This window comes from Pseudomonas cuatrocienegasensis (assembly GCF_900110925.1).
Taxonomy (GTDB): Bacteria; Pseudomonadota; Gammaproteobacteria; order Pseudomonadales; family Pseudomonadaceae; genus Aquipseudomonas; species Aquipseudomonas cuatrocienegasensis.
In genome coordinates this window covers 57,672-112,122 of sequence record NZ_FOFP01000013.1, presented here as the reverse complement: position 1 = coordinate 112,122, position 54,451 = coordinate 57,672, and the positions used below count along the sequence as shown (strand labels likewise).

The 54,451-nt window shown below is 64.4% G+C and carries 54 protein-coding genes and 1 pseudogene (1 of these 55 running past the window's edge); 17 read left to right on the top strand and 38 right to left on the bottom strand.

Translation table 11 applies throughout. The features are described from left to right. From BMW49_RS25665 to BMW49_RS17520, 4 genes and pseudogenes are all read right to left on the bottom strand, one after another. Positions 1 to 575 (bottom strand): annotated as a pseudogene (locus BMW49_RS25665) (methyl-accepting chemotaxis protein); its annotated part reaches 1 nt to the left of the window's first position; the annotation flags it as partial. A 714-nt stretch (positions 576 to 1,289) separates the two neighbouring features. After that, a complete protein-coding gene (locus BMW49_RS17530) occupies positions 1,290 to 1,919 on the bottom strand; it encodes a response regulator (protein ID WP_069518852.1) in 630 nt (209 codons plus the stop codon). After that, positions 1,916 to 3,721, bottom strand: coding sequence for a PAS domain-containing protein (locus BMW49_RS17525; protein ID WP_069518850.1), 1,806 nt, complete (start codon positions 3,719 to 3,721; stop codon positions 1,916 to 1,918). Before BMW49_RS17525 ends, BMW49_RS17530 begins: the two co-directional genes overlap by 4 nt. A gap of 391 nt (positions 3,722 to 4,112) precedes the next feature. Then, positions 4,113 to 5,309 (bottom strand): class I SAM-dependent rRNA methyltransferase, encoded by a 1,197-nt coding sequence (locus BMW49_RS17520; protein WP_069518848.1) that lies wholly within the window; start codon positions 5,307 to 5,309, stop codon positions 4,113 to 4,115. A gap of 346 nt (positions 5,310 to 5,655) precedes the next feature. Between BMW49_RS17520 and BMW49_RS17515 the strand changes: the two genes are divergently transcribed. From BMW49_RS17515 to BMW49_RS17505, 3 genes are all read left to right on the top strand, one after another. After that, positions 5,656 to 6,468 (top strand): HDOD domain-containing protein, encoded by an 813-nt coding sequence (locus BMW49_RS17515; RefSeq protein ID WP_167362816.1) that lies wholly within the window; start codon positions 5,656 to 5,658, stop codon positions 6,466 to 6,468. A 75-nt stretch (positions 6,469 to 6,543) separates the two neighbouring features. Next, on the top strand, positions 6,544 to 7,356 hold the full coding sequence (gene mutM, locus BMW49_RS17510; protein WP_069518844.1) for a bifunctional DNA-formamidopyrimidine glycosylase/DNA-(apurinic or apyrimidinic site) lyase: 813 nt from the start codon (positions 6,544 to 6,546) through the stop codon (positions 7,354 to 7,356). Between the two features lie 178 nt (positions 7,357 to 7,534). Then, positions 7,535 to 7,873 (top strand): multidrug transporter, encoded by a 339-nt coding sequence (locus BMW49_RS17505; protein ID WP_069518842.1) that lies wholly within the window; start codon positions 7,535 to 7,537, stop codon positions 7,871 to 7,873. Positions 7,874 to 7,991: 118 nt separating this feature from the next. Here the strand turns inward: BMW49_RS17505 and BMW49_RS17500 are convergent, their stop codons facing one another. The 7 genes from BMW49_RS17500 to BMW49_RS17470 form a co-directional block, all read right to left on the bottom strand. After that, positions 7,992 to 8,420, bottom strand: a complete 429-nt coding sequence (locus tag BMW49_RS17500) for a hypothetical protein (RefSeq protein ID WP_069518840.1) — start codon at positions 8,418 to 8,420, stop codon at positions 7,992 to 7,994. Positions 8,421 to 8,516: 96 nt separating this feature from the next. Then, a complete protein-coding gene (gene ggt, locus BMW49_RS17495; protein WP_244168370.1) occupies positions 8,517 to 10,205 on the bottom strand; it encodes a gamma-glutamyltransferase in 1,689 nt (562 codons plus the stop codon). A 2-nt stretch (positions 10,206 to 10,207) separates the two neighbouring features. Continuing rightward, positions 10,208 to 10,459: a YfhL family 4Fe-4S dicluster ferredoxin gene (locus BMW49_RS17490; RefSeq protein WP_069518838.1), complete on the bottom strand. Its 252-nt coding sequence runs from the start codon at positions 10,457 to 10,459 to the stop codon at positions 10,208 to 10,210. Positions 10,460 to 10,623: 164 nt separating this feature from the next. Next, on the bottom strand, positions 10,624 to 11,106 hold the full coding sequence (gene coaD / locus BMW49_RS17485) for a pantetheine-phosphate adenylyltransferase (protein WP_069518836.1): 483 nt from the start codon (positions 11,104 to 11,106) through the stop codon (positions 10,624 to 10,626). A gap of 84 nt (positions 11,107 to 11,190) precedes the next feature. Then, positions 11,191 to 12,786 (bottom strand): GMC family oxidoreductase, encoded by a 1,596-nt coding sequence (locus BMW49_RS17480; protein WP_069518834.1) that lies wholly within the window; start codon positions 12,784 to 12,786, stop codon positions 11,191 to 11,193. Between the two features lie 141 nt (positions 12,787 to 12,927). Beyond that, positions 12,928 to 13,473 carry a twin-arginine translocation pathway signal protein gene (locus BMW49_RS17475; RefSeq protein ID WP_069518832.1) on the bottom strand — a complete coding sequence of 182 codons (546 nt, stop codon included), beginning with the start codon at positions 13,471 to 13,473 and terminating at the stop codon, positions 12,928 to 12,930. 55 nt (positions 13,474 to 13,528) lie between these two features. Further along, a complete protein-coding gene (locus BMW49_RS17470) occupies positions 13,529 to 14,974 on the bottom strand; it encodes a coniferyl aldehyde dehydrogenase (RefSeq protein WP_069518830.1) in 1,446 nt (481 codons plus the stop codon). A 327-nt stretch (positions 14,975 to 15,301) separates the two neighbouring features. Here BMW49_RS17470 and BMW49_RS17465 point away from each other — a divergent pair, with 327 nt between their 5' ends. Continuing rightward, positions 15,302 to 15,961 (top strand): TetR/AcrR family transcriptional regulator, encoded by a 660-nt coding sequence (locus BMW49_RS17465; RefSeq protein ID WP_069518828.1) that lies wholly within the window; start codon positions 15,302 to 15,304, stop codon positions 15,959 to 15,961. A gap of 1 nt (position 15,962) precedes the next feature. Here BMW49_RS17465 and BMW49_RS17460 read toward each other — a convergent pair whose 3' ends face one another. The 4 genes from BMW49_RS17460 to BMW49_RS17445 are packed head-to-tail and all read right to left on the bottom strand — an operon-like array spanning position 15,963 to position 20,623. Then, positions 15,963 to 16,436, bottom strand: coding sequence for a response regulator (locus tag BMW49_RS17460; protein ID WP_069518826.1), 474 nt, complete (start codon positions 16,434 to 16,436; stop codon positions 15,963 to 15,965). 4 nt (positions 16,437 to 16,440) lie between these two features. After that, positions 16,441 to 18,792, bottom strand: coding sequence for an ATP-binding protein (locus BMW49_RS17455; protein ID WP_069518824.1), 2,352 nt, complete (start codon positions 18,790 to 18,792; stop codon positions 16,441 to 16,443). After that, the gene (locus tag BMW49_RS17450; protein ID WP_069518822.1) at positions 18,789 to 19,454 is read right to left on the bottom strand and encodes a response regulator; all 666 of its coding nucleotides are present in this window, start codon (positions 19,452 to 19,454) and stop codon (positions 18,789 to 18,791) included. Before BMW49_RS17450 ends, BMW49_RS17455 begins: the two co-directional genes overlap by 4 nt. Beyond that, positions 19,451 to 20,623 (bottom strand): sensor histidine kinase, encoded by a 1,173-nt coding sequence (locus BMW49_RS17445; protein WP_069518882.1) that lies wholly within the window; start codon positions 20,621 to 20,623, stop codon positions 19,451 to 19,453. Before BMW49_RS17445 ends, BMW49_RS17450 begins: the two co-directional genes overlap by 4 nt. Before the next feature lie 183 nt (positions 20,624 to 20,806). On the opposite strand from BMW49_RS17445, the gene BMW49_RS17440 reads away from it, so the two are divergent. Continuing rightward, positions 20,807 to 21,310, top strand: a complete 504-nt coding sequence (locus BMW49_RS17440) for an SgcJ/EcaC family oxidoreductase (RefSeq protein WP_371850870.1) — start codon at positions 20,807 to 20,809, stop codon at positions 21,308 to 21,310. Position 21,311: 1 nt separating this feature from the next. On the opposite strand, the gene BMW49_RS17435 is transcribed toward BMW49_RS17440, so the two are convergent. From BMW49_RS17435 to BMW49_RS17415, 5 genes are all read right to left on the bottom strand, one after another. Continuing rightward, complete coding sequence (locus BMW49_RS17435) at positions 21,312 to 22,295, bottom strand: hydrolase (protein ID WP_069518817.1); 984 nt, start codon at positions 22,293 to 22,295, stop codon at positions 21,312 to 21,314. A gap of 3 nt (positions 22,296 to 22,298) precedes the next feature. Then, complete coding sequence (locus BMW49_RS17430) at positions 22,299 to 23,798, bottom strand: RNA-binding domain-containing protein (RefSeq protein ID WP_069518815.1); 1,500 nt, start codon at positions 23,796 to 23,798, stop codon at positions 22,299 to 22,301. Between the two features lie 246 nt (positions 23,799 to 24,044). Further along, complete coding sequence (gene rsmD, locus BMW49_RS17425) at positions 24,045 to 24,644, bottom strand: 16S rRNA (guanine(966)-N(2))-methyltransferase RsmD (RefSeq protein WP_069518813.1); 600 nt, start codon at positions 24,642 to 24,644, stop codon at positions 24,045 to 24,047. Further along, positions 24,644 to 26,134 (bottom strand): M16 family metallopeptidase, encoded by a 1,491-nt coding sequence (locus BMW49_RS17420; RefSeq protein WP_069518812.1) that lies wholly within the window; start codon positions 26,132 to 26,134, stop codon positions 24,644 to 24,646. Before BMW49_RS17420 ends, rsmD begins: the two co-directional genes overlap by 1 nt. Beyond that, positions 26,127 to 27,482, bottom strand: a complete 1,356-nt coding sequence (locus tag BMW49_RS17415; protein ID WP_069518810.1) for a M16 family metallopeptidase — start codon at positions 27,480 to 27,482, stop codon at positions 26,127 to 26,129. The genes BMW49_RS17420 and BMW49_RS17415 overlap by 8 nt, the downstream gene beginning before the upstream one ends. Positions 27,483 to 27,676: 194 nt before the next feature. Here BMW49_RS17415 and ftsY point away from each other — a divergent pair, with 194 nt between their 5' ends. The 4 genes from ftsY to rpoH all read left to right on the top strand — a co-directional run bounded on the left by ftsY (position 27,677) and on the right by rpoH (position 31,553). After that, positions 27,677 to 28,900, top strand: a complete 1,224-nt coding sequence (ftsY, locus tag BMW49_RS17410; protein WP_069518807.1) for a signal recognition particle-docking protein FtsY — start codon at positions 27,677 to 27,679, stop codon at positions 28,898 to 28,900. Continuing rightward, positions 28,900 to 29,568 (top strand): cell division ATP-binding protein FtsE, encoded by a 669-nt coding sequence (gene ftsE, locus BMW49_RS17405; RefSeq protein ID WP_069518804.1) that lies wholly within the window; start codon positions 28,900 to 28,902, stop codon positions 29,566 to 29,568. The genes ftsY and ftsE overlap by 1 nt, the downstream gene beginning before the upstream one ends. Continuing rightward, positions 29,568 to 30,587 carry a permease-like cell division protein FtsX gene (gene ftsX, locus BMW49_RS17400; RefSeq protein ID WP_069518802.1) on the top strand — a complete coding sequence of 340 codons (1,020 nt, stop codon included), beginning with the start codon at positions 29,568 to 29,570 and terminating at the stop codon, positions 30,585 to 30,587. The genes ftsE and ftsX overlap by 1 nt, the downstream gene beginning before the upstream one ends. 111 nt (positions 30,588 to 30,698) lie before the next feature. Further along, entirely contained in the window at positions 30,699 to 31,553 is an 855-nt protein-coding gene (rpoH, locus tag BMW49_RS17395; protein ID WP_069518800.1) for an RNA polymerase sigma factor RpoH, read from the top strand. Between the two features lie 258 nt (positions 31,554 to 31,811). Here rpoH and BMW49_RS24825 read toward each other — a convergent pair whose 3' ends face one another. Together BMW49_RS24825 and mtgA are read right to left on the bottom strand one after the other, a co-directional pair. Further along, positions 31,812 to 32,207, bottom strand: coding sequence for a hypothetical protein (locus BMW49_RS24825; RefSeq protein WP_069518798.1), 396 nt, complete (start codon positions 32,205 to 32,207; stop codon positions 31,812 to 31,814). 36 nt (positions 32,208 to 32,243) lie between these two features. Beyond that, positions 32,244 to 32,978: a monofunctional biosynthetic peptidoglycan transglycosylase gene (mtgA, locus tag BMW49_RS17385; RefSeq protein WP_069518796.1), complete on the bottom strand. Its 735-nt coding sequence runs from the start codon at positions 32,976 to 32,978 to the stop codon at positions 32,244 to 32,246. Between the two features lie 74 nt (positions 32,979 to 33,052). On the opposite strand from mtgA, the gene BMW49_RS17380 reads away from it, so the two are divergent. The 5 genes from BMW49_RS17380 (at position 33,053) to BMW49_RS17360 (ending at position 36,833) form a co-directional block, all read left to right on the top strand. Continuing rightward, on the top strand, positions 33,053 to 33,430 hold the full coding sequence (locus BMW49_RS17380; RefSeq protein WP_069518794.1) for a DUF423 domain-containing protein: 378 nt from the start codon (positions 33,053 to 33,055) through the stop codon (positions 33,428 to 33,430). Between the two features lie 84 nt (positions 33,431 to 33,514). After that, entirely contained in the window at positions 33,515 to 33,715 is a 201-nt protein-coding gene (gene thiS, locus BMW49_RS17375) for a sulfur carrier protein ThiS (RefSeq protein ID WP_069518792.1), read from the top strand. A 47-nt stretch (positions 33,716 to 33,762) separates the two neighbouring features. Beyond that, positions 33,763 to 34,557 carry a thiazole synthase gene (locus BMW49_RS17370; RefSeq protein WP_069518790.1) on the top strand — a complete coding sequence of 265 codons (795 nt, stop codon included), beginning with the start codon at positions 33,763 to 33,765 and terminating at the stop codon, positions 34,555 to 34,557. Positions 34,558 to 34,593: 36 nt separating this feature from the next. Further along, positions 34,594 to 35,313, top strand: coding sequence for a tRNA (guanosine(46)-N7)-methyltransferase TrmB (gene trmB / locus BMW49_RS17365; protein WP_069518788.1), 720 nt, complete (start codon positions 34,594 to 34,596; stop codon positions 35,311 to 35,313). Positions 35,314 to 35,525: 212 nt separating this feature from the next. Then, positions 35,526 to 36,833 (top strand): DUF1329 domain-containing protein, encoded by a 1,308-nt coding sequence (locus tag BMW49_RS17360; RefSeq protein WP_371850869.1) that lies wholly within the window; start codon positions 35,526 to 35,528, stop codon positions 36,831 to 36,833. Between the two features lie 220 nt (positions 36,834 to 37,053). Here BMW49_RS17360 and BMW49_RS17355 read toward each other — a convergent pair whose 3' ends face one another. The 11 genes from BMW49_RS17355 to BMW49_RS17305 all read right to left on the bottom strand — a co-directional run bounded on the left by BMW49_RS17355 (position 37,054) and on the right by BMW49_RS17305 (position 46,031). Further along, complete coding sequence (locus BMW49_RS17355; RefSeq protein WP_069518785.1) at positions 37,054 to 37,377, bottom strand: DUF3392 domain-containing protein; 324 nt, start codon at positions 37,375 to 37,377, stop codon at positions 37,054 to 37,056. 14 nt (positions 37,378 to 37,391) lie between these two features. Continuing rightward, positions 37,392 to 38,552: a radical SAM family heme chaperone HemW gene (gene hemW / locus BMW49_RS17350; RefSeq protein WP_069518783.1), complete on the bottom strand. Its 1,161-nt coding sequence runs from the start codon at positions 38,550 to 38,552 to the stop codon at positions 37,392 to 37,394. After that, positions 38,549 to 39,145 (bottom strand): RdgB/HAM1 family non-canonical purine NTP pyrophosphatase, encoded by a 597-nt coding sequence (gene rdgB / locus BMW49_RS17345; protein WP_069518781.1) that lies wholly within the window; start codon positions 39,143 to 39,145, stop codon positions 38,549 to 38,551. Before rdgB ends, hemW begins: the two co-directional genes overlap by 4 nt. After that, a complete protein-coding gene (locus tag BMW49_RS17340; RefSeq protein ID WP_069518779.1) occupies positions 39,142 to 39,561 on the bottom strand; it encodes a DUF4426 domain-containing protein in 420 nt (139 codons plus the stop codon). Before BMW49_RS17340 ends, rdgB begins: the two co-directional genes overlap by 4 nt. Before the next feature lie 15 nt (positions 39,562 to 39,576). Next, on the bottom strand, positions 39,577 to 40,197 hold the full coding sequence (metW, locus tag BMW49_RS17335) for a methionine biosynthesis protein MetW (RefSeq protein ID WP_069518777.1): 621 nt from the start codon (positions 40,195 to 40,197) through the stop codon (positions 39,577 to 39,579). 19 nt (positions 40,198 to 40,216) lie between these two features. Further along, positions 40,217 to 41,356: a homoserine O-succinyltransferase MetX gene (gene metX / locus BMW49_RS17330; RefSeq protein ID WP_069518776.1), complete on the bottom strand. Its 1,140-nt coding sequence runs from the start codon at positions 41,354 to 41,356 to the stop codon at positions 40,217 to 40,219. A gap of 86 nt (positions 41,357 to 41,442) precedes the next feature. Further along, positions 41,443 to 43,419 (bottom strand): dynamin-like GTPase family protein, encoded by a 1,977-nt coding sequence (locus BMW49_RS17325; protein ID WP_069518774.1) that lies wholly within the window; start codon positions 43,417 to 43,419, stop codon positions 41,443 to 41,445. Positions 43,420 to 43,535: 116 nt separating this feature from the next. Continuing rightward, entirely contained in the window at positions 43,536 to 43,832 is a 297-nt protein-coding gene (locus tag BMW49_RS17320; protein WP_069518772.1) for a DUF167 family protein, read from the bottom strand. Between the two features lie 8 nt (positions 43,833 to 43,840). After that, on the bottom strand, positions 43,841 to 44,431 hold the full coding sequence (locus BMW49_RS17315; protein WP_069518770.1) for a YggT family protein: 591 nt from the start codon (positions 44,429 to 44,431) through the stop codon (positions 43,841 to 43,843). Between the two features lie 66 nt (positions 44,432 to 44,497). After that, positions 44,498 to 45,316, bottom strand: a complete 819-nt coding sequence (proC, locus tag BMW49_RS17310; RefSeq protein ID WP_069518768.1) for a pyrroline-5-carboxylate reductase — start codon at positions 45,314 to 45,316, stop codon at positions 44,498 to 44,500. Between the two features lie 34 nt (positions 45,317 to 45,350). Then, positions 45,351 to 46,031 carry a YggS family pyridoxal phosphate-dependent enzyme gene (locus BMW49_RS17305; protein ID WP_069518766.1) on the bottom strand — a complete coding sequence of 227 codons (681 nt, stop codon included), beginning with the start codon at positions 46,029 to 46,031 and terminating at the stop codon, positions 45,351 to 45,353. A 69-nt stretch (positions 46,032 to 46,100) separates the two neighbouring features. On the opposite strand from BMW49_RS17305, the gene pilT reads away from it, so the two are divergent. After that, positions 46,101 to 47,135, top strand: a complete 1,035-nt coding sequence (gene pilT / locus BMW49_RS17300) for a type IV pilus twitching motility protein PilT (RefSeq protein WP_069518764.1) — start codon at positions 46,101 to 46,103, stop codon at positions 47,133 to 47,135. A gap of 105 nt (positions 47,136 to 47,240) precedes the next feature. Next, positions 47,241 to 48,386 carry a PilT/PilU family type 4a pilus ATPase gene (locus BMW49_RS17295; RefSeq protein ID WP_069518762.1) on the top strand — a complete coding sequence of 382 codons (1,146 nt, stop codon included), beginning with the start codon at positions 47,241 to 47,243 and terminating at the stop codon, positions 48,384 to 48,386. Here the strand turns inward: BMW49_RS17295 and BMW49_RS17290 are convergent. Together BMW49_RS17290 and BMW49_RS17285 are read right to left on the bottom strand one after the other, a co-directional pair. Then, complete coding sequence (locus BMW49_RS17290) at positions 48,352 to 49,212, bottom strand: TIGR03915 family putative DNA repair protein (protein WP_069518760.1); 861 nt, start codon at positions 49,210 to 49,212, stop codon at positions 48,352 to 48,354. The two genes, BMW49_RS17295 and BMW49_RS17290, sit on opposite strands and share 35 nt — an antisense overlap. Continuing rightward, positions 49,212 to 50,423, bottom strand: a complete 1,212-nt coding sequence (locus tag BMW49_RS17285; protein WP_069518758.1) for a putative DNA modification/repair radical SAM protein — start codon at positions 50,421 to 50,423, stop codon at positions 49,212 to 49,214. Before BMW49_RS17285 ends, BMW49_RS17290 begins: the two co-directional genes overlap by 1 nt. 143 nt (positions 50,424 to 50,566) lie before the next feature. Here BMW49_RS17285 and BMW49_RS17280 point away from each other — a divergent pair, with 143 nt between their 5' ends. Then, positions 50,567 to 50,962, top strand: a complete 396-nt coding sequence (locus tag BMW49_RS17280) for an NINE protein (protein ID WP_069518756.1) — start codon at positions 50,567 to 50,569, stop codon at positions 50,960 to 50,962. 170 nt (positions 50,963 to 51,132) lie between these two features. Here the strand turns inward: BMW49_RS17280 and BMW49_RS17275 are convergent, their stop codons facing one another. Genes BMW49_RS17275 through pyrR form a run of 3 tightly spaced genes read right to left on the bottom strand, consistent with a single transcriptional unit; the run spans position 51,133 to position 53,925 of the window. Further along, the gene (locus BMW49_RS17275) at positions 51,133 to 52,404 is read right to left on the bottom strand and encodes a dihydroorotase (protein WP_069518754.1); all 1,272 of its coding nucleotides are present in this window, start codon (positions 52,402 to 52,404) and stop codon (positions 51,133 to 51,135) included. Next, the gene (locus BMW49_RS17270) at positions 52,404 to 53,408 is read right to left on the bottom strand and encodes an aspartate carbamoyltransferase catalytic subunit (RefSeq protein ID WP_069518752.1); all 1,005 of its coding nucleotides are present in this window, start codon (positions 53,406 to 53,408) and stop codon (positions 52,404 to 52,406) included. The genes BMW49_RS17275 and BMW49_RS17270 overlap by 1 nt, the downstream gene beginning before the upstream one ends. Positions 53,409 to 53,418: 10 nt before the next feature. After that, on the bottom strand, positions 53,419 to 53,925 hold the full coding sequence (gene pyrR, locus BMW49_RS17265) for a bifunctional pyr operon transcriptional regulator/uracil phosphoribosyltransferase PyrR (protein ID WP_069518750.1): 507 nt from the start codon (positions 53,923 to 53,925) through the stop codon (positions 53,419 to 53,421). Between the last annotated feature and the right edge of the window lie 526 nt (positions 53,926 to 54,451).

The following is a 54,451-nucleotide window of genomic DNA, read 5'->3' as shown; positions in this document are numbered from 1 at the left end:
CAGAAGAACGTAATGTCAGAAGCGCTGCTGGCCGCGGGGGTGGTGCGGCCATGGTGGATGGCATGTTGTTCGGGGGTGGTGTAGGTGTGCGACAGATCATCCAGCCAACTGCGGGCATCGACATGCTGGCCCGGCTCGCTCAGGCGCTGCCCCAGTTTGTCGATGTCGTCGCGTATGTGGCCGAGCATCTGGCTGACCCGGTCCTGGAACTGCAGGGCAACCAGGACCTCGGAGATTTCGTCGCCGACGGCCTGGTTCTGGCTCTGCAGGACATTGCCGTGCTCAACCAGGTGAGTGACGCCTGTACGGAAATCTTCGATGACCTGGCGAATCACCTGGCTGGCGCTGCCCAGGGTGCCGGCGTCGCGACTGGCGTGTTCGTTGGACACTTTCAGGGTGTTTTCGATGGCGGCGCTGACCGTTGCGATGGTTTCGCCGATACGCCGGCCGGTTTGTTCCGAGCGCGTGGAGAGCGTGCGCACCTCATCCGCGACCACGGCGAAGCCGCGGCCCGCCTCGCCGGCCCGCGCGGCTTCGATGGCGGCATTGAGCGCCAGCAGGTTGGTCTGCTTGGCGACGTCGCCGACTTCCTGGGCCATGGCCCTGAGTTGCGTGGTGAAACTGTTCAGGCTGACGACTTCGGCAAGCAGCGTCTCTTTACTGCTGAGTGCCAGGCGCAGCTGGCTGACGATGCCTTCGAGCTCCTGCTCGCTGCCGGCCAGCAAGTTGAGCAGGGTGTGGTTGTCGTACTGGGCGCCGGTACCGACCGCGGTATTGATACGCTCAGCCAGGTGGGTGAAGCGTTCGCTGAGGGCGTCAATGGCGGTCTGGGTGTGCTGGCGAGCTGCATCAATCTGTTGCGACCAGATGGGGGTGACCGCGCGACAGAGGTCGGGTAGCCCGTCGACCTGGGGCTCGGCTCCCTGAGCGCAAGCCTGCTCCATGGCGTGCTGATGCGCCTGCTGGAGCGCGTGCGCTTGGGTGGCGGCGGCACGATGCAGGCAAAGGTAGACCAGTATGCCCGGCAGTAACGCACTGGCCAGCCAATAGCTGGAGGGCAGCCCTGTCAGCCAGAGCAGTAACGCGCAGCTTGCACTGGACAGCGCTGTGGGTAACCAAAGAGGGATGGAAGCAGGGGCCGGGTTTGTCACGTTCACACTCCATTGAACAGCAGGCCCGTCTGTGCAGGGCTGAGCGGCTGTTCTCAGAGTGGCGCTTGGAAAGAAAGGCGAACATCGGCTGATTCCGATGACAGCCTCGGAGCATCCTGCTTTTTTGTAGGGATTCTCCTACTCTGCCAGCCCCTGGGCCAGGGCGTACTTGATGATGTCGGCGTTGCAAGCAAACCCCATCTTTTCCATCAGACGGGTTTTATGGGTGCTGACGGTTTTGTTGCTGATCACCAGTTGCTCGGCCACCTGATTGACACTCAGGCCCTGGGCCAGCATGCGCAGGATCTGGAACTCACGGTCGGACAAGTTCTTCAGGGCATTCTCGCCGGGCGAGGTGCTGGCAAAGGCCAGCTGCTCGGCAATGCGTGGGTCCAGGTAGCGTCCGCCGCCGGCCATCTTGTGGATCACGGCAAGCAGGGTTTCCGGGTTCTGGTCCTTGGTCAGATAGCCACTGGCTCCGGCGCGCAGTGCACGCTGCGCGATCTGCGGTTCGTTGTGCATGCTCAACACCAGAATCGGTAGCTTGGCATGATGGGCATGCACCCGAGCGATCAGGTCTTCACCACTCAAACCAGGCATGCTCATGTCCAGCAACAGCAGGTCGACCGCTTTGTCGCGTAGCCGCTCAAGCACCTGCCCGCCGTTTTCCGCCTCGGCCACGACGTGCAGGTGGCTGTCGAACTCGATCAGTTGTTTGAGGCCCCCACGCATGATGGCGTGGTCGTCGGCGATAAGGACGCGTATCACAAAACCTCCTGGGGCACGCTGACGGGGAACGTCGCTTGTACGGTGGTGCCTTGTCCGGGGTAGCTGAAGATGACGACCTCTCCTCCCAGGCTGATGCCCCGTTCACGCATGCCGGTCAAACCCAGCGAGCGATTGCTGACGGATGCTGTGTTAAAGCCGCAGCCGTTGTCGGTTATGTCCAGTTTGTAGATGTCATCAAGCCGTTCCAGGCTGACCTCCGCTCGGCTGGCACCGGAGTGCCGCGCAACGTTATTCAGGGCCTCCTGTACCACGCGGAATGCCCGAGTCGCCTGGTCGTCGGCCAGAACTGGCTCGTCGCAGTGGGTGGTGAACTCGCAGGCGATTTGAGCGTGTTGGCGGAACTCGCCAATCAACCATTCCAGGGCCGGATACAGGCCCATGTTCAGGGCTGCAGGGCGCAGGCTAGTGGCGATTGAACGAACCACCTGAATGGTTCGATCACATAACGCCATGAGGTGTTCAACCTTATCGCTCAGGCCGGGGGCCTGTTCGCCGAACTGCAGGCGCAGCATCGAGATGCCCATGCGCAGAGCGGTGAGATGCTGACCCAGCTCATCATGAATTTCCTGGGCAATCAGCTTGCGCTCTTCCTCGCGGGTGGACTCGCGGCGGCTGGCCAGTTCGCGCAGTTGCTGATTACTTTCGGCAAGACGCCGTTCAGCCTTACGGATATCCGTAATATTGCGCGCCAGCGACAAGACGCTGGTGACTTCGCCGCGGGTGTTGTACTCGGCGACCAGTTGTACGAGGTAATGCTGTTGCTGATCCGGCGGGCCATCGACCCCGTGGATCAGCTCTTCCTCCATTGACGTACCACTGTTCGCCACGGCCTGCACCATGTTGGCCCAGGTATCGATCTGAGAGTTATTGCCAAAGGCATAGCGGGCCGAGCGCCCCTGCGCCTGACTCAGTGGGCGCAGGCTGAGCGCTTCAAGAGCTGGGTTGGCGTAGAGCAGGCGGAAGTCTGGCGTGAGGCGTCCGATCGCATCGTGGGTGTTTTCGATCAGGGCTCTGAACTGGCTTTCATTGTGTCGCAGGGTGATCGCCATGCGCTGCTGGTCAGTGACATCCTGGATCAGGACCAGGCTGTACCCACGGCGGTCATAGCGGAAGCGGTTGAACTGCACCGAGACATGGTAGCCCCTTGCATCGGCCGGATGGGTCAGCTCCAGGGAGAGCTTTCGCTGCATATCAATGACTTCGCGCAGGTCGTCGTCACTGTGCAGGGCCAATGGCGGCAGCGCCTGGGCAATCCCTTGGCCCAGTAAATACTGCCTGGCTTGCCCCAGCAGGTGGCTAGCAGCGTCGTTGAGGTAGCGGATAGACAGTTGATCATCAAGCAGCAGCACGCCGTCAGAGGTGTAATCCAGGGCAAAGCTGAGTAGATAGACCTGCTCGGCCCGCGCCTGGTTGGTCGGCGGTGGTTCCAGGCGTGCCAGGTAATGACTGGTGGCGTTTTCGGCTGTGGACACCGGACAGAGGTTGAGGCGGAACCACAAATAATCTGCATCCCACTGCTGTACGCGCATTTCGCCGCAGGCAACATCCTGTTGCAGGCGCTTGGCCTTTTCCAATGCCTCAAGGCAGGGGCTTTGGTCCTGGGGGTGCAGCAACTCGACGAGGGGTTTGCCGAGCAAGGCATGCGGCGCGTATTTAAGCTGCTGTGTCAGTGCCGGGTTGGTGTATTGCAGCCGCCCTTCAAGGTCGAGCAGTGCCATTCCCAGTGGTGCGGAGTCGAAAACCGCGCGGAATAGGGCGGCATCCTGTGAATAATCGCCCATGCTCCCTCCTCCTTAAGTACCAGACGAATGAGTATGGGTCAGTTTTAGGAAAGCGCTGGGAGCCTGGCGGCGAATGTCGGCAAAGGCGCGGGCTTTGGCCGAAACGCAGCCCTGTCATTCATGCGTCCGTGCAGACGGGGTGAACGCGGCGGACCTGGCCCGCCCTCAGTCAGGGCGGATCAGGAGTGTGACCACTGGGCGCGCATGCGCCGGGGCGGGTGAAGAACCTAGGAGCCTGTAGGACTTGACCGTTCGTAGCGAGGGAAAGATCGGTTTGCGACAGTTTTGCTGCTTTACCGAGGCGAATAGCAAGCTATTTAACGAGGGAAAGCAGCAAAAATGACCAAATCCGGCTTTTCCGCAGTAGAACAGTGTTAAGTCCGACAGGCTCCTAGCTGTTGGGCAGCAGGCGCACCGTCAGGCTCTTGATGTAACGGGTCTCGGCGATGGCCGGGTGCACCGGGTGGTCAGGGCCTTGAGCGCCGCGTTCGAGCAACTGGATATTGCGGTCCAGGTGGCGGGCGCTGGTCAGCAGGATGTTCTGCAGGTTGTCTTCTTCCAGGTGCATGGAGCAGGACGCGCTGACCAGGATGCCGTCCTTGTTGAGCAGGCGCATGGCTTGCTCGTTGAGGCGGCGGTAGGCGGCCTCGCCGTTCTTCAGGTCTTTCTTGCGTTTGATGAAGGCGGGCGGGTCGGCGACGATCACGTCGAAACGTTCTTCGGCAGCCTTGAGCTGCTTGAGGGCTTCGAACACGTCGCCTTCGACGCAGGCAACCTGGTCAGTCAGGCCGTTGAGCGCGGCGTTGCGCTCGACGCCATCCAGGGCGAAGGCCGAGGCGTCCACGCACATTACGTCGCTGGCGCCGAACGCGGCGGCCTGCACGCCCCAGCCGCCGATGTAACTGAACAGGTCGAGCACGCGTTTGCCTTTGACGTAGGGCGCCAGGCGCGCGCGGTTCATGCGGTGGTCGTAGAACCAGCCGGTTTTCTGGCCGTCGATCACCGGGGCCTCGAATTTGACGCCATTCTCTTCCAGGGCGACCCATTCCGGCACCACGCCAAAAGCGGTTTCCACGTAACGATTGAGGCCTTCGGCATCGCGGGCCGCCGAGTCGTTCTTGAGCAGGATGCCGCGGGGTTTGAGCACCTGCACCAGGGCGGCGAGCACGTCATCCTTGTGCTGCTCCATGGTCGCGGAGGCAATCTGCACCACCAGAATGTCGAAGAAACGGTCAACCACCAGACCTGGCAGCAGGTCGGAGTCGCCATACACCAGGCGGTAGCAGGGCTGGTCGAACAGGCGCTCGCGCAGGGACAGGGCGACGTTGAGGCGGTGTACCAGCAGGGACTTGTCCAGTACGTGCTGGGTATCGCGCGACAGCAGGCGCGCGCAGATCAGATTATTCGGGCTCATGGCCACGACCCCCAGCGGCTTGCCGCCGGCGGCCTCGAGGATCGCCTGGGCGCCGGGGGCAAAAGCACCCAGGGGCGTAGCGGCGACGTCGATCTCGTTGCTGTAGACCCACAGGTGACCGGCGCGCAGGCGTCGATCGGCGTTGGCTTTCAGGCGCAGGCTGGGCAGGGTCATGGGATGGCTCCGAAAAAAGAGCGGGAGTATACCAAAGCCCATGAGTCTGGGCGCAGCGCCTGCTCAGACGGTCAGGGTGGCGAGGCTAGCCTGTTTAGTCTTTAGCCGTAGGCGCGCGCTTTGTTCTTCTCTATTGCTTGGGTCTAGGTAGAATCCGTTTACTAGACTGAGAATGTCCACACGTCGTGCCGCGGCAACCGTGCAAGCAGAGCGCATGGTTGCATTCCATGAACCTGCGCAGTTTTTCGTCAGCAGCCTTTAAACTGAGCCTTTCTACGTGCAGTCGCCGACTATGGAACACGAACTTACCGCCGAACAGATTCACAAGGTCCTGCAGGGCATCAGCGTGCCGCCGCAGCCGCAGATCATGGTCGACCTGCAGATGGAGCAGGTGATGCCTAACCCGGACCTCAAGGCGATCGCCAAGCTGATCAGCCAGGATCCCGGGTTGTCGGGTGCGCTGCTGAAGATCGTCAACTCGCCGTATTTCGGCCTGGCCAACAGGGTCAGTTCGATCCAGCGGGCGGTGAACCTGCTCGGCAGCCGTTCGGTGATCAACATGGTCAATGCCCTGTCGATCAAGGGCGAGATGAGCGACGAAACCATCGTCACCCTCAACCGCTTCTGGGACACCGCCCAGGACGTGGCCATGACCTGTCTGACCCTGGCCAAACGCATTGGCAGCGAAGCGGTGGATGAGGCCTACACCCTGGGGCTGTTCCACAATTGCGGCATCCCGCTGATGCTCAAGCGCTTTCCCAATTACATGGCCGTGTTGGAAGAGTCCTATGCCAGTGCCAGTGCTGAACGGCGCATTGTCGATACCGAGAACCGCCTGCTCAACACCAACCATGCGGTGGTCGGCTATTTCACCGCCAAGTCGTGGAACCTGCCGTTGCACCTGTGCGATGCGATTGCCAACCACCACAACGCCCTGATTATTTTCAGCGATGACAGCCCGCGCGATGCACCGCTGAAGAACCTGCTGGCGATCCTCAAGATGGCCGAGCACATTTGCCGTTGCCACCAGATCCTCGGCGGCCAAGCAGTCGACCACGAGTGGCAAAGCATCGAGCAATTGGTGTTGGAGTACGTGGGGCTTTCGCAGTACGACTTCGAGAACCTGCGCGAGAGCATCCGCGATCTGGGCGCCAACTGAGGCGCCAGCGCACGTTCCCGGCGCCGCCGCTTGCTGCTACTGTAGCCGCCCGCCGTCTGCCCCCTGACTACCACCATGCCTGAACTGCCCGAAGTCGAAACCACCCGCCGCGGCATTGCCCCTTACCTCGAAGGTCAACGCGTAACCCGCGTGATCGTGCGCGAGCGTCGTCTGCGCTGGCCGATTCCCGAGGACCTGGACATCCGCCTGTCCGGGCAGCGTATCGAAGCGGTCGAGCGGCGCGCCAAATACCTGCTGATCCGCGCCGAGAGCGGCAGTTTGATCAGCCATCTGGGCATGTCCGGCAGCCTGCGTCTGGTCGAGTGCGGCTTGCCTGCGGCCAAGCACGAGCACGTCGACATCGAGCTGGAGTCGGGTCTGGCGCTTCGCTACACCGATCCACGGCGTTTCGGCGCGCTGCTCTGGAGCCAGGCGCCGCTGGAGCATGTGCTGCTGAGCAAGCTCGGTCCCGAACCCTTGACCGATTTGTTCGATGGCGAGCGATTGTTCCAGCTGTCGCGCGGTCGGGCGATGGCGATCAAGCCGTTCATCATGGACAACGCCGTGGTGGTCGGCGTCGGCAACATCTATGCCTCCGAGGCGCTGTTTGCCGCCGGTATCGACCCACGGCGTGAGGCGGGCACCGTGTCGCGGGCGCGCTATGTAAAGCTTGCTGGCGAGATCAAGCGCATCCTCGCCCATGCCATCGAGCGCGGCGGCACCACCCTGCGCGACTTCGTCGGGGGTGACGGTCAGCCGGGTTATTTCCAGCAGGAACTGTTCGTTTATGGCCGTGGCGGCGAGTTCTGCAAGGTCTGCGGTAGCACATTACGTGAGGTCAAGCTGGGCCAGCGTGCCAGTGTCTATTGCCCGCGCTGCCAGCGCTGATTGGCCGCTCGGCTCGCCAAGAGCACGGGTCGTCCGCGGTGGGGTAGTGCAATCGCCGGTGTTTCAGGCTAAAACGGCGGTATACGTGTTTCTCGGCGATTGACGGGCGTCACGCTGACATTTGCCAAGGCGCTGTTATAGTTACTGGCACGCCACCTCCGACCTCAAGGATTCCGCCATGAAACTGTTCCGTTCGACCGCTGTTGTCCTGGCGCTGACCACTGGCTTGCTGGCGCTGCAGGCGCAGGCGGACGTGGCGCAGCAGAATACCAGCGGTGATCCCGCCTACACCGTCGAAGCGCCGAAGGCGTACTCGATGATTGGCGACCTGGTGATCGCCCGACCATTACTGATCGGTGCCACTATCATTGGTGCGGCAGCCTTTGTGGTCAGCCTGCCGTTCACTGCGCTGGGCGGTAATGTCGGCGAAGCCGGTCAGGCGCTGGTGGTCGAGCCAGGCCGTGAAGCCTTCGTACGTTGCCTGGGCTGCACCACCAGCGGTTATCAGCAGAACTAAATTGTCCGCTTAGGCGGCTGGTACAAAAAACGCCGCGGTTCCGAGAGGAGCGCGGCGTTTTTTATTGGCTAGGCCCGAGTTGGCTGTTGCACCTGCGCAGGGGCGAACGACCTGTGCCTCAGTTGTAGCGGTATTTCTTGTCGATCTTGCGCTTGGCCAGGGTGTACTGCGCCATGGTCAGCTCGCCGGTGGCGAGTGCGCTGTCGAGTTCGTCCATTTCCTTGGACTGCAGGCTGGCCACGTGTTCCTTGGTGGCGTGGTAGTTGATGGTGGTCGAGGCGTCATAGCCGCTGATCGGGTCCCAGAGAATCGACAGCGGCCAGAACAGCAGGTTGACCACACCAAAGCCATATTCACGGCCGTAGAACGAGCCGCCGCCTGGCAGCAGGCCCAATGCCGCGCCCGCGCCGGGGTTCTTTTCCTCGACGACCATCCCCTTGGATTTGAAGTAGGCGTATTCGGATTTCTGGTAGGAGTTCAGGCCGCTGGCGCAGCCGGTAGTGAGGGCGATCAGGGTCGCGGCAAACAGCATTCGCATGTACGGCATGGGTATTCCTTACGACTGTCCATAGTAATCCTGCCGCGCCCAGGAGGCGCGGGGCGCGCAGGCTAGCATGGGGTGTGGCGCTGTGCCAGTAGGTCGTTAGGGGGTGACCACAGCGGTGCCGATACCGCGCGGGTCGCTGGCTGCTTCGACCTGATTGTCGCGCTTGTTCCAGCGCAGCACCTGCTGGTTGCCGTAGGTGCGTTCGAGGGCCTTGAGGGTATAGCCGCGGGCTTCCAGGGCTTGGCGCTGCTCGACGCTGAAGGTGTCCGGCTCGTGCTCGATCACGTCAGGGCGGAACTGGTGGTGGTAGCGCGCCACGGCGGGCCATTGCTCGATGGGCTGCTCATCCAGATAGGCGAGGATCGACAACAGCACCATGCTCGGAATGCGGCTGCCGCCCGGTGTACCGAAGCTGGTGAAGGCCTCGGGGCTGTCGATAAAGGTCGGGCTCATGCTCGACAGCGGGCGCTTACCGGCAGCGATGGCATTGGCGTGGCTGCCGACCAGGCCATAAGCGTTGGCACCTTCGACATCGGCGGCGAAGTCGTCCATCTCGTCGTTGAGCAGCACGCCGGTGCCCGGCACGGTAAAGGCAGCACCGAATGGCAGGTTGATCGACAGGGTGGCGGCCACCGCATTGCCCTGGGCGTCGAGCACCGAGAAGTGGGTGGTGTGATCGCCTTCATGGATGCCGGGCGCGGCTTCCAGCTGGTCGCTGGGCGTGGCGCGCTCGGGGTCGATGCTCCGGGTCAGGCTGTGCAGATGCTCGGGTGTCAGCAGTTGCGCGGTCGGGTTGCGCACGAAGTCCGGGTCGCCAAGCAGGCCGCGGTCACGGTAGGCGCGGCGCAGGGCTTCGACCACGTAATGGGTGCGTTGCACCGGCGCCGCCTCGCGCCAGGGCAGCTCTTGCAGCATCAGCAGACTTTGGGCGATGGCCAAGCCACCGGCCGACGGTGGCGGGGCGCTGATCAGCTCGCGCTGTTCATTCAGGCTGACCCGCAGCGGCTCGCGCTCGACCACCTGGTACTGGCGCAGGTCGTCGAGCTGCCAGATGCCGCCGGCGGCACGCACACCTTCGACCAGGGTCTTTGCCATTGCCCCGGCATAGAAGCCAGCATGGCCGGCCTCGGCCAGACGCTGCAGGGTGGCGGCCAGCTCGGGTTGGCGCAGCAGGGTGCGTTCGGCCGGCACTTCGCCGTCGGTTAGGAACAGGCGGGCGCTTTCGGCGTCATCGCGCAGGGCGGCCAGGCGCCAGGTGGCGCGCTCACGGTAGACCCGGTCGACGGTGAAACCGTCGCGGGCCAGGCGGATGGCCGGGGCCAGGCTGTCGGCCAGGGGCAGGCGGCCGTAGCGTTCGGCGAGGTGGACCAGGGCGGCGGGCAGGCCGGGGATCGCGGCGGCCAGGGCGCCGTTCAGCGACAGCTCGCGCTGGACCTTGCCGTCGCGGCGGTACAGGTCGGCATCGGCGGCCAGGGGCGCGCGCTCGCGGGCATCAATAAAACGAAAGGCCGGGGTTTCGCCGGCTTCACGCAGGAGGAAGAAACCGCCGCCGCCCAGGCCCGAGCCGTAGGGCTCGACCACTGCCAGGGCAGCGCTGATGGCGACCGCCGCGTCAAAGGCGTTGCCGCCTTGGGCCAGGGTTTCTTCGCCGGCCACGCTGGCGGCGGGGTGGGCGCTGGCGATAGCGGCCCGACCAGGTTGCTGCTGTGCCTGGGCGACGAAGCTGAGTACCAGGCACAACGCGCCTAGCAACAGGTGCATGGACGGCTGCCGGGTATGCATCATGGTTACGCCTTGCCGGTGATGATCAGGTACTTGTGCATCAGCTCATCCTTGCTCTCGACGTTGTTTTCGTCGAGGGGGATGCAGTCCACCGGGCACACTTGCTGGCACTGCGGCTCGTCATAGTGGCCGACGCATTCGGTGCACAGGTTGGGGTCGATCACGTAGATTTCTTCGCCCTGGGAGATCGCCGCATTCGGGCATTCGGGCTCGCAGACGTCGCAGTTGATGCAGTCGTCGGTGATGATCAGGGACATGGAACAACTCCTGTCGAGGCGTGGGCCTCGACACTGGCAGACAACGATGGCGCGAATTGTGCCGGATTGCTGCGGGTTGTGCCATGCAACCCGGATGTACAGGCTTTTGTGCGAGGCGCTTGAGCTGCGACAGTCGCCGCTCAAGCGCCTCCCACGAGTGGGCTTCAGCTCTTGCGAAAGCGCTCTTGCAGGGCGTCGGCCACGGCGGGGTGGACGAACTTGGTGATATCGCCGCCGAGTGCGGCAATTTCACGGACCAGGGTCGAGGAGATAAACGAATACTTTTCCGACGGCGTGAGGAACAGGCTTTCCACGTCCGGGGCCAGTTGGCGGTTCATGTTGGCCAGCTGGAACTCGTACTCGAAGTCCGACACCGCACGCAGGCCACGCAGAAACACATTGGCGCCCTGCTCCTTGGCGAAGTGCGCGAGCAGGGTGGAGAACCCCATGACCTCGACGTTGGGCAGGTGGCTGGTCACTTCGCGGGCCAACTCGACACGTTGCTCTAACGGGAACAGCGGGTTCTTTTTCGGGCTGGCGGCCACGGCGATGATCACGCTGTCGAACAGGCGCGATGCGCGCTCGACCAGATCGCCATGACCCTTGGTAATAGGGTCGAAGGTGCCTGGGTATAACACTCGATTCATCGTGACGTCCTGGCCGGGTCGTGTGGGAGTCGGATGGTAGCGCAGCGTGCCCCGCCGGCCAAGTCAGGCGGATACCCGGTTGACTCACCCGTGCGACAGGCGCGCGGCCAGGGCGCTGGCCAGCTTGGCGGTCAGGCCGTAGACCGACAGCTGCGGGTTGGCGCCGATGCTGGTTGGGAACAGCGAGCCGTCGTGGATCGACAGGTTGCCGAGCTGATGGTGGCGGCCGAGGCTGTCGGTGACCGCCTGGCGCGGGTCTTCGCCCATGGCGCAGCCGCCCATCACATGGGCGCTGCCCAGGCGCGTGCGGTACAGCGTCAGGCTGAGGTCATCGATCAGGCGGGTCGCCTCGGCCAGGGTGTTAACGTAGCCCGCGTCACTGTGCATCGGCATCACCGCCTTGGCCCCGGCGGCGAACTGGATCTCGGCCATGCTGTGAAAGGCGCGGCGGATGCCGTCCCAGGTGTAGTCGGTCATCGGGTAATCGAGCACCGGGCTGCCGTCGCCACGCAGCTCGACACGGCCTTCGGCGCTGTCGGGGTGGAAGCCGTCGCGCATCAGCGCCAGCATCACGTTGGTGTTGGGCAGTTGCTCCATGCGCAGGGCGTTGTCGACGCCGAAGTGGCCGAGCAGGGTGGCCGCGATGGCCGGTTGCAGGGGCGGCACTTCGAGCTTGTAGGAGAGCGGCCCGGCGGTGCCGGCATGCCATTGAAAGTGGTCGGAATAGACCGACTGCGGCGCGCCGTAGAAGGGATTGATCACCTGCTCGAACAGCGCCGCCGAGAAGTTGACCAGGTGCAGGTAGGTGCGTTTGCCGGTGCGCTGGTGCGGGTCGGGCGCGCCTGAGCGCAGCAGCAGCCCCGGCGTGTTGATGCCGCCGCCGGCGAGCACGTAATGCCGAGCCTTGACGGTGATGGTACGACCCGTGGGCGCCACGCTGCGCGCATCCATGGCGAGGCATTCGATCCCCGTGACCTGCTCGCCGCTGATCAGCAATTTGTTCGCGCGCGCCAAGTACAGCAGCTCGCCGCCTTTATCCAGAGTCGCCGGAATGCTGGTGACCAGCATCGACTGCTTGGCGTTGACTGGGCAGCCCATGCCGCAGTAGCCGAGGTTCCAGCAGCCGCGCACATTGCGTGGGATTGTCTGCCAGCTGTAGCCGAGCTTGTCGCAGCCACTGCTGATCACCGCGTTGTTGGCGTTTGGTGGCATGGCCCAGGGTGCGATGCCCAGGCGTTGCTCCATGCGCTCGAACCAGGGCGCCATGTCCTCGGCGCTGTGGCCTTTGACGCCGTGCTCGCTGGCCCAGTGTTCCAGGGTCGGAGTGGGTGTACGAAAGCTTGAGGTCCAGTTGATCAGGGTGGTGCCGCCCACCGCACGGCCCTGCATGATGGTGATGGCGCCGTCCTTGCTCATGCGGCCGATGCCTTCCTGGTAAAGCTCGGCGTAGGCCTGTTCTTCGAGCATCTTGAAGTCGTCGCTGGTCTTCAGCGGGCCTTCCTCGATCAGCAGCACCTTGAAGCCGGCCGCGCTGAGAATTTCCGCCGTGGTAGCGCCGCCCGCGCCGCTGCCGACGATGGCCACATCGGCTTCCAGGGTCAGGTCGTGGTCCAGGCGCGAGCCGTCGTAGGTTGTCCAACCGCTCGCCAGGCCTTGCTTGAACAGATCGGGTACGGGCATTTGAGGCTCTCTTTCTTATTCTGGCCGGTTCTGCGGCGGGCTAGTGATGCGGCTACTGGTTAGGCCTGTAGGGTGCGCCGTGCGCACCAAAAAACAGGTTCAGCCGGTGCGCGCGGCGCACCCTACGGGATCGACGCGCCGTCAGACGGTCGGTGGGCCGGGGTAGCCGCAGTGCGCCCACGACTCGGGGCGGCTGTACCAACTCATCATCACCAGTTGCAGCAAGGAGGCATGGCCCATCTGCAGCAAGCCAATGGAACTGTTCTGCCAGCGTGCGAGAAACGCCCGAACATCGGCGGCCGAGGCCTGCTGCCAACTGCCCCAGACGCCGGTCAGCGGGCCGCGGGTGAGGGGCAGGGCGAGCACGTCGAGCAGTTGCACGGTCAGCTTGAGCAGTTCCGGCGACAGGTGATTAAGGCTGTAGTCGAGGCCTTGGAGCGTGGCGCTGACAGCCGCCGGCATCTGCGCAGGCGGTACGGCGCCCTCGAGCATCACCGGGATCAGCGCCTGAAGAAAGGCCAGGTCGGTTTCCCGGATCACCGCAAAACCGGCTTTGGGCGTGCTCGCCGAGCAGCCACTGAGGGTTGCGGTCAGCCCGGCGGTACCGAGCAGCGCAGTACCCAACAGGCCGACCCTGAGCAGGTTACGCCGCGACAGCTGGGGCAGAGCAAAAGTGGTGTCGTGCATTTTATTGTTATCACCGATGCAGGCGGCTGCCCTGGCTAGCCAGGGCGCACCGCAATTAACGGACGAACAGCTTGTACACCAGCTTTTGCAGGGCTTTGCCGTAGGGTGGGTAGATCATCCGGGCGGCATTGAAGCGCTGCTTGATAAACACACCCTTGGCCTTGCTGAAGGTCAGAAAACCCTCATGGCCGTGGTAATGGCCCATGCCGGACGGGCCTACGCCGCCGAACGGCATGTCGTCCTGGGCTACGTGCAGCAGGGTGTCGTTGAGGCATACGCCGCCAGAGTGGGTCTCGTGCAGCACGCGCTGTTGTTCGTCCTTGTCGTAACCGAAGTAGTACAGCGCCAACGGCCGGTCGCGCTCATTGATAAAGGCGAAGGCATCTTCCAGCTTGTCGTAGGGGATGACCGGCAGCAGCGGGCCGAAGATCTCGTCCTGCATGACCTTCATCTCATCCGTCACGTTCAGCAGCACGGCCTGGGGCATGCGCCGGCCCTGGGCTGCGGGGTACAGCGGGATGATGGTCGCGCCCTTGCTCTCGGCGTCCTGCAGGTAGCCCTTGAGGCGCTGCAGCTGACGCTGGTTGATGATCGCGGTGTAGTCCGGGTTGTCCGCCAGTGTCGGGTAGAAGCGCTGCACCGCGTCGCGGTAGGCCTCGACAAAGCCCTCCAGACGGTCTTTGGGCACCAGCACGTAATCCGGTGCCACGCAGGTCTGGCCGGCGTTCAGGGTCTTGCCGAAGGCGATGCGCTCGGCAGCGTCCGTCAGCGGTACGGAAGCCGAAACGATGGCCGGTGACTTGCCGCCCAGCTCCAGGGTCACCGGGGTCAGGTTCTCGGCGGCGGCGCGCATCACATGCTTGCCGATGCTGGTGGCGCCGGTAAACAGCAGGTGGTCGAACGGCAGTTTGGAGAAGGCCATGCCCACATCCGCTTCGCCGAGCACCACACTGACCAGGTCCTCGGGGAAGACCTTGGCCAGCAGGTCCTTGATCAACTGCGAAGTGGCCGGGGTCGACTCGCTCATCTTGATCATCGCCCGGTTGCCGGCTGCCAGGGCGCCAACCAGCGGGCCAATGGCGAGAAACAGCGGGTAGTTCCACGGCACTATCACCCCCACCACGCCCAGTGGTTGGTAGATCACCTTGGCCGAGGCCGGCATAAATTGCATGCCGACACTGCGCCGCGACGGCTTCATCCACTTCTTGATGCGCTTGGTCGCGTAGTGGATGCCGTGCAGGCTGGGCATCAGCTCGGCAAGCAGGGTTTCGTCGGCGCTGCGGTTGCTGAAATCCTCGGAGATGGCGCGGATAAGCGCCTCGCGCTCAGCGCTGAGCAGCTCGGCCAGGGCCTTGAGCCAGGCGATGCGCTGCTCGGCGGCGGGCAGGGGGTTGGCCTTGAACGCGAGGCGCTGGCGGGCAAAGGTATCGGCCAGTTGGCTGAGCTGCTGTTGGCTCTGTTGCAGGCTGTTTTCCAGATAGGCGACGTCGGCGGCGGCCATGGTCCAGCTCCTCGGCATTGCGGCAATGCAGGGCGTCAGGCGGGCTGCGTCGCTGCAAAAAAGGGTGTGCTGGATTTTTAGAGCAATTACTCTAATCTGTCAAATGCGAGGCGGCCACCACCTGTCAGAGGCGTCTGGGGAAACACCTCGGCTGCTTTAGCCTGTACCTGTGCTAGGGTCTCGCATCAAATGTCAGCCGGCGTGGGAGGGGCTTTAGCCGCGACACTTTCAGCGCTGCAAGATCTATCGCGAATAAATTCGCTCCTACAGAGTGCAACAGATGATTGGTGTCGCGACACTAGGCTTTTGCAACAAGAACGAGCCGTTATGCCAGCCCCACTGAAAACCCGCGAGCGCATCATTCAGGCCAGCCTGGAGCTGTTCAACGCCCAGGGCGAGCGCAGTGTCACCACCAACCATATCGCCGCTCACCTGGGTATTTCGCCGGGCAACCTGTACTACCACTTCCGTAACAAGCAGGCGATCATCGCCGAGCTGTTCGCCGTCTATGAAAGCCAGGTCGACACCTTTCTGCGCCGCCCCAGCGGGCGCGCCCTGACCGTGGCCGACAAGACCTTCTACCTCGAAGCCCTGCTCGCCGCGATGTGGCACTACCGCTTCTTGCACCGTGACCTGGAGCACCTGCTCGAAAGCGACGCCGAGCTGGCCGCGCGTTACCGGCAGTTCGCCCAGCGCTGCCTGGTGCAGGCCCAGGACATCTACCGTGGTTTCGTCGAGGCCGGCATTCTGCTGATGGATGCCGCGCAGATCGAAGCGCTGGCGCTCAACAGCTGGATCATCATGACCTCCTGGGTGCGTTTCCTGGGCACCTCCCGCGGCAGCTCGGACGACCTTAGCCAGGACATGCTGCGCCGCGGTATCTATCAGGTGCTGGCGCTGGAAGGCGGCTATATCACCCCCAGCGCGCGCGAAGCGGTGGAGGCGTTGTACGCCAGGCTGCATGTGCCGCTGGCGCAGGTGCTTTGAGCTAAGACCCTAGCCCCACAGGCCTGGCCCGCAGGGGTGGGTGGTCGGGTTGCAGGCGGCGTAACTGGCGGTAGAGGGCGCGGGTTTCGAGCAGGTTCCATACCCGCAGCAGGGTTTCGATGGCGTCCAGCGGTTTGCTGATAAAGTCCCGCGCGCCCAGGGCCAGGGCGCGCAGGCGGGCTTCGCGGGTGGCGTCGGCGGTAAGCACCAGGATTGGCAGGTAGTCGTCGGCGGGGATGCGCCGCTGCAGCTGTTCGAGTACGGCGAAACCGTCGAGGCCGGGCATGTGCAGATCAAGGATCAGCAGATCCGGCTCGAAGCTGCTGAACAGGGCCAGCGCCTGGGCCGGATCGGTGCAGCTGAGTACATTGTGCAGGCCTTCGCGGGCCAGTAACTGTTCGACCAGCTCCAGGTTGGCGGGCTGGTCGTCGATCACCAGAATGCGAAAATCCTCGGCGGGTTCATGGCTGGCCATCGTGTTACTCCGGCTGGGTGGCCGCCGGCTGCGCAGCATCCAGGTGCTGGCGCAGGGTGGCGAGAAAGGTCGGTACGTGCAGCGGCTTGCTCAGCACGGCGGTGGCGCCGGCCTCCAGCAGCGCGCGTTGGGTCGCGGCACTGGCGTCGGCGGTAATCAGCAGCACCGGGGTGGCGGCGCTGCTGGCATTCAGGCGCAGGCGCTTGAGTACCTCCTGGCCTGATAGATCAGGCAGGTCGAGGTCCAGCAGGATCACCTCGGGACGGTGCTGCCAGGCCAGGTCCAGGCCCAACTGCCCCTGCATGGCCGAAATCACCTGCACCTGTGGCCAGCGCGACAGCAGGGTTTCGATCAGCGCCAGGCTGGACAGGTTGTCTTCGATACACAGCACGCGCAGGGGCTGCTCGGGTGGCGCTGGCAGGCTGCCCGAGGCGCTCGGCGCTATTGTGTCGGCAGGCAGTACCACGCTGCCCGCCTGCGACCGTGGCAGGGTCAGGCGGAAGGTGCTGCCCTGGCCGGGCGCGCTGTTCACGCTCAAGCTGCCATCCATCTGTTCCAGCAGGCTCTTGCTCAGGGCCAGGCCCAGGCCGGTGCCTTCGACCTCGCTGGTGGCGGCGCCCAGGCGTTCGAACGGGGTGAACAGGCGCTGCTGGTCCTCGGGCGCGATGCCGGGGCCGTTGTCGATCACGCTCAGGGCGACCTCGCGGGCGTCGGCCTCGACCTGCACCTCGACCTGCCCGCCGCGGTGGTTGTACTTGATCGCATTGGACAGCAGGTTGAGCAGCACCTGCACCAGGCGCTGGCGGTCGGCTTGCACATTGAGGGTTGCCGGCAGGTCGCCTGGCAGGTGCAGGCGGATGTCGGCGGCAGCAGCCTGGGGCGAGAGCAGCAGGCTGACTTCCTGCAGCAGCGGGCGCAGCGCCAGTGGCTCGGGGCTTAGCGCCAGGCGTCCGGATTCGATGCGGGCGATGTCCAAGACTTCGTTGATCAGCCCCAGCAGATGCCGCCCGGCACGCAAAATATGGCGGATCTGGGCCTGTTGCGCCGGCGTGCCCTTATCCATTTCCAGCAATTGGGCGAAGCCGAGGATGGAGTTGAGCGGGGTGCGCAGTTCGTGGCTCATGCGCGAGAGAAATTCGCTTTTCGCCCGGCTGGCGTTTTCCGCCTCTTCACGGGCGGTGCGCAAGGCGGCCTCGGCGTTGCGTCGGTCGGTGATGTCGCGGGTGATCTTGGAAAACCCACGCAAGGTGCCGCTGGCATCGCGTTGCGCGGTGATCACCACGTTGGCCCAGAACAGCGAGCCATCGCGGCGCTGGCGCCAGGCTTCTTCCTCGTAGCGGCCCTCGCGGGTGGCCACTTGCAGGGCGTGCGGCGGCGCCGTGTCGCGGGCCTGGGGTGGGTAGAACAGGGAGAAGTGCCGGCCAAGGATGTCTGCCTCGCGGTAACCCTTGATGCGTTCGGCGCCGGTGTTCCAGGAGGTGACGTGGCCGCTGGGGTCGAGGCCGAAAATGCCGTACTCCTTGACCCCGTCGATGATCAGGCGCAGACGTTCTTCGTTGTCGCGCAAGGCCCGCTCGCGTTCGGCCAGCAGTTGCCCGGCCTCTTCCAGGCTGGCGGCAAGCTGGCCGATTTCATCGGCGCCCGGGGCGTGGGCGATCAGCGGTTGGCCAAGGGCCAGGCGCCGCGCGTTGCGTTCGACCTGCTGCACGCGGTGCACGATACCTGTGGATAACAGCGACACGGCGAACAGCGCACCAAGCACGCCGAATGCGGCAGACAGCCCGGTGGCCAGGAGCATGCGCGAGCGCACAGCGCCGGCCTCGACATTGCGCTCATCAAGCAGGGCTTGCTCGCGTTCGAGCATCTGCTGGATCTCCAGGCGCAGGTCATCGAGTACGTGCTTGTTATCGACCAGAATGCGCGTCATCGCGGCCCTGTCTTCGCTGCTGGCGAGGGCCATGAGCTGCTCCAGACCCTGCAGCTTGATCACGATCAGCGGGCGCAGGCGTTGCAGGCTGCTGCGCATTTGCGGATCGCGTATGTCCGTATCGAGGCGCTGCAGGGCGCTGTCGATACGCTCCACGGCGCTGCGGTAGGACGGCAGAAAGTCGTTACGCTGGATCAGCAGGTAACCGCGCACGCTGGCCGCGGCTTCGGCCAGCAGGCTGTGCACTGCCTGCACGTCGCCTTGCACGCGCAGGGCGCGGCGCACATCGTCCTCGACCCGCGAGGTCTGACGTTCGGTGATATAGACCAGCACCAGGGAAATCAACAGCACCGCCAGGGGCAGGGCGATGATCACCAGGCTTTTGCTGCGCAGCGGGCGGTCGGTCCAGCGCGTTACCAGGGGCTTCACGCATGGCCCTCGGTTGGCGCCACCAAGCCCAGGGCGAGGCCCTGCACGGCGGCCTGGGTGCGGTCGGCGACGCCCAGTTTGCCGATCACCCGCTCGACATGGGCCTTGGCCGTGCCGGTGGCGATGCCGAGTTTTTCGCCGATTTCGCGGTTGGTAAAACCACCCGCGATCAGCCCGAGCACCTGGCGCTCGCGCGGGGTCAGGGCATTGCTGACGGCCGCACCGGTTTGCCCGCGCTCGACCACGCGGCGCAGCAGTTGGGCGCTGACCATGCCATTGAGCGCGCTCTGCCCGGCCGCGACCTGGCGCAGGCCGTCGATGACCTCCTGGCGGCTGGCGTCCTTGAGCAGATAGCCCATGGCCCCTGCGCTGATCGCTGCCTCCAGGTGATCGGGGCTGTCGTACATGGTGAACAGCAGTACCTTGATCGCCGGCAGGCGCTCATGCAGCAGACGCGCGGTGGCCAGGCCGTTGAGGTGCGGCATGCGGATATCGAGGATGGCGATGTCCGGATTTAGCTCGGCGCACAGCTCCAGGGCCTGACGGCCATCCACCGCCTGGCCGACGATGCAGAACTCGGGGCAGTCGGCGAGCATGGCGGCGAAGCCGGCGCGGGTCACCTCATGGTCGTCGGCGAGCAGCAGGCGAATCGGCGCGCTCATGGCTGCTCCTGGTCGGGCAGCGCCCGTGGAATCCTGGCCTGCAGGCGCGTGCCTTGGCCGGGCTGGCTGTAAAAACTGAAGTGCCCGTCGAGCAGCAGGCAGCGCTCACGCATGGCGACCAGGCCAATGCCCTGCCCGTCTGTCGAGGTGCCCTGTGCCGGCGCGATAAAGCCTTGGCCTTGATCCTCAACCTGTAGGTGGACGGTATCGCCGTCGAGGTGCAAATCCAGGCTGACCGCCCCCGCGTCGGTGTGCTTGCAGATGTTATTGATGGCCTCCTGGCCAATGCGGAACAGCGCGATCTCCACCGCTGGGCGCAGGCGTTGGGCGTCACGTTGCAACCACTGCACGGGGCGGCCGAGGGCGCGCAGGCGGTCGAGTTCGCGGTCCAGAGCCGGTGCCAGGCCAAAGTCATCCAGCAGGGTGGGGCGCAGGCCGCTGATCGCCTGGCGCGTTTCGCCCATACTGCGCTGCGCCAGTTGCAGGATCGGCGCCAGTGCTGTGCGCAGGTCGTCGTTCAACTGGCGATGTTGAGCAAAACCCTGCAAGTGCTGATGCAGACCTGCCAGGGTTTGTGCCAGGCCATCGTGCAGGTCGTAAGCCACGCGCGCACGCTCGTCTTCCTGGGCGGTCATCTGCTGGTGCACCAGCTCTGACATGCTGCGCTCGCGGGCGCTGAGGGCGTCCATCAACTGGCTGTTCTGCAGGTGCCCGGCGAGCAGGGTGGCAAGCAGTTGCAGGGCTTCGAGGTCTTCCTCGTCTGGGCAGCGCATGGCGCTGGCATTGCCCAGCAACAAGGCGCCGAAGGCTTCGCCCGACGCGGCGTAGAGCGGCAAACAGAGCGCCAGCGGCAACTCCGGTTGTGGATTTTCGAGTACCTGGGTCGCGCCCTGCCAGGGCAGGTTGGCGAGCTGTTGCTGCAGCGCCACCGGGCCGAAGCCCGCCGTGACGGCAACGCGGCCATCGGCTTGTATTTGCAGCAGGACGCCGCCATCCATGGCGCAGAAGCTGCAGGCGCGTTGCAAGGCTAACGCACCGCTTTCGGCGGCGGGCAGGGCATTGAGGGCGCGACCGCTTTCCACCAGCAGGCGCAGGCGCGCAGCGCGACTTTGCGCCTGACGGTAATCGGCGCGCAGAGCCAGCACGCTGTCGGGTGAGGTGTGCAGCATCTGCGCCTCCGCATAGTTGGGCGTCACAAGGCGCCGTAGCCTAATGCTCTGGGCCACGATGCGCATCTGCCACCTGGCATAGGCCGGCTGCCCCATCTGGCCGATGTGCAGGCGGGCCTGGGCGCGCATTCTGGCATCACGGTGTCACCCACGGCACCACCCTTAGCCGGAGACAAGACCATGTTGAAACCTTTGTTCAGTTCCTGCGCCCTGTTGTTCGCCCTGTCTGCACCGCTGGTTCAGGCCGCTGAGGCGCCTTATGTTTACACCGGCACCGCCGCAGTGCCCAGCGAGGTGCAGGATCAGCAAATCGCCAGCCTGTTCGACCGTTGGAATGCGGCCCTGCAGAGCGGTGACTCGGCCAAGGTCACAGCCCTGTATGCCGAAAACGCCGTTCTGCAGCCCACGGTATCCAATCGGGTGCGCGTCAACCATGCAGAGATTCAAGACTATTTCGACCACTTTCTGCAGGCCAAACCGGTCGGCACGATCAATATGCGTGAAATTCGCCAGGTAGGCCCTGATGCGGCTATCGACTCCGGCGTTTATACTTTCGCCCTGACCCAGGACGGCAAGGTGAGTAACGTGCAAGCGCGTTACACCTTCGTGTACCAGAAGGTCGCGGGTGAATGGAAAATCCTCAAGCACCACTCCTCGGCGATGCCGGAACAGCTCGCCGCCAAGTGACTCAGGCCAGCCCCGCCAACCAGGCGGGGATGCGCCGTTCCAGGTAGTAGTCCGGCTGCCAGGGCGTGCCGGCGACGAAGCCGACATGACCGCCATGGGCGTGCAGCTCAAGCTCGGTGCCGGGCGCCAGCTCGGCGGGTTCTGGCAGGCTGTGGCGGAACACGAAGGGATCGTCCTCGGCCTGGATCAGCAGGGTCGGTGTCTGGATGCGCCCCAGGTAGAAGCGGCTCGAGGCGCGGGCGTAGTAGTCGGCGGCGTCGGTGTAGCCGTGCAGGGGCGCAGTAATGCGGCCGTCGAAATCCCAGAAGGTGCGCATGCCGTCCAGCGGGCCGAGACGCTCAAGCACTGACAGGCGATCTGCCTGACCCTGGTCGCTGAACGAGCGCTGCTTGCCCTGCACGTAGGCGACCATCTCGCGCATAAAGTGCGCCTGGTAAACCCGCGAGAAGCCCAGGCCGATACGGTCTGCGCACTGATCCAGACGGAACGGCACCGAGACCGCCGCTGCGCCCTGCAGCTGACTATCAGCCCCGCTCTCGCCCAGGTACTTGAGCAGTACATTGCCGCCCAGCGAATAGCCGACCGCATACAGCGGCGCCATCGGCCGCTGCGCGCGCAGGTGGGCAATGGTTTCGGCAAGGTCTTCGCTGGCGCCGGAGTGATAACCGCGCGGCAACAAATTCGGCTCGCCGGAACAGCCGCGCCAGTTCAGCGCCACACTGGCCCAGCCGCGTGCCGCCAGGGCCTGTTGCAGGCCGAGCACATATAACGAACTGGATGAGCCGGTCAGGCCGTGCAACACCAGCACCAATGGTGCGTTGGCTGTTTGGGGACCGTGCCAGTCGAGATCGAGAAAGTCGCCATCGGCCAGCCACAGCCGTTCGCGCGTGCGCGCAAGCTGCGGCGGCTTGCGGCACATTGGATTCCACAGGGTCTGCAGGTGCGGGCCGGGGAGCCACCAGGCGGGTTTGAAAGTGCTGCTCATTGTTTAATCGTCCAGCTGATTCAGGTGCGCCTGCCCGGCGGGCGTCAGGCGGTATTTTTGCAGCCGGCTATTGGGTTTGTCCGGTTGGGTGTACTCGACCCGGCCAGCAGCCAGAAGCTGACGTACCGCCTGGTTGAGCGGCCCGGAGATACTCTTTTGCCCCAGTGCGCTAGAAAGACTCGCTTTGCTCGTTGCGCCACTCAGCAGGCAACGCAGTATCCGGATTTCCAGCGACTCTGGCTGTGACTCTGGCTGCGACTCTGGCTGTGACTCTGGCTGTGACTCTACCCTCGACTCCGCCCCTGCCTGGCTGGCTGCTGCGTTACCTGCCAATGGCGGCAGCATCACACTCACCCGGAAGATCGAGTCTTCACTGAGCAACGGGTCTTGCCCGCCAAAGGCACGGGCGTACTTGAACAGGTTGCGCACCCCGGAGCCCAGTTCTTCGGCCCACTGCATTTCACGGAAGATCCGGGCGATGGCCGGGTTCTTCGGCGAGGGGGCGAAGTCGTCGGGGCGCAGCAGACCCATACCGTGGGGGTTATTGCTGTTCTCGGTGGTCACCCGGTCGCGCTGGATAATCAGCTTGGCCGGAAACGGATTGAGGTATTCGCGGTGGATCAGCAGATTGGCCACCACCTCGCGAAAGATCCGCTCACGCAGGCTGACGCGCTGATCACCCTCCAGATAGAAGGGATCGGCAATATGCTTGCCGACAAATGCCATCAGCCGGTCATAGCTCTCCAGCAGGTTGGTGCGGATATCGTCGCGGTCGTCGTAACGGTCCAGGTCCTGCACCCGCAGGATGGCGTCGGTGCGGTGATGCGGCACCACGCCCAGCACCACCTCGTCGCGGCCGAACAGCAGCGCGCCGGCCATGGAGATACCTTCCTCACCGGTCTGGTAGTCGCGCTGATACAGCCGCGCGCTTTTCAGCAGCTCCAGATCATCCAGCTCGGCCCAGGGATGACCGCTGCGCTGCAGACGCACGTTATGCCGTACGCGCTCGATCAGATCGCTGCGTAGGTCGTCCAGGCGGATAAACGGGAAGATGCGGTTCTCGCTGTAACTCACCTGCTTGCGCAGATACAGCTCGCCGAGCAGCTGCGAGTGGCCGGTGATATCGAAGTCGCCATCCTCGTTACGGCTAAATACCCGGTTAGTGCAGCTATGCACCTGGGAGCTTTCCGGCACGCTCAGTACCAGCAGAATCTGCCCGTCCAGCTCCAGTTGTTCGGGTGCCAGCTGCATCGGCGGGTTGATCTTCTGCGTGTTGTGCAGGGTGTTGACCAGATCCTTGCGGATTTGCGTCACCGCTTCGGGGGCGATGCCGGTAATGCTGCCATCGTCTGCTGCGCCCAGCACCAAGGTGCCGCCGCGTTGGTTGAGAAAGGCGCAGATGGTCTCGTAGACGTCGCGGTTCAGTGCCTCGCGGGCGCGTTTGAACTCGACTGTCAGGCTTTCACCAGCGCGCAGTAATTGAGCCAGATGCTCGGGAGTCATCGCCCTTTACTCCTCAGAATGCAGACCCGCCTCAAGTGATGGTTGGGGCGCTGCCAAGCGCTCATCGCCAGGGGTGACAGATGACTGTTGAGCAGTGAGGTCATGGGGCTGTCGCGCCTGCGTGCCAAGAGATTGCTTTGGATAGTACCCGGCCAAAAGCTCGCCGCTAAAGCGCCTCCCACAAGATTGTTTGGATGCTTGAGCCGGTCTACCGGCACCAATCCGTGGGAGGGGCTTTAGCCGCGACTACAGCGCAGCGTTGCGCTGCCACAGCGCGTAATACACCTGGCCGGCTTTTTGTTCGCGGTGCAGGCGCCAGTTACCGGGCATACCGAGGCTGGAGGGCGGTTGTTCGCTTTCGGTGTAGACCCAGGCGTCCGCCGCGAGCCAGTCGTTTTGCTCCAGCAGGGTGCAGGCCGGCAACAGCAGCTCCTGGCCAAAGGGCGGGTCGAGAAATACCAGATCATAGGGCGCAGCCGCCGGGCCTTGCAGGTAGAGCAGGGCGTCGACCTGCTGCAGCTGGCCGTTGTCGCATTTCAGCGTCTGCAGGTGGCTGCGCAGGCTGGCGATGGCCGCTGGGTTGAGGTCCAGGGCCAGGGCGCTGCCGGCGCCGCGTGACAACGCTTCGAGAAACAGCGCGCCGCTGCCGGCGAACAGGTCGAGCACCTTGGCGCCTTCGACATAGGGCGCCAGCCAGTTGAACAGCGTCTCGCGCACCCGGTTTGGCGTGGGCCGCAGCCCCGCCGCCATGGGGAAGTTGAACTGCCGCGAGCGCCATTGCCCGGCGATGATGCGCAGTTGGCCGTCGCCGCCGTGGGCGGGTGCGGCCTTGTTGGGTTTGCGCATCAGTGCTCCGGCACGCCAGTGGGTTGTTCGATCGGTGTGTCGCTGGGCGGCGGCAGTTCTTTCTGCTCGACCGTCGGCCCGGCCGTGACGATCACCAGGGCATCGCTGTCGAGGTGACGGGCCATGGCCTCGCGCACCTGCTCGACGGTCAGCGCCTGGACCTGGTTCATAAAGTCTTCCAGGTAGGTCAGCGGCAGGTCGTAGAAGCCCATGGAGCCGAGCTGGCCGACGATCGCCGCGTTGCTCGCGGTGGACAGCGGGAAGCTGCCGGCCATTTCACGCTTGGCGTTGTCCAGTTCTTCCTGGGTCGGGCCCTTGGCGATGAAGTCGGCCAGCAGGTCCTTGATCAGTTGCAGGGTGCCGGCGCTTTGGTCGGCGCGGGTCTGCAGGTTGATCATAAACGGGCCGCGCGCCTGCATGGCGCTGAAGCCGGAGTAGACGCCATAGGTCAGGCCGCGTTTTTCGCGCACTTCGGTCATCAGACGGGTGCCGAAGCCCCCGCCGCCGAACACTTGGTTGCCGAGGTAGAGCGCAGCGTAGTCGGGGTCGCGGCGGTCGATGCCGAGCTGGGCGATCATCAGGTGAGTCTGGTTGGAAGGGAACTCGACATGGCTGGGGCCAGGGGCCGGTACGCTCGGCTCAGCCGGTGGCGGCAAGGACGGGCCGGCAGGCAGGGCGGCGGAGACGCGCGCGGCCATGGCCTCGGCATCGGCGCGCGAGAGGTCGCCGACCAGGGCGATCACCGCGTTACCGGCGGTGTAGGCGCGGGCGTGGAAAGCCTGCAGCTGTTCGCGGCTGATGCTCGGCACCGAGTTGGGTGTGCCTTCGCTCGGGTGGGCATAGGGATGGTTGCCGTAGAGGCGCTCGAACAGCGCCAGGCTGGCGAGTTTGCCGGGGTTTTGTTTCTGGAACTCGAAGCCGGCGAGGATCTGGTTCTTGATCCGCGCCAGGGAGTCGGCCGGGAAGGTCGGTGCACCGAGGACTTCGGTGAACAGCGCCAGGGCTGGCTCGCGTTGCTCGGCTGCGCTCAGGCTGCGCAGGCTGGCTACTGCCATGTCGCGGTAGGCACCGTTGCCGAATTCGGCACCCAGGCCCTCGAAACCGGCGGCGATGGCGCCGACGTCCTTGCCGGCAACGCCTTCGTTGAGCATGGCGTTGGTCAGCATGGCCAGGCCCTGGGTGTCGCCGTCCTGGCTGCTGCCGGCGGCAAAGATCAGGCGCAGGTCGAACATCGGCAACTCGGGGGCGGCGACGAACAGCACCTTGGCGCCTTCGGCGGTCTGCCAGGTCTGGATGTTCAGGTCGCGACGGCTCGGCGCCTGCTGGTCCAGGGCGGCCAGCGACTCAATCACAGGCGCCGCAGCCGGGGCGGCTGCTGTGGGGGTATCTGTCGGTGTCTCGGGGCGCTGGAAGACCAGCACCATCACCACCAGCAGGGCGATCAATACCAGGCCGAGCAGGCCATAGCGTAGGCCGTTACGGTCACTCATCGCGGTTTTCCTCGGGCAATACATGGGCGACGCTGAGGCGGTCGCGGGTGAAGAAGGTCTTGGCAGCGGCCTGGATGTCGGCCGGGGTCACGGCTTCCAGCTCGGCCAGCTCCTGGTCGATCAGCTTCCAGGACAGGCCAACCGTTTCCAGCTGACCGATGGTGGTGGCCTGGCTGGTGATCGAATCACGCTCGTAGACCAGGCCAGCAATCACCTGGGCGCGCACCCGGGCCAGCTCTTCAGCCGATGGCGGCTTGGCCTGCAGGTCTTGCAGCTCGCGCCACAGGCCGGCTTCGGCTTGCTCCAGGGTCTTGCCGGTTTGCGAATTGGGCGTTGCCGAGAGGATAAACAGGCTGTCGCCGCGCGGGTAGGCGTTGTACCAGGCCGAGGCACCGGAGACGAGTTCCTCGCCGCGTTCCAGGCGGGTCGGCAGGCGCGCGCTGTAACCGCCGTCGAGCAGGGCGGCGATCAGGCGCAGTGCGTGTACCTGGCGCGGTGCCTCGGCGGTGGCCAGACCGGGGACGTTGAAGCCCATGATCAGGCTCGGCAGTTGGGTCTTCAGGTACAGGGTCATGCGCCGTTCGCCAGGGGCGGCGAGCTCGAGCGGCATCTTCGCCGGCGGCACCGTGCGCGCCGGGATGGGGCCGAAGTAGCGCTCGGCGAGCACCTTGACCTCGCTGACGCTGACGTCGCCGACCACCACCAGGGTGGCGTTATTGGGGGCGTACCAGGCTTCGTACCAAGTGCGCAGCTCCTCGACAGTCATGCGCTCGAGGTCGGCCATCCAGCCGATGGTCGGCGTGTGGTAGCCGCTGGCCGGGTAGGCCATGGCCTTGAAGCGCTCGAAGGCCAGATTGGAGGGGCGGTCGTCGGTACGCAGACGCCGTTCTTCCTTGATCACTTCGATTTCGCGTTTGAACTCCTCCGGTGGCAGCCGCAGGCTGGCCAGGCGGTCTGCTTCCAGCTCGAAGGCCACGGCCAGGCGGTCGCGCGCCAGGACCTGGTAGTAGGCGGTGTAATCGTCGCTGGTGAAGGCGTTCTCTTCGGCGCCCAGTTCACGCAGCACCCGCGAGGCGTCGCCAGGACCGAGTTTGGCGCTGCCCTTGAACATCATATGTTCCAGGGCGTGGGACAGACCGGTCTGGCCGGGCGTCTCGTAGCTGGAGCCGACCTTGTACCAGAGCTGGCTGACCACCACGGGTGCGCGGTGGTCTTCGCGCACGATGACCTTGAGGCCGTTATCGAGGCTGAATTCGTGGGTCGGTTGCGGTGCTGCAGCGGTGGCGGTGAAGGGCAAGCAGAGCGCGGCGAGTAAAAGGCCGGCGGTGTGGCGGGCAATCATCTTCATTCAATATCGACCTGTCGGACGGGCCCGCGTGGTCTTAGCGTCGGCGGGCGCGGAGGTGCTAGGATACTCATCCGTTTTACTGGCGACCATGCCTGATCAGCCTGTTGCAGACGCTGAGGTGTTTTGTCCTGCATAACAGGCACCTGCTGCATCCTGCGCTTCAGGCGCGTCGCCCCCTGAGATAGCCGTCCTCCATGTTTGGTTCCCAAGACGACAAGAAGTCCCCCGCGCCCGCCGCCGAGCCTGCTGCCGGGCAAAGCACCGAGAAGAAAGGCCTGTTCGGCTGGCTGCGCAAAAAGCCCGAGCCGACGCCTGCCGCCGAGCCCGCTGCAGCCCCGGAAACGCCGCCTGCGAGCGAGCCGCAACCTGCTCCGGCGCCGATCGAGGCGCGCGTAGAGCCTGTCCCTGAAGCCGTTGCTGCGCCGGCCGAGCCTGTCGCCGTTGCACCGATGGCTGCGCCGGTCGAGCAGGACAAGCCGGGCGATAACCGCGGTGGTTGGTTTGCCCGCCTGCGCCAGGGCCTGAGCAAGACCAGCGCCAGCCTGGGCGAAGGCATGGCCAGCCTGTTTCTCGGCGAGAAGGAAATCGACGACGACCTGATCGACGAGCTGGAAACCCGCCTGCTGACCGCGGATGTCGGCGTAGAGGCGACCACCGCGATCATCCAGAACCTGACCCAACGCGTGGCGCGCAAGCAACTCACCGACAGCGGCGCCCTGTACAAGGCGTTGCAGGGCGAGTTGGCGGCGCTGCTCAAACCGGTCGAGCAACCCCTGGTGATCGACACCAGCAAGCAGCCTTTCGTGATTCTGGTGGTCGGCGTCAACGGCGCCGGCAAGACCACCACCATCGGCAAGCTGGCGAAGAAGCTGCAGGGCGAGGGCAAGAAGGTCATGCTCGCCGCAGGCGACACCTTCCGCGCCGCGGCAGTCGAGCAGCTGCAGGTGTGGGGCGAGCGCAACAAGATTCCAGTCATCGCCCAGCACACCGGCGCCGACTCGGCCTCGGTGATCTTCGATGCCGTGCAGGCGGCCAAAGCCCGCGGCATGGACGTGCTGATCGCCGACACCGCCGGGCGTCTGCACACCAAAGACAACCTGATGGAAGAGCTGAAAAAGGTGCGCCGAGTCATCGGCAAGCTGGACGAGTCGGCGCCCCATGAAGTGCTGCTGGTGCTCGACGCCGGCACTGGGCAGAACGCGATCAACCAGGCCAAGCAGTTCAACCAGACGGTCAACCTCACCGGCCTGGCGCTGACCAAGCTCGACGGCACGGCCAAGGGCGGGGTGATCTTCGCCCTGGCCAAGCAGTTTGCCCTGCCGATTCGCTACATCGGCGTGGGCGAAGGCATCGACGACCTGCGCACGTTCGAGGCCGAGCCCTTCGTCCAGGCCCTGTTCCAGACGCGGGAGTCGTAATGATTCGCTTCGAGCAGGTCGGTAAGCGTTACCCCAACGGGCACGTCGGGCTGCACGAACTGAGCTTTCGCGTGCGTCGCGGCGAGTTTCTGTTCGTCACCGGCCACTCCGGCGCCGGCAAGAGCACCCTGCTGCGCCTGCTGCTAGCGATGGAGCGGCCGACCAGCGGCAAACTGCTGCTCGCCGGGCAGGACCTGGGGCAGATCACCAACGCGCAGATCCCCTTCCTGCGCCGGCAGATCGGTGTGGTGTTCCAGAATCATCAGCTGCTGTTCGACCGCAGCGTGTTCGACAACGTCGCCCTGCCGTTGCAGATCCTCGGCCTGTCCAAGGCCGATATCGGCACGCGGGTCGGCTCGGCGCTGGAGCGGGTGTCGCTGTCGGACAAGGCCGAGCAGTTTCCGGGCGACCTTTCCACCGGTCAGCAGCAGCGCGTCGGTATTGCCCGCGCCATCGTCCATCAGCCGGCCTTGCTGCTCGCTGACGAACCCACCGGCAACCTTGACCCGCGTCTGGCGGCGGAAATCATGGGCGTGTTTGAAGACATCAACAAACTCGGCACCAGCGTGCTGATCGCCAGCCACGACCTGGCCCTGATCGCGCGCATGCGCCACCGCATGCTGACCCTGCAACGCGGCCGCCTGATTGGCGATGGGGAGGCGGTCTGATGAGCGCCACCCGCATCCCGCCACCGCAACCGGCCCAGCGCGTCGGTGCCGCGCCGAAAAAGCCCACCCCGGCCGCGCCAACCCCGGACGGCCCGGACCTGCGCAGCCAACTACGCGCCTGGCTGGAAGCGCACCGCGCGAGCCTGTCCGACAGCCTGCGCCGCCTCGCGCGGCAACCGGTCGGCAGCTTCTTTACCTGCCTGGTGATGGCCGTGGCCCTGAGCCTGCCGATGGGCCTGGCCCTGCTGCTGGACAACGTCGAGCGCCTCGGCGGTTCCTGGCAGCGCGCTGCACAGATATCGGTATTTCTCACCCTGGAAACCAGTGACAGTCAGGGCCAGGCGCTGCGAGAGCAGATCGCCGGTCTGGATGATGTTGCCGAGGCCGAGTGGATCAGCCGCGAGCAGGCGTTGCAGGCGTTCCAGCAGGAGTCGGGCTTGGGTCAGGCGCTGCGCGAACTGCCGGAAAACCCGCTGCCGGGCGTGGTCCTGGTAACCCCGGCCGAGGTCGACAAGGCCACCCTCGAAGCCCTGCGCCAGCGCCTGGCCGAGCTGCCCGGCGTGGAGCAGGCGCAGCTCGACCTGCTCTGGGTCGAACGGCTCACCGCGATCCTCAAGTTAGGCGACCGCTTCGTCTTCGGCCTGACCCTGCTGCTGGTGCTGGCCCTGCTGCTGGTGATCGGTAACACCATCCGTTTGCACATCGAGAACCGGCGCACCGAAATCGAGGTGATCAAGCTGGTCGGCGGCACCGACAGCTACGTGCGGCGGCCCTTCCTTTATATGGGTGCGCTTTACGGTCTGGGTGCCGGCTTGCTGGCCTGGCTGGTGCTGGCTTACGGGCTGAACTGGCTCAACGACGCCGTGGTGCGGCTGGCCGGTTTGTATGGCAGTGATTTCGCCCTGGGCGGGGTGCCGCTGGGCGATGGTTTTTCGCTGGTGCTCGGCGCGGTGCTGTTGGGTTACATTGGCGCCTGGCTGGCGGTGGCGCGACACTTGAGCGAATTGGCGCCACGCTAGTAAAGTATTGATTTGCTTGATGTTGACTATCTGGCTAGGAACTTGTATGAGCGTTCCTAGTCAGAGTGCTCAGTGCTACACTGCACCAGATTCATGAGTCGGAGGATTCAAATGTCCACTTCTTTGCAACCTGTTCATGCCTTGGTCCCAGGCGCAAACCTGGAGGCCTACGTGCACGCGGTCAACAGCATCCCGCTGCTGACCCCGGAGCAGGAGCGCGAGCTGGCCGGCAATCTTTTCTATAAGCAGGACCTCGAAGCCGCTCGGCAGATGGTGCTCGCCCACCTGCGTTTTGTCGTGCATATCGCCCGCAGTTACTCCGGTTACGGCCTGGCCCAGGCTGACCTGATCCAGGAAGGCAACGTCGGCCTGATGAAGGCGGTCAAGCGTTTCAACCCGGAAATGGGTGTGCGCCTGGTGTCGTTTGCCGTGCACTGGATTCGCGCCGAGATTCACGAGTTCATCCTGAAGAACTGGCGCATTGTCAAAGTTGCCACCACCAAGGCGCAGCGCAAGCTGTTCTTCAACCTGCGCAGCCAGAAGAAGCGTCTGGCCTGGCTGAACAACGACGAAGTGCATGCCGTAGCCGCAAGCCTGGGCGTCGAGCCGCGCGAAGTGCGTGAGATGGAAAGCCGCCTGACGGGCCACGACATGGCTTTCGACCCGGCTGCCGATGCCGATGACGAGAGTGCTTTCCACTCCCCGGCGCAGTACCTCGAAGACAACCGTTACGACCCGGCGCGTCAGTTGGAGGACTCGGACTGGAGCGACAGTTCCACCGCGAATCTGCACGAAGCGCTGGAAGGCCTGGACGAGCGCAGCCGCGACATTCTCTACCAGCGCTGGCTGGCCGAAGAGAAAGCCACGCTGCACGAGCTGGCGGCCAAGTACAACGTGTCGGCCGAGCGTATTCGTCAGCTGGAAAAGAACGCGATGAACAAGCTCAAGGGCTCGATCGCTGCCTGATCATCTCAGGGCTGCATTGCTGTTACAGGAGCCGCACCCATCCAGGTGCGGCTTTTTACTGTCTGGAGATTCTTTATGTCGCGTCCGCCACTGCGCCCTCAGCACGTGCTGATCATTACGCTGATCGGGGTGCTGTTCTTTGCCTGGGGTGCCTGGCTCATGCGCGAGCGCGCACCGGCAGCGCCTTTGCCCTGGCTGGCCGATTTCGACCGGGAGGTACTCACGCCCCTGGCCGATGATCGCTTGGCGGTGTCCCAGTTACCGGCCGCCGAAGACGCCGAGTTGTGGCTGCAGCCCAGGCTGGACGGTGCGCGGCTGTTCTACCGGGTGGCATTGCAGGTCGAGGGCGGAGCCTGGCAACTGGATGCCGAGCTGGAGCTCAGCGCGGCCGAGCGCGACAGCCTGCTGGCTGCGGTGGATGCCGCGCCCGGCGGGAGCGAGCAGCAGCTGGGTCGGCCGCTGCTGGAGCAGATGAATCGCTATCGCATTATCAACCTGCAGTTGCTGGCACCCGATGATCAGCCGGCTGATGCCATCGCCAGTACCCTCGGTGCGCCGCGTCTGCGTCTGGAGCTGGCGGAGGGGCAGGCCTGGGTCTATCCCCAGCGCGGGCTGACGCTGCATGTCGTCGACGAGCGTGTACGCATGCTGCACGCCGTGCCGCGCAAGGCGTTCAAACAGACCCTAGACTCAGTCGCGCCAGCTCTGCGGCCACCAGGCGGGATAAGTACCGCCCAGTCGGGTGAGGTAGTGGCTGCCGCCGAGTTGGCGGACCTGCTGGCGAATCCAGTTGGCGCGCTGGTTGACGTAGGCGCTCGGGCGGCTAGCACTCCATTCGCGCGGGTTGGGCAGTACCGCGGCGAGCAGGCTGGCCTGGCGTGCCGACAGGTAGCTGGCGCCGGTGTTGAAATGATGGTGGGCAGCCGCTTCGGCGCCGAATACGCCTTCGCTCCATTCGGCGCTGTTGAGGTACACCTCAAGGATGCGCTGCTTGGGCCAGAGCAGCTCGACCAGGCCGGTGAACCACACCTCGATACCCTTGCGCAGCCAGCTGCGCCCCGACCAGAGAAACAGGTTCTTGGCCACCTGCTGGCTCAGGGTGCTGGCCCCGCGTACTGAGCCGCCGGCCTGGTTATGCGCCAGGGCGGCCTGGATCGCGGCCACATCGAAGCCCCAGTGCTCGGCGAACTTCTGGTCTTCGGCGGCGATCACCGCCATTTTCAGATCATCAGGCAGGGCGTCCCAGCTGACCCAGGTGCGCTGCAGGTCGATGGGCTTGCCATCAATCCAGGACTCGATCTTGCGCTCGACCATCAAGGCGCTGCCCGGTGGCGGCACCCAGCGCAGCACCAGCACCAGGAGGCAGGAGCCGGCAATCAGCCAGAACAGGGTTTTCAGCAGACGACGGCGAAAGGTTCGGAGCATGCGCGCTTGGCCGGTACGGGTTTGCGCGCCATTATAGCCAGGGTGGGTTGCCCTTGGGTTCGTCAGGAGTTGTCATGGTTCGTCTCTGGTTGTTGCTGGCTGCCTTTGCTGGCTTTAGTGGTGTCGCCCTGGGGGCGTTCGCTGCCCATGGTTTGAAGTCGCGCCTGAGCGCGGAGTACCTGGCGGTGTTTCAAACCGGCACGCACTATCAGTTGATCCATGCCCTGGCGCTGTTCGGCGTGGCGCTCTTGGCCCTGCAGGTGCCCAGCCGTGCCGTGCAGGTGGCGGGTGCCTGCTTTGCCCTGGGTATTGTGCTGTTTTCCGGCAGCCTGTACCTGCTGACGCTGACCGGTATCAGCAAGCTTGGCATCATTACCCCGTTTGGCGGTCTGGCCTTCCTCGCCGGCTGGGCGAGCCTTGGCGTCGCCGCCTGGCAGATGAGCGCGCGCTGAGGACCAATGGTGCGCTGCAGCCTTGGTCAGGCGTGCCGATCGGGCTAGAATGCCCGCCCCCTAGCCAGTTGTGACCGCTTCGCCATGCGCATTCAGTTGAACGGTGAACCCTTCGAGCTCGACGATGGCGCGTCCATTGCCGACCTGATTGCCCGCCTGGACCTCAGCGGGCGCCGCCTGGCGGTCGAGCTCAACCTGGAAATCGTGCCCCGCAGCCAGCACGCCGCGACTATCCTGAGCGATGGCGACCGGGTTGAAGTGGTGCATGCCATCGGCGGTGGTTGAGCCCTGAGTTCCCGCCCGTCGTCCGTTCCCGCCCCGAGGAGTATCCGATGCATCCAGTTCCGAGTGACAAACCCTTTACCGTGGCCGGCCGCACCTTCCAGTCGCGCCTGCTGGTGGGCACCGGTAAATACAAGGATTTCGACGAAACCCGCGCGGCCATCGAGGCCTCCGGTGCGGAAATCGTCACGGTCGCGGTGCGCCGGACCAATCTGGGGCAGAACCCCGGTGAGCCGAACCTGCTGGATGTGATCAGCCCCGAGCGCTACACCATCCTGCCGAATACCGCCGGTTGCTACGACGCCGCCGAAGCCGTGCGCACCTGCCGCCTGGCACGCGAGCTGCTCGACGGGCATAACCTAGTCAAGCTGGAAGTGCTGGCCGACCAGAAGACCCTGTTCCCCAATGTGATCGAAACCCTCAAGGCCGCCGAAGTGCTGATCAAGGACGGTTTCGACGTCATGGTGTACACCAGCGACGACCCGATCATCGCCCGTGAACTGGCGCAGATGGGCTGCGCGGCGGTCATGCCGCTGGCCGGGCTGATCGGCACCGGCCTGGGCATCTGCAACCCCTACAACCTGCGCATCATCCTGGAGGAGTCCACGGTGCCGGTGCTGGTTGATGCCGGTGTCGGTACGGCGTCCGATGCCACCATCGCCATGGAGCTGGGCTGTGAGGCCGTGCTGATGAACAGCGCCATTGCCCACGCTCAGCACCCGGTGATGATGGCCCAGGCCATGAAGTACGCCATCGAGGCTGGGCGCCTGGCTTACCTGGCCGGGCGCATGCCGAAAAAACTCTATGCCAGCGCCTCTTCGCCCCTCGACGGGATGATTCGCTGAGTCGCCGCCCCTGTTTACCGATCTGAAGAGTATGTGATGAGCGAAGCGCATGATCCCTCGGCCCCTGCCGAGGACACCTCCCACCACCGCGCGATCAAGAGCTTCGTGATGCGTGCCGGGCGCATGACCGAAGGTCAGCAGCGCGGCCTGGATATGGGCTTGCCACTGTTTGGCCTGGAGCTGGGCGATGGCCTGCGGGATTTCGATCAGGTGTTCGGGCGCAGTGCGCCGCGCACCTTTGAAATCGGTTTTGGCATGGGCCACTCGCTGCTGGAGATGGCCGCCGCCGCGCCTGAGCAGGATTTTATCGGCGTTGAAGTCCACCGGCCGGGCGTCGGCGCCCTGCTCAACGGCCTGATGACTCAGAAGTTGAGCAATGTACGGGTCTACACCTGCGATGCCCTGGAAGTGCTGCGCGACTGCGTGGCCGATGCCAGCCTCGACCGCTTGCTGTTGTTCTTCCCCGATCCCTGGCACAAGGCGCGCCACCACAAACGCCGTATCGTACAGCCGGCGTTTGCCGAGCTGGTGCGGCAAAAGCTCAAGGTGGGCGGCGTGTTGCACATGGCCACCGACTGGGAACCCTATGCTGAATACATGCTGGAAGTGATGAATGTTGCGCCTGGCTACCGTAACCAGGCCGCCGATAGCGGCTGCGTACCACGCCCGGCAGAGCGCCCCACCACCAAGTTCGAGCGTCGCGGCGAGCGCCTCGGCCATGGCGTCTGGGACCTCAAGTTTGCACGTATCGACTGATTGACCTGCGCCGCTTTCGGGCGGCGCCAGACCCATCGCAGCATCACGGATGGCTGCAGCAGACCGGGACCACCCGGCGCCAGGACGGCCCTCACCGCAAGACGGCACCCATAAAGCCCATCGGGCGTATAACAAAAGAAGGCTGCGACCCGCGGGTCCGCGGCGAGGAGTTTGCTGTGTTGAAGCGATATTCACTGCTGTTGCTGGCGGTTATGGCGGTGCACGCCCAGGCCAAGGTCGAACCCGCCCAAGCGGCTCGGCTCGGGCAGGACCTGACGCCTCTGGGCGGTGAGCGTGCTGGCAATGCCGCCGGTACCATCCCGGCCTGGGACGGCGGTTTGGCGCAGCCTGTGGCGGGTTATCAGGCCGGTATGCACCATCCTGATCCCTATGCCGCCGATGCGCCGCTGTACCGGGTTGATGCCAGCAATATGGCGCAGTACCAGGCCGTATTGCCGGCGGGTACGCAGCTGCTGCTGCAGAACAATCCCAGCTACGCCTTACGGGTGTTCCCGACCCGGCGCAGCGCTGCAGCACCGCAGCGCATCTATGACGCAACCCGCTTCAATGCGCTCAATGCCGAGCTCATCTCGGGCGGTAACGGCGTATCCGGTGTCGCCGCCGGGATTCCCTTCCCCCTGCCGCGCAACGGGCAAGAAGCGATCTGGAATCACATCATGCGCTACCGCGGTGAGCAGATCAGCTTCGTCACCAACCAGGCGGCGGTACTCGCCAGTGGCGGCTACAACCTGCTCAAGCTGGAGCGCAATATCTACTTCGTCTACGGCCGCGATGGCGTGAGCCCTCAGGACCTGGACAACACCCTGTTCTTTTACAAGTACAAGGTAGTCGCGCCGTCCAAGGTGGCCGGTTCGGCGTTGGTGGTGCAGGAAACCCTCGACCAGGTACTGGCGATCCGCAAGGCCTGGCGTTTCAGCCGCGGCGAGCGGCGGGTGCGGCGTTTGCCGACCCTGGCTTACGACAGCCTGCAGCCGGACACCAACGGCCTGGCCACCGCTGACGTAGTCGACGCCTACAACGGCGCCCCGGACCGCTACGAGTGGCAGCTGCAGGGCAAGCAGGAAATGCTGGTGCCTTACAACAGCTATGCCGTGCACCAGAAAGGCATCCCCTACGAGCAAATCCTGCAGCGCAACACGGTCAACCCTGAGTTGCTGCGCTATGAGTTGCACCGGGTCTGGGTGGTCGAGGCGACCCTGCGCAAAGGGTTCAGTCACGTCTACAGCAAGCGCCGCTTCTATCTGGATGAGGACAGCTGGCAGATCCTTGCGGTGGATCTGTACGACAAGAACGGTACCCTCAGCGGCCTGCAGGAGATCCACCCGATCAGCTACTACGAAGTACCGATGTTCGGCAGCACCCTGGAAACCCTCTACGACCTCAAGGGTGGCCGCTACTTCGTCGATGGGCTGGACAATAACGAGCCGATGTACGACTTCCGTGCGCCGCTCAGCCCGCGTGACTTCACGCCCCAGGCGTTGCGCCGCGAAGGTAACTAACCGCGGTTATGCGAAGAAGCCGCCTGCGGGCGGCTTTTTGGTGTTTGGGTGCTGACAGGGGCTTTTGCTGTTTCGTTTGCATAGGTGCGGTGCGGGCCACGACGACCGGCCCACCGGCCTATCCCGGGTATCGCCTTGCTCAACCCAGGCTACTCGTTAGCAGTAGACCCGTAGCCTGGGTCGAGCGCAGCGACACCCAGGGACAAGGTACCGCAGGGGGCTAATTGCGGTCCGCCAGCACGCCGATGATAAAGAACACCAGCAACAGCACCGGTGCCAGGGTGTAGTTGTTGAAGTGGCCTAGGCCCTGGGCCAGCAGCGGGGTGATAAAGACCATGGCCAGGCCATACCCCACGGCGCAGATGGCGACGAAGATCAGCGTGCGCAGGATAAAGTTGAGGTTGCCGATGGCGCGCTGTACCGAGGCGTTGATGCCGGGGCCGAACAGCACGAACAGGGTGGCCATGATCGCCAGGGCGATGTCGTAGAGGTGACCGCGGCTCCAGCGCGACAGGGTGACGATCAGGTCGAGTAACAGATCCATCCGGTGTCCTTAGCTCAGGGTAGAAAATGCTGCAGCAGGTCGTTGAGAAACAGCTGGCCTTCGGGCGTCGCGCATAGCCGTGCGGGGTCGCTGTGCAGCAGGCCGCGTGCTTCGGCGCTGCGCCGCGCGCTATCCAGGCTGGCCAGGGGCAGGCCGGTGCGGGCGCTGAACAGCTCGGCAGGCACGCCATCGCTCAGGCGCAGGGTGTTCATCAGAAACTCGAACGGCAGCTCGTCGGGCGTGAGGATGCGCTCGCCGGCGCTGAAGCGTTTGGCCGGGTCGAGGTAGTCCTTGGGCAGGCGGGTTTTCCAGTTGCGGGCGATCTGCCCGTTGGGCTGGCTGAGCTTGCCGTGGGCGCCGGCGCCGATGCCGATAAAGTCGCCGAAGGTCCAGTAATTGAGGTTGTGCCGCGCCGCCTTGCCGGGCTGGGCATAGGCGGACACTTCGTACTGTGCGTAGCCTTGGGCTGCGAGCAGGGCCTGGCCAGCTTCCTGGATGTCCCAGAGGATGTCGTCTTCCGGCACCGTCGGCGGCTGGTTCCAGAACACCGTGTTCGGCTCCATGGTCAGCTGGTACCAGGACAGGTGGGTCGGCGCTTGGGCGATGGCGATGCGCAGGTCGCTCAGGGCATCGTCCAGGGTTTGCTCGGGCAGGCCATGCATCAGGTCCAGGTTAAAGTTGTCGAAGCCGGCGGCGCGGGCCATGTCGGCGGCGCGGATGGCTTCATCGCCATCGTGGATGCGGCCGAGGGCCTTGAGTTTTTCGGCCTGGAAGCTTTGTACGCCAATCGACAGGCGATTGATGCCGAGCTGACGATAGGCGCGAAACTTGGCCTGCTCGAACGTGCCGGGGTTGGCTTCCAGGGTGATTTCGATGTCGACGGCAAAGGCGATGCGCCGCTCCACGCCGTCGAGCAAACGACCCAGGGCCACGGCGGAAAACAGGCTGGGTGTGCCGCCGCCGAAGAAGATCGAGGTCAGGGGGCGGCCATGCACCTGGGCCAGTTCGCCGTCCAGGTCGGCCAGCAGGGCGTCGACGTACTCCTGTTCAGGCAGCGTCGGGCCGGCGGCGTGGGAGTTGAAGTCGCAGTACGGGCACTTCTTCACACACCAGGGGATATGGATGTAGAGCGCCAGAGGCGGCAGCGCGAAGCTGCCGCCGACTGTCAGGGTCATGCCAGGCCCAGCCGTTGCTTGAGCAGGGCCATGGCGCGGGCGCGGTGGCTGATCTGGTTTTTCTCGGATGCGGGTAGTTCAGCGCTGGAGCAGTCGCGCTCCGGGACCCAGAACAGCGGGTCGTAGCCAAAGCCCTCGACGCCTTGCGCCGCATACAGGATGCGTCCGTGCCAGAGACCTTCGCAGATGATCGGCAGCGGGTCGTCGGCATGCCGCACCAGGGCCAGGCAGCAGACGAACTGCGCGCCGCGTTCGGCGTCCGGCACATCCTTCAGCGCATCGAGTAACTTGACGTTATTCGCTGCGTCACCCTGGCCATCGGCGTAGCGCGCCGAGTAGATGCCGGGTGCACCACCGAGAAAATCCACCGCCAGGCCGGAGTCGTCGGCCAGCGCCGGCAGGCCGGAGAGGCGGGCGGCATTACGCGCCTTGAGAATGGCGTTTTCGATAAACGACAGGCCGGTTTCTTCCGGCTCGACGGTGGAGAACTCGCCGACTGAGCGCACGCGAACGCTGTTGCCGAGCATGGCTTGCAGCTCTTTGAGTTTGCCGGCGTTGTGGCTGGCCAGCACCAGTTCGTTGAAGGGCATCATTCGTCGGGGAAAAATTCCTGGTTGAAGTCGAGGCTGTTGGCAACGCCATCAGCGGCCTGTACGCGAATGCTGAAGCGCAGCACTTCGCGGCTTTCAAAGGGGAACTGGGCCAGGTAGTAGATCGCCGGGCCTTCGCTGACCTGGCGGAAGCTCAGTGGGTAGCTGCGCCCCAGCAGGTTCTTCACCTCGCCACTGACGACGGCGGTCACCGGGGTGCCGGCCTTGAGCACGGAGATGTTCACCACACCCTGGGTCTTGCTGCGCACCAACTGGTTGGCGGCGGCGATCTCCGGCTGCAGGAAGCTGGAGTTGAAGGCGATGTAGTGCACATCCAGGTCGCCGAAACGCTGTTTGCGTTCGGCGGCTGCCGGCAGACTCAGGCACAGGGCGATCAGTAACAGGGCGATACGGCGCATGGGAAGCTCCTCGACTCAGGTGGCGATCTGCGCGTCAGCCACGCCGGGGCGGCTGACGCGATAGATACCGATTTCACCTAACAGATTAGGCAGTATCCGGCTGGCGAAACTATGACGGTGCGCGCGGTCCACGGCCAGACGATTGAGTACCTGAGCGCCCTGCGCGTGGCAGAGGTTCTCGAAGTCCTCGAAGGTGCAGAAGTGGATGTTCGGCGTGTTGTACCAGGTGTACGGGAGAAAGTCCGAGACCGGCATGCGGCCCTTGCTCGCCAGGTACCAGCGGCAGCGCCAGTGGGCGAAGTTGGGGAAGGTGATAATGCAGGTCTTGCCGACCCGGAGCATTTCCGCCAGCACCTTGTCGGGAAAATGCAGGGCTTGCAGCGACTGGGTCATGACCACGACATCGAAGCTGTCGCTGGCGAAGTTGCCCAGGCCCTTGTCCAGGTCCTGCTCGATGACGTTGACGCCCTTGCTGACGCAGGCGGCGATGTTCTCGGCGTCGATTTCCAGGCCGTAGCCGAACACCTGTTTGTGTTCGTGCAGCCAGGCCAGTAGCTCGCCATTGCCGCAGCCGAGGTCGAGCACGCGGCTGCCGGCGGGGATCCAGTCTTGGATGATGTCCAGGTCGGCTCTCATGGGCGTAAGGTCATCCGCTTCATAGGGCAATTCGGTTCATATAGCTGCTGAAGGCCTGCAGGTAGCGCGGGATCGGCATGAGGAAAGCGTCGTGGCCCTGGGGCGCGTCGATCTCCAGGTAGCAGACATTCTTGCGCGCGGCGGTCAGGGCATCGACGATCTCCCGCGAGCGCGCCGGCGAGAAGCGCCAGTCGGTGGTGAAGGACATCACGCAGAAATCCGCCTGGGCCACGGCCAGGGTCTTGGCCAGGTCGCCGTCATGGGCGGCGGCCGGGTCGAAGTAATCCAGCGCCTTGGTCATCAGCAGGTAAGTGTTGGCGTCGAAACGTCCGGAGAACTCCTCGCCCTGGTAACGCAGGTAGCTTTCGACCTGGAACTCGACACTGTGGAAGTCGTAGTTGAGCTTTTCGCTCTTCAGGCCCCGGCCGAATTTCTCGCCCATGGAGTCATCCGACAGGTAGGTGATATGCCCGACCATGCGCGCCAGCATCAGCCCGCGCTTGGGGATCACGCCCTGGTCGAGGAAGTCGCCACCGTGGAATTCCGGGTCGGTGAGAATGGCCTGGCGCGCCACTTCGTTGAAGGCGATGTTTTGCGCCGAGAGCTTGGGCGCCGAGGCAATCGCCAGGCAGTGGCGCACGCGCTCGGGGTAGCTGATGGTCCATTGCAGGGCCTGCATGCCACCCAGGCTGCCGCCGACCACCGCGGCCCATTGGCCGATGCCCAGGGCGTCGGCCAGGCGCGCCTGGCTGTGTACCCAGTCTTCCACGGTCATTACCGGGAAGTCCGCGCCAAAAGGCTTGCCGGTGGCCGGGTTGAGGCTGGCCGGGCCGGTGGAGCCGTTGCAGCCGCCGAGGTTGTTCAGGCTGACGACAAAAAAGCGGTTGGTATCCAGTGGCTTGCCGGGGCCGATGCAACTGTCCCACCAGCCCGGCTTGCGCTCGTCGACGCTGTGGTAGCCGGCGGCGTGGTGATGGCCGGACAGGGCATGGCAGATCAGCACGGCATTGCTGCCGGCGGCATTCAGTTGGCCATAGGTTTCATAGGTCAGTTGGTAGTCAGCCAGGCTGCGCCCACAGGCCAGGGCCAGGGGTTCAGCGAAATGCAGCACCTGGGGCGTGACCAGGCCAACGGAGTCTGGTGCAAAGACAGTCGGCATCGACCCTGCTCATCAAAAGGAAGGAGTAAACGAAGTGCAGCAGTCTAAAGAGCACGGCTGCACCCGGCAAGCAGGGCCGGTCAGGCTCAGGCGCTGTGGGGGCGTCCGGCGCCCAGCAGGCTGACCACCTTGCCCTGGCGCTGAATCGGCGCCGGGCGGCGCAGTACGCGCAACATGTCGTTGGCCTGGGCCAGTTGCTGTTGCAGGTCGTCGCGGTAGTGCGCCAGTTGGGTGCTGCGCTGGCGGGTTTGCTGGGTTTCCTGGGCCAGGGCCTTGAGCCTGAGCATGTGGGTTTCCAGCAGTTGTTTGTGTTCGAGAGTGTGCTGCATCAGCGGCATCAGGGCATCGTTGGCCCAGTGTTCGGCATCCTGGCGCAGGCGCTGGTGCAGACCGATCACTTCCTGCACCAGGGTTGAGAAGAAGCGCCGGGTGAGGCTGCGCTGTTCGGTCAGCAGGGTTTTCAGGTGCAGGCGGAACTGATCGGCCTTGGCCTGCTGCTGGCGCAGTTCGCGGTGGTAGCGTTGCAGGTCGAACTGCGGCGCGTCGACGCCGTGCAGCGGGTTCTCCTCGTTGTGCCGGCGATAGATGGCCGCGACCATGCGGTTGGCCATCTCGGCCTCTTGTTCGAGGGCGTGCAGGTCGTGCTCCACGTTGCGGAAGAACTGCAGGATCGCCTGGTTGATGCCCAGGGTCGTCCAGCTACCGGTAAGACCACGACGCACCTGTTGCAGATGTTCTTCCAGGCGTTGCGGGCGTACGGCGGCACGCAGAAGGTCGCCCTGGCGTTTGAGCAGGCGCTGGTTGGTCTTCAAACCCAGCAGGCGACGGTGGTGTTTGCTGTGATCGTCCTTGGTCCGCGCGGTCAGTTCAAACAGCATCTGACCGTTGTCGTGCTGGTGATGCTGGAGCAGGACTTGCTGCTCGCTGACCTTGTCCAGGCGCAGGCTCAGTACATGCTGGCTGTTCTGCAGCAGGCGCAGCACCTGCATTACCACGCGGTCTTCGATCAGCCGCTCCTTTTGCGTGACGATGCGCTCGCAGAGCAGGGTTTCCAGGCGGGCCATCTGGCTGCGTGCGAGCAGTGCATCGTCCTGGCGGACCTTGGCCAGCAGGGCCTGTTTGGCCGACAGCGGCAGCACGGCGTCGGGCGCGATGCCCAGCTGACGTGCGGTGGTCGCCTGGATGCGGGTGATGGCCTGTTGCACGGCGGCTTCACCAGCGAGATCGTCCCAGAGCACGTCGATCTTGTTGAGCACGGCGAACAGGCTGCTCTGGGTGTCTTCGTCGAGCTGGCGGATGTGCTGTTGCCAGACCTCCATATCGCTGGCGGTGACGCCCGTGTCAGCCGCCAGCAGAAAGACAATGGCCTGGGCGTTGGGCAGCATCGACAGGGTCAGTTCCGGTTCGCTGCCCAGGGCGTTCAGTCCTGGGGTATCGAGGATACGCAGACCCTGGCGCAGTAACGGATGGTCGAGGCTGACCATGGCATGGCGCCAGGCTGGCACCAGCACCTGGCCGGGTTTGCCGGTGCTTTCCAGCATGTCGGGGTGAAAGCCCAGTTGAATGGCTTGCTCCACCGGCATCTGCTTGGTCTTGGCGACCTGGGCGAAGGCCTGGACCATGTTGTCCGGGTCGCTGAGGTCCAGCGGGATGTTCACCCAATGCCGTGGAATACGCTTGAACTGCGCGACGCTCGCCGACGCGGCGCGGGTCTCGATGGGTAGCAGGCGGATATAGGCGTGTTCCGAGCGCGGGTCGAAGAACAGCTCGGTGGGGCACATGGTGGTGCGCCCGGCCTGGGAGGGCAGCATGCGCTGGCCGAACTCGGAAAAGAACAGGCTGTTGATCAGCTCGGTCTTGCCGCGGGAAAACTCACCGACGAAGGCCAGGGTGATGTGATCGGTGCGCAGCAGTTTGACGGCTCGCTCAAGCTTGGCTTCGACGGCGTCGGAGCTTAAGCGGTTGTGCGCCAGCCAACTGCGGTAGCGGGTGATCTCGCGCATCAGCTCGCGCTTCCACCCGACATAGGCGTCGACCTGCTGACTCAGGCGTTCCATGCTCATGCGGCTACCTCAGGTTGGTATCCATCGGGCGCGGTTTGGCGCTGGACTGTCAGGCATTATGCGGGGTGCCACGGGCGCGTCAATCCACCCCTGTGTTCGACCAGCCTTGCGGTCGCTCAATGGCCCTGAGCGGTTATCCCCAGTTCGGCTGGCAGCTGGCGTGGCTGGTGGATACGCACACGCTTCTGTCGGCTCTGCTGGCCGGCCTCAAGACTCACCTGGCTTTTGCTCACGCCAAAGGCGGCGGCGAGAAATACCAGTAGCTGCGCGTTGGCGCGCCCTTCCAGCGGCGGTGCGCTGAGGCGGATCTTCAGGCGGTCACCGTGCAACCCGGCGAAAGCGTCCGTGCTGGCCTTGGGTTGCAGGTGGCAGGCGAGCAGCAGGTCCTCGCCGTCCCAGCGGTAAAAGCTCACAGCGCCTGTCAGACCGCCAGGCTCAAGCCACTGAGCATGCCAGTGCTGATCGCCAGGTTGCGGATTACCAGCATGTCGATCAGGTTGAGGATCAAAAACGCGACTATGGGCGACAGGTCCAGGCCGCCCATGCTCGGCAGCAGGCGGCGGATCGGTGCCAGCAGCGGCTCGCAGATCTGGTTGACCAGCTCGACCGCCGGGTTGTGGCTGCCCTGGGCGACCCAGGAGAGGATCACGCTGATGATCAGGGCAAAGAAGAACACTTTCAGGAACAGCGCGGTCACGCCAATGATCGACCACACCAGCAGTTGCAACGGGTCACCCAGGCCATAGCCCATCAGCATCAGGGTCAGGGCCATCAGCACCAGTTGCACCAGGATCGCCAGGACCAGGGACGCCAGGTCGAGGCCGGCGATACTGGGGATGATCTTGCGCAGCGGGCGCAGCAGCGGATGGGTGGCGCGCACGATGAACTGGCTCATCGGGTTGTAAAAGTCCGCGCGTACCAGCTGCAGGATAAAGCGCAGCAGCACGATCAGCAGGTACAGGCTGCCGATGGTTTGCAGGATGTATACCGCGGCGGTGTTCAGGCCAATCATGTTTAACTCCTTGGATTGCGGCGTGCAGGGCCGGCGGCGCGTTGGGCGGCCGGCGGTTGCGGTGATTCAGCGGCCGAGTTGTTCGGCCAGTTCTGCCGAGCGCTGCGCGGCGGCGTTGAGGGCGTCTTCGACCAACTGCTCGAAGCCACCTGCCTGGAAGGTGCGGATCGCTGCTTCGGTGGTGCCGGCCGGCGAGGTGACCCGGCGGCGCAGCTCGCTGGCTTCGACATCGCTGGCCACGGCCATGCGCGCGGCGCCCAAGGCGGTGTGCAGGGTCAGTTGCGCGGCGGTGGCGCGCGGTAGCCCGAGTTTTTCGCCCGCGGCGGTCATCGCCTCGATCAGCAGGAAGAAATACGCCGGGCCACTGCCGGACACCGCGGTCACGGCGTCGATCAACTGCTCCTCATCCAGCCACAGCGCCAGGCCGACGGCGCCGAGCAATTGTTCGGCATGTTCGCGCTGCGTGGCGTTGACCCGTGCGCTGGCGTACAGGCCACTGACGCCCTGGCGCAGCAACGCCGGGGTGTTGGGCATGCAGCGTACCAGCGGTACGGCGCCCAGCCACTGCTCCAGGCTGGCGCAGGTGATGCCGGCGGCGATGGAGATCACCAGTTGCTGGGGCTCGAGGTGCGGCGCCAGGGCCAGGCAGACGTCTTTCATCACCTGGGGCTTGACCGACAGCACCACCACATCGGCGCCGCGGATGGCTTCGGCGTTGTCGGCGAAGGTTTGGATACCGTGCTCGGCGCTGATGCGTGCGCGCTGTTCGTCACCACGGTCGCTGGCGCGGATGGCCGAAGCCGCGACGCCCTGGGCGAGCAGGCCGCCGATCAGGCTGGCGGCCATATTGCCGGCACCGACGAAGGCGATACGGGGAGCAGTCATACAAAGGCTTCCTTAATAGAGTGGGAACTGGGCATCAGGGCTGTGACCGCGCGCCGAACAGGGCAGTGCCGATGCGCACCCAGGTGGCGCCTTCGGCAATGGCGGCTTCCAGGTCGTGGCTCATGCCCATCGACAGGGTGTCGAGCGGCAGGCCGAGGCTGGCTTGCAGCTGGCGCAGGTGGGCGAAGGCGGCGCGTTGCTCGGCCGGGTCATCGGTTGGCTCGGGAATGCACATCAAGCCGCGCAGGTGCAGCCTCGGCAGCTGCGCCACGGCCGCGGCCAGGGCGGGTAGCTCGTCGGGGTTGCAGCCGGACTTGCTGGCCTCGCCGCTGACATTGACCTGCAGGCAGATGTTCAGTGCAGGCAAGTGCGGCGGGCGTTGGTCGGAGAGGCGCTGGGCCACCTTGAGACGGTCCACCGAATGCACCCAGTCGAAGTGCTCGGCGATCGGCCGGGTCTTGTTCGACTGGATCGGCCCTATGAAGTGCCAGGTCAGCACCAGATCGCTCAGGGCGACCTGTTTGTCCAGCGCTTCCTGCAGGTAGTTCTCGCCGAAATCCCTGACTCCGGCCGCATGGGCCTCGCGCAGGGCCTCGGCAGGTTTGGTCTTGCTCACGGCCAGCAAGCCGACAGGCTCAAGCCCGCGCCCCGAGGCATGCGCTGCCTCACGGATCCGTGCACCGACCTTTGCAATATTCTCTGCTATCGTGGACATTACTCGCGCCTGGCCCGGTCGTTTTACGTTCGCGGCATTCTACCTGCTTGCTTGCCATTAGGGAGTCCCATGGATATCACCGAGCTGCTTGCCTTCAGCGCCAAGCAAGGCGCGTCGGACCTGCACCTCTCGGCGGGCCTGCCGCCGATGATCCGGGTCGACGGCGATGTACGGCGGATCAACCTGCCTGCCCTGGACCATAAACAGGTGCACGCGCTGATCTACGACATCATGAACGACAAGCAGCGCAAGGACTTCGAGGAGTTCCTGGAGACCGACTTCTCGTTCGAAGTGCCCGGTGTCGCGCGCTTCCGGGTCAACGCTTTCAACCAGAACCGCGGCTCCGGCGCGGTGTTCCGGACCATTCCGTCGAAGGTCCTGACCATGGAAGACCTCGGCATGGGCGAGGTGTTTCGCAAGATTACCGACGTACCGCGCGGGCTGGTGCTGGTCACCGGGCCGACCGGTTCGGGCAAGTCGACCACCCTGGCGGCGATGCTCGACTACCTCAACAGCACTAAGTACCACCATATCCTGACCATCGAAGACCCCATCGAATTCGTCCACGAGTCGAAGAAGTGCCTGGTCAACCAACGTGAAGTGCACCGCGACACCCTGGGCTTCTCCGAAGCCTTGCGCTCGGCCCTGCGCGAAGACCCGGACATCATTCTGGTGGGTGAGATGCGCGACCTGGAAACCATCCGCCTGGCGCTGACCGCCGCGGAAACCGGCCACCTGGTATTCGGCACGCTGCACACCACTAGCGCGGCCAAGACCATCGACCGGGTTGTCGACGTGTTCCCGGCCGAAGAAAAATCCATGGTTCGCTCCATGCTTTCCGAGTCCCTGCAGTCGGTGATTTCCCAGACCCTGCTGAAGAAGATCGGTGGTGGCCGGGTGGCCGCCCACGAAATCATGATTGGCACCCCGGCGATCCGTAACCTGATCCGCGAAGACAAGGTGGCGCAGATGTACTCGGCCATCCAGACCGGCGGCTCGCTGGGTATGCAGACCCTCGATTCCTGCCTCAAGGGGCTGGTGGCCAAGGGGGTGGTCAGCCGTGAGGCGGCGCGGGAAAAATCCAAGAATCCGGAAAATTTCTAAGCGTTTCCGGCCGCCGCAAGGCGTGCCGGGTAGCGGGCTGCTGGCGAAACACGCGCCCCAGCGGCATTCGATGCACGGCGCGTGGTGGCGATGGCGAGATAACCCATGGAATTCGAAAAACTGCTGCGCCTGATGGTCGAAAAGGGCGGCTCGGACCTGTTCATCACTGCGGGTGTGCCGCCGTCGATGAAGGTCAACGGCAAGATCATGCCCGTGACCAAAACCGCGCTGTCGCCCGAACAGACCCGGGAGACCGTGCACGGGGTTATGAACGAGCAGCAGCGCCGTGACTTCGCTGAGAACCACGAATGCAACTTCGCCATCAGCGCTCGGGGTATCGGCCGGTTTCGCGTCAGCGCCTTTTACCAGCGCAACCTGGCCGGCATGGTGCTGCGCCGCATCGAAACCAATATCCCCACCCTGGATGAGCTGAAACTGCCGGAAATCCTCAAGAAGCTGGCCCTGACCAAGCGCGGCCTGGTGCTCTTCGTCGGCGCCACCGGCACCGGCAAGTCCACTTCCCTGGCGGCGATGATCGGCTACCGCAACAAGAACAGCAGCGGCCACATCATCTCCATCGAAGACCCGATCGAATACATTCACCAGCACCAGAGCTGCATCGTCACTCAGCGCGAAGTGGGCATCGACACCGAGTCCTTCGAGGTGGCGCTGAAGAACACCCTGCGCCAAGCGCCGGACGTGATCCTGATTGGTGAGGTGCGCACCCGCGAAACCATGGACCACGCCGTGGCCTTCGCCGAAACCGGCCACCTGTGCCTGGCGACTTTGCACGCCAACAACGCCAACCAGGCGTTGGACCGGATCATCAACTTCTTCCCGGCGGATCGGCAGAATCAGGTGTGGATGGACCTGTCACTCAACCTCAAGGCCATCGTCGCTCAGCAACTGATCCCGACCCCGGACGGTAAGGGCCGCCGGGCGGTGATCGAGGTGCTGATCAATACCCCATTGGCCGCCGACCTGATCCGCAAGGGTGATGTGCACGAGCTCAAGAACTTGATGAAACGTTCCACCGAGCAGGGCATGCAGACCTTCGACCAGGCCCTGTACGCCCTCTACAGCCAGGGCGAGATCACCTACGAAGACGCCCTGCTGTATGCCGACTCGGCCAACGACCTGCGCCTGATGATCAAGCTGGGTTCGGAAGCCGACGGCGACCACCTGACCACTATGTCCCAGGGGTTGTCTCTGGAAGTCAGTCAGGACGATCCGGGTCGGCGTTTCCGCTGACACCGGCGCGGATACGTTTGCCGGCCTGGCGCGCCACCGCGGCCGCCTGGCCATCGCGCTGCGCCCCAGCGCGTGCCTGGCTCATCAGCTGCGGGATCAGCGGCCCTTCCGGCAGGTGCCGCCAGAAACGCACCGGCAAGTTGCTCTCCAACACGCTGCGATTCAGCCGCGCCGGGTTGAAGGTGCTGCCGTAGTAGGCCAGCCACAGCGCCTGCCCCTCATCCACTGGCTGTTCAGCCAGGGCCCGCCAGGCAGGCGGGCAAGGGCGCTGCTCCTGTAACTGCTGTCCATCCCAGAATACCGCGCCGTCGGGTGTGGCGATCAGCCAGCGGTGGCGGCCCATACGCTCGGCAAAATGCAGCGAGGCGCTGGCCAGGATGTCATGGGCCGGCTCGAACCAGGCAACGAACTCGGCGCCGCACGCCTCGCTCTGGCACGGCCGAAAGCGCAGAAAGGCATGCAGGTGATGGGCTTCGCGGCGCACCGCCTTGAGCCGTTTGTGCAGTTCGCTACCGTCGATATCCCCGGCCAGTCTTGCCGCCACGTCCCCCTTGGCCACGCGCCAGAGGATGCGGTAGAGCAAGCTCCAGCGGTCGGCTACACGAAAGCGCGCCGCCGCCTCCAGCTCGTCGAGCAATTGCCGGGGGATGCGCACCCGTGCACTGGCGGCGGTAGCCGGCACGCTGGCCTGGGCTGCGTCAAACAGGCCAGGTGCTTCGTTGCCACTGCGCCAAGTAATCGCGTGCGGCGCAATGCCCTCGTGCAACAAGCGTCGAGCGGCCTGGCGCCAGCCGGCGAAGCTGCCATCGAACTCGACCAGGTGCATCACCACAGCGCCATCTGCTGCGGCGTTTCGCTCAGCTGCTGGCGCAGTAGCAGGGATTCGCGGGTGGCGAGTTGCGGGCGATAGTCGTGGGTGACGATAAAGGGTTTGGCTTTTTCCAGGGCGCAGCGCAGGCGCGTGAGGTCTTCATAGCGAATGCGTTTTTGCCGGCGCAGGCTGACCAGGCGCTGGGCGCTGAGCACGCCAATGCCCGGCACGCGGGCGATCATCGCCGGTTCGGCGCGGTTGAGGTCGACCGGAAAGTGCTCGCGGTTGTTCAGTGCCCAGGCCAGTTTCGGGTCGATATCCAGCGCCAGGTTGCCGGGGCCGCTGAGCAGCTCGCCGGCCGCGAAGCCGTAACCGCGCATGAGGAAATCCGCCTGGTACAAACGGTGTTCACGCAACAGTGGTGGGGCCTCGAAGGGCACGGTGTTGGGGCTGTGGGGGATCGGGCTGAACGCCGAGTAATAGACCCGCCGTAGGCGGTAATCGCCGTACAGGGACTGAGCGGTGTGCAGGATGGTGCTGTCATCGGTGGCGTCGGCACCGACGATCATCTGCGTGCTCTGCCCGGCCGGGGCAAAGCGCGGCGAGCCTTTTTCCTCGCGGGCCTGGTGCTCGCCCTGGTGGATTGAGTGCATCGCCTGCTTGATCGTCACGACCTGTTTTTCCGGCGCCAGGCGTATCAGGCTGGCTTCGGTGGGCAACTCGATATTGACGCTCAGGCGGTCGGCATAGCGGCCGGCCTCCTCGATCAGCAGCGGGTCGGCGTCGGGAATGGTTTTGAGGTGGATATAACCGCGAAAGCCGTGCTCCTCACGCAGCAGCTTGGCCACGCGGTTGAGCTGCTCCATGGTGTAGTCGGCCGAACGAATGATGCCGGAGCTGAGAAACAGCCCGCTGATGCAGTTGCGCCGGTAGAAATCCAGGGTCAGGGTGACCACTTCTTCGGGGGTGAAGCGCGCCCGTGGTACATCGCTGGAGCGGCGGTTGACGCAATACTGGCAGTCGTACAGGCAGAAGTTGGTCAGCAGGATCTTCAGCAGGGCGACGCAACGGCCGTCCGGGGTAAAGCTGTGGCAGATGCCCATGCCATTGGTGGCACCCAGGCCGTCCTTGCCCTTGGAGCTGCGTTTGGGCGCGCCGCTGCTGGCGCAGGACACGTCGTACTTGGCGGCGTCGGCGAGGACGGTAAGTTTGTCGATCAACTGCATGGCGAATGACCTGCCTGATACTGTTTGTCCATACAGTATCGAGTAGAGTGCGCTAACCGGCAAGCCCAGGGTTGGCCGCCATAGCCAGTGAGGAAACCTTCGCGTAGCCTGCGGCGTCAGATCGGTCCCTACAGGAGAGGCATATGCAACAGGACACCCACAGCAAGGTCATTGGCTATTTACTCTGGATCTTCGGCTTTCTCGGCGCACACCGCTTTTATTACGGCAAGCCGGTGACCGGGACCATCTGGTTCTTCACCCTCGGGCTGTTTTTTATCGGCTGGATCATCGACCTGTTTTTGATTCCGGCGATGGACCGCGAAGCCGACCTGCGTTTCACCGCAGGCGCCACCGATTACAACGTCGCCTGGATTCTGTTGACCTTCCTCGGCGTGTTCGGTGTGCACCGCATGTACCAGGGCAAGTGGATCACCGGGGTCATTTACCTGTTTACCGGCGGGCTGTTTCTGGTCGGCGTGCTCTACGACTTCTGGACGCTGAATACCCAGGTGTCGATCAAGAACGCGCAAGCGCGGTAATCAATGCGGCGATGTTCGTGAGTGTGTCCCGGGTGTCGCTGCGCTCGACCCAGGCTACCGGCCGGTGTCTTCACATTTCTGTGGGAGGGGCTTTAGCCGCGACAGCGCGGCCGAAGCGGCGCGCCGCCCGGCCCTTCCCAAAGAGGTAATGCACCTGTATGCGTTAGCCGTCACGCCTGATAGCTGATATGTCCATCGACCAGGGTGTAGCGAACCGCTGCCGGCAGGCAATGGCCGAGAAACGGGCAGTTGGCACCCTTGGAGAACCAGGTGTCGCCGGCCAGGGTTGAGGCGCTGGAGTCGAACAGCACCAGGTCCGCCGGCGCACCCACGGCCAGGCGCCCGGCCGGCAGGCGCAGGGCGTTGGCCGGGCCACTGCTCAGGCGGGCGAGCAGGGTCGGTAGGTCAAACAGGCCGTCCTCGACCAGGCTCATGGCCAGCGGCAGGAGCAATTGTACGCTGCTGATGCCCGGCTCGGTCGCGCCGAACGGCGCCAGCTTGGCGTCGCGCTCGTGGGGCTGGTGGTGGCTGGCGATGGCCGAGATGACCCCGCTTTTCACCGCTTCGCGCAGGCCGTCACGGTCGGCGCGTGAGCGCAGTGGCGGTTGCACGTGATAGAGGCTGGAGAAGTCGATCAGCGCCTCGTCGGTGAGAATCAACTGATACAGCGCCACATCGGCGGTCACTGGCAGGCCGCGGGCCTGGGCATCGGCGATCAGCTCGGCACCGCGGGCACTGGTCAGCTGGCTGAAGTGGGCGCGCACGCCGCTTTGTTCGACCAGCAGCAGGTCGCGGGCCAGGGCCACGGTTTCAGCAGTTTCCGGAATGCCCGGCAGGCCGAGGAAGCTGGCGGTGGCGCCTTCGTGGGCCAGGCCGCCTTCGGCGAGGTCATGGTCCTGGGAGTGGAAGATCACCTGCAGGTCGAAGGTGGCCGCGTACTCCAGTGCGCGGCGCAGGGTACGGCTGTTGCGAAAGCTCTCCAGGCCATTGCCGAATGCCACGCAACCGGCGTCGCGCAAGGCCACCAGTTCGGCGAGCTGTTCGCCATCTAGGCCTTTGCTCAGGGCGCCGATGGGAAACACCTTGGTGTGCCCGGCTTCGCGGGCGCGGTCGAGGATCAGCTCGGCCACTGCCGAGGTGTCCAGCACTGGTTTGGTGAACGGCGGGCAGCACAGGCTGGTCACCCCGCCTGCGGCAGCGGCCAGGGTTTCGCTGGCGATGCTGCCTTTGCGGCTGTAGCCCGGTTCGCGCAGGGCGACGCTGAGGTCTACCAGGCCGGGGGCGGCGATCAGGCCGTGGGCGTCGAGTGTGGTTTCAGCGCTGAAACCGGCGGGCGCGTTGCCGATGGCCAGCAGTTTGCCGCCTTCGATATACAGGTCGGTGACTTGATCCAGGCCGCTGCTCGGGTCGATGACCCGGGCGCCGATGATTGCCGTACGCATCAGTTGGCCTCCTCGGCGTTGAGTTGACGCTGCGCGGTCTGCCCGCTCATGGCCATGGACAGCACCGCCATGCGCACGGCGATGCCATAGGTAACCTGGTTGAGAATCACCGACTGCGGCCCATCGGCCACCGCCGATTCGATCTCCACACCACGGTTGATCGGCCCCGGGTGCATCACCAGGGCATCGGGTTTGGCCAGTTTGAGGCGCTGTTCGGTGAGGCCGAACAAGCGGTAGAACTCGCCTTCGCTGGGCAGCAGGCCGCCGTTCATGCGCTCGCGCTGCAGGCGCAGCATGATCACCACGTCGACATCTTTGAGGCCTTGGGCCAGGTCGTGGTAGACGCTCACGCCGTATTGTTCGATGCCGACCGGCAGCAGGGTCTTGGGTGCGATCACGCGGATATCCGGGCAGCCCAAGGTCTTCAGCGCCAGCATGTTCGAGCGCGCCACCCGCGAATGCAGGATGTCGCCGACGATGGCCACCGAGAGATTCTCGAAGCTGCCCTTGTGCCGGCGGATGGTCAGCATGTCGAGCATGCCCTGGGTCGGGTGCGCATGACGGCCGTCGCCACCGTTGATGATCGCCAGGTTCGGGCAGACATGCTCGGCGATAAAGTGCGCGGCACCGGAGTCGGCGTGGCGCACGACGAAAATGTCGGCGGCCATGGCTTCCAGATTGCGCAGGGTGTCGAACAGCGTCTCGCCCTTGCTGGTGGAGCTGGTCGAGACGTTGAGGGTGATCACGTCCGCTGACAGGCGCTGGGCCGCCAGCTCGAAGGTGGTGCGGGTGCGCGTGGAGTTCTCGAAGAACACGTTGCATACGGTCTTGCCGCGCAGCAACGGGACTTTTTTCACCGCACGGGCGCCGACTTCGAGGAAGGAGTCGGCAGTGTCGAGAATCTCGGTCAGCAGCTCACGGGGCAGCCCGTCGAGGGAGAGGAAATGGCGCAGCTGGCCTTGGTCATTGAGCTGCAGCGGGCGCTTGGCGGCAATCGGGGTCATTGCGGGCTTCTCAGTGGGCGAGCGTCTGGAGGTCGAGGGTCAGCGGCGTGGGGCCGGTCAATTTTACCCGCTGATTGGCGGCCAGCGACAGGGTGGAGCCGACAACGTCGGGGCGGATCGGCAGCTCGCGGGCATTCAGGTCGAGCAGGCTGACCAGGGTCACGCTGGCCGGGCGGCCGTAGTCGAATAGCTCGTTGAGCGCGGCGCGGATGGTGCGCCCGCTCATCAGCACATCATCGATCAGTACCAGGTGCTGGCCTTCGATCTCGAACGGCAGCTCGGACGGTTGCACCTGGGGGTGCAGGCCGTTCTGGGTGAAATCGTCGCGGTAGAAGGACACGTCGAGAATGCCCAGCGCATCGTCACGGCCAAGGGCGTCGAGCAGCGCCTGGGCGACCCACACGCCGCCGGTGCGGATGCCGATAAAGCGTGGTTCGCTGATCTGCCGCTGCGCCAGGTGCGCCTCCAGGGCGGTGGCCATCTCGGGCAGCAGGTCGGCGGGGTTGGGTAGGTTCATGGCGACACTCCGGATGCAGGTGATGGTGCGCGGCAACGCGGGCCTGATTCAGTAGGGCTAAGTAGTAGGGTTGGTTTTAGAGGCTGTTGAGATTCATCGAGAATTAATGACCGTGGCGGCAAGGCTCATCATGACGTGAAAGCTCGTATCCGTCTTGTCGCTACGCAGGGCGATAGGCTTGAATTAAGTTATCCAAGTCATCCGTCAGCGCCAGAATTTTACTCGTCATTGCGCCCCTAGACATACCTGTGTCTGGATCGCATGGCTTGCCCAGGCAGCAGGGCTGCATCTTTGCCCATTGGGCATCTGTGATCACATATCTGATTATTTCAGAATTTCATCACAGCCCTGACAGATAGAAAAGTCGAATCGTCGCGACACCATCAAATGTCGGTCAATGTCAGGTCGTGTGGCAGGGGCCGGGCGGCGCTGCGCTTTAGCCGCGATGTTTTCAGCGCTTCAAGGATTATCGCGGATAAAGGCTAGGTGCCCCCTGCGCTCCCACACAAGCCTGATCGGTCTGGCA

Excerpts from the sequence above, each read along its gene's own strand:
- coaD (WP_069518836.1), bottom strand. The coding sequence starts at position 11,106 with ATGAATCGAGTGTTATACCCAGGCACCTTCGACCCTATTACCAAGGGT.
- rpoH (WP_069518800.1), top strand. The coding sequence starts at position 30,699 with ATGTCCACTTCTTTGCAACCTGTTCATGCCTTGGTCCCAGGCGCAAAC.
- BMW49_RS17450 (WP_069518822.1), bottom strand. The coding sequence starts at position 19,454 with ATGAGCGCGCCGATTCGCCTGCTGCTCGCCGACGACCATGAGGTGACC.
- thiS (WP_069518792.1), top strand. The coding sequence starts at position 33,515 with ATGCGCATTCAGTTGAACGGTGAACCCTTCGAGCTCGACGATGGCGCG.
- BMW49_RS17285 (WP_069518758.1), bottom strand. The coding sequence starts at position 50,423 with ATGCAGTTGATCGACAAACTTACCGTCCTCGCCGACGCCGCCAAGTAC.
- BMW49_RS17325 (WP_069518774.1), bottom strand. The coding sequence starts at position 43,419 with ATGAGCATGGAACGCCTGAGTCAGCAGGTCGACGCCTATGTCGGGTGG.
- BMW49_RS17360 (WP_371850869.1), top strand. The coding sequence starts at position 35,526 with ATGGCGGTGCACGCCCAGGCCAAGGTCGAACCCGCCCAAGCGGCTCGG.
- ftsY (WP_069518807.1), top strand. The coding sequence starts at position 27,677 with ATGTTTGGTTCCCAAGACGACAAGAAGTCCCCCGCGCCCGCCGCCGAG.
- BMW49_RS17420 (WP_069518812.1), bottom strand. The coding sequence starts at position 26,134 with ATGAGTGACCGTAACGGCCTACGCTATGGCCTGCTCGGCCTGGTATTG.
- mutM (WP_069518844.1), top strand. The coding sequence starts at position 6,544 with ATGCCTGAACTGCCCGAAGTCGAAACCACCCGCCGCGGCATTGCCCCT.
- BMW49_RS17380 (WP_069518794.1), top strand. The coding sequence starts at position 33,053 with ATGGTTCGTCTCTGGTTGTTGCTGGCTGCCTTTGCTGGCTTTAGTGGT.
- BMW49_RS17340 (WP_069518779.1), bottom strand. The coding sequence starts at position 39,561 with ATGCGCCGTATCGCCCTGTTACTGATCGCCCTGTGCCTGAGTCTGCCG.
- BMW49_RS17305 (WP_069518766.1), bottom strand. The coding sequence starts at position 46,031 with ATGTCCACGATAGCAGAGAATATTGCAAAGGTCGGTGCACGGATCCGT.
- BMW49_RS17520 (WP_069518848.1), bottom strand. The coding sequence starts at position 5,309 with ATGACCCTGCCCAGCCTGCGCCTGAAAGCCAACGCCGATCGACGCCTG.
- BMW49_RS17430 (WP_069518815.1), bottom strand. The coding sequence starts at position 23,798 with ATGACTCCCGAGCATCTGGCTCAATTACTGCGCGCTGGTGAAAGCCTG.
- BMW49_RS17525 (WP_069518850.1), bottom strand. The coding sequence starts at position 3,721 with ATGGGCGATTATTCACAGGATGCCGCCCTATTCCGCGCGGTTTTCGAC.
- BMW49_RS17505 (WP_069518842.1), top strand. The coding sequence starts at position 7,535 with ATGAAACTGTTCCGTTCGACCGCTGTTGTCCTGGCGCTGACCACTGGC.
- ggt (WP_244168370.1), bottom strand. The coding sequence starts at position 10,205 with ATGATGCATACCCGGCAGCCGTCCATGCACCTGTTGCTAGGCGCGTTG.
- BMW49_RS17460 (WP_069518826.1), bottom strand. The coding sequence starts at position 16,436 with ATGGCCAGCCATGAACCCGCCGAGGATTTTCGCATTCTGGTGATCGAC.
- BMW49_RS17270 (WP_069518752.1), bottom strand. The coding sequence starts at position 53,408 with ATGACCCCGATTGCCGCCAAGCGCCCGCTGCAGCTCAATGACCAAGGC.
- BMW49_RS17445 (WP_069518882.1), bottom strand. The coding sequence starts at position 20,623 with ATGCTGCACACCTCACCCGACAGCGTGCTGGCTCTGCGCGCCGATTAC.
- BMW49_RS17280 (WP_069518756.1), top strand. The coding sequence starts at position 50,567 with ATGCAACAGGACACCCACAGCAAGGTCATTGGCTATTTACTCTGGATC.
- BMW49_RS17355 (WP_069518785.1), bottom strand. The coding sequence starts at position 37,377 with ATGGATCTGTTACTCGACCTGATCGTCACCCTGTCGCGCTGGAGCCGC.
- BMW49_RS17470 (WP_069518830.1), bottom strand. The coding sequence starts at position 14,974 with ATGGCCGCCGCCGACGTCGCCTATCTGGAAAACAGCCTGCAACAGAGC.
- rsmD (WP_069518813.1), bottom strand. The coding sequence starts at position 24,644 with ATGCGCAAACCCAACAAGGCCGCACCCGCCCACGGCGGCGACGGCCAA.
- BMW49_RS17415 (WP_069518810.1), bottom strand. The coding sequence starts at position 27,482 with ATGAAGATGATTGCCCGCCACACCGCCGGCCTTTTACTCGCCGCGCTC.
- BMW49_RS17475 (WP_069518832.1), bottom strand. The coding sequence starts at position 13,473 with ATGCACGACACCACTTTTGCTCTGCCCCAGCTGTCGCGGCGTAACCTG.
- proC (WP_069518768.1), bottom strand. The coding sequence starts at position 45,316 with ATGACTGCTCCCCGTATCGCCTTCGTCGGTGCCGGCAATATGGCCGCC.
- trmB (WP_069518788.1), top strand. The coding sequence starts at position 34,594 with ATGAGCGAAGCGCATGATCCCTCGGCCCCTGCCGAGGACACCTCCCAC.
- BMW49_RS17370 (WP_069518790.1), top strand. The coding sequence starts at position 33,763 with ATGCATCCAGTTCCGAGTGACAAACCCTTTACCGTGGCCGGCCGCACC.
- pyrR (WP_069518750.1), bottom strand. The coding sequence starts at position 53,925 with ATGAACCTACCCAACCCCGCCGACCTGCTGCCCGAGATGGCCACCGCC.
- mtgA (WP_069518796.1), bottom strand. The coding sequence starts at position 32,978 with ATGCTCCGAACCTTTCGCCGTCGTCTGCTGAAAACCCTGTTCTGGCTG.
- ftsX (WP_069518802.1), top strand. The coding sequence starts at position 29,568 with ATGAGCGCCACCCGCATCCCGCCACCGCAACCGGCCCAGCGCGTCGGT.
- BMW49_RS17435 (WP_069518817.1), bottom strand. The coding sequence starts at position 22,295 with ATGAGCAGCACTTTCAAACCCGCCTGGTGGCTCCCCGGCCCGCACCTG.
- hemW (WP_069518783.1), bottom strand. The coding sequence starts at position 38,552 with ATGACCCTGACAGTCGGCGGCAGCTTCGCGCTGCCGCCTCTGGCGCTC.
- rdgB (WP_069518781.1), bottom strand. The coding sequence starts at position 39,145 with ATGATGCCCTTCAACGAACTGGTGCTGGCCAGCCACAACGCCGGCAAA.
- ftsE (WP_069518804.1), top strand. The coding sequence starts at position 28,900 with ATGATTCGCTTCGAGCAGGTCGGTAAGCGTTACCCCAACGGGCACGTC.
- pilT (WP_069518764.1), top strand. The coding sequence starts at position 46,101 with ATGGATATCACCGAGCTGCTTGCCTTCAGCGCCAAGCAAGGCGCGTCG.
- BMW49_RS17315 (WP_069518770.1), bottom strand. The coding sequence starts at position 44,431 with ATGATTGGCCTGAACACCGCCGCGGTATACATCCTGCAAACCATCGGC.
- BMW49_RS17480 (WP_069518834.1), bottom strand. The coding sequence starts at position 12,786 with ATGCCCGTACCCGATCTGTTCAAGCAAGGCCTGGCGAGCGGTTGGACA.
- BMW49_RS17295 (WP_069518762.1), top strand. The coding sequence starts at position 47,241 with ATGGAATTCGAAAAACTGCTGCGCCTGATGGTCGAAAAGGGCGGCTCG.
- BMW49_RS17465 (WP_069518828.1), top strand. The coding sequence starts at position 15,302 with ATGCCAGCCCCACTGAAAACCCGCGAGCGCATCATTCAGGCCAGCCTG.
- BMW49_RS17275 (WP_069518754.1), bottom strand. The coding sequence starts at position 52,404 with ATGCGTACGGCAATCATCGGCGCCCGGGTCATCGACCCGAGCAGCGGC.
- metX (WP_069518776.1), bottom strand. The coding sequence starts at position 41,356 with ATGCCGACTGTCTTTGCACCAGACTCCGTTGGCCTGGTCACGCCCCAG.
- BMW49_RS17490 (WP_069518838.1), bottom strand. The coding sequence starts at position 10,459 with ATGTCCCTGATCATCACCGACGACTGCATCAACTGCGACGTCTGCGAG.
- BMW49_RS17290 (WP_069518760.1), bottom strand. The coding sequence starts at position 49,212 with ATGCACCTGGTCGAGTTCGATGGCAGCTTCGCCGGCTGGCGCCAGGCC.
- BMW49_RS17500 (WP_069518840.1), bottom strand. The coding sequence starts at position 8,420 with ATGCCGTACATGCGAATGCTGTTTGCCGCGACCCTGATCGCCCTCACT.
- metW (WP_069518777.1), bottom strand. The coding sequence starts at position 40,197 with ATGAGAGCCGACCTGGACATCATCCAAGACTGGATCCCCGCCGGCAGC.